At 53.4% G+C, this 57,671-nt stretch carries 53 protein-coding genes and 1 pseudogene (2 of these 54 only partly in view); 19 read left to right on the top strand and 35 right to left on the bottom strand.

Annotated elements, in window-relative coordinates; translation table 11 throughout:
- Both bcsA and SOJ49_RS05690 read right to left on the bottom strand, forming a co-directional pair.
- A protein-coding gene (gene bcsA / locus SOJ49_RS05695) for a UDP-forming cellulose synthase catalytic subunit (protein WP_369857267.1) crosses the window boundary here: on the bottom strand, positions 1 to 1,822 show its 5' portion. It extends 422 nt beyond the left edge of the window; the window shows 1,822 of its 2,244 coding nt (coding positions 1-1,822); the start codon lies at positions 1,820 to 1,822; its stop codon lies beyond the left edge, outside the window.
- A gap of 451 nt (positions 1,823 to 2,273) precedes the next feature.
- The gene (locus SOJ49_RS05690) at positions 2,274 to 2,597 is read right to left on the bottom strand and encodes a hypothetical protein (protein WP_369857266.1); all 324 of its coding nucleotides are present in this window, start codon (positions 2,595 to 2,597) and stop codon (positions 2,274 to 2,276) included.
- Positions 2,598 to 3,256: 659 nt separating this feature from the next.
- Between SOJ49_RS05690 and mqo the strand changes: the two genes are divergently transcribed.
- From mqo to SOJ49_RS05655, 7 genes are all read left to right on the top strand, one after another.
- Positions 3,257 to 4,741 carry a malate dehydrogenase (quinone) gene (mqo, locus tag SOJ49_RS05685; RefSeq protein ID WP_369857265.1) on the top strand — a complete coding sequence of 495 codons (1,485 nt, stop codon included), beginning with the start codon at positions 3,257 to 3,259 and terminating at the stop codon, positions 4,739 to 4,741.
- Between the two features lie 577 nt (positions 4,742 to 5,318).
- Positions 5,319 to 5,888: a GspH/FimT family pseudopilin gene (locus SOJ49_RS05680; protein WP_369857264.1), complete on the top strand. Its 570-nt coding sequence runs from the start codon at positions 5,319 to 5,321 to the stop codon at positions 5,886 to 5,888.
- Positions 5,889 to 5,900: 12 nt separating this feature from the next.
- Positions 5,901 to 6,398 carry a type IV pilus modification protein PilV gene (gene pilV / locus SOJ49_RS05675; RefSeq protein ID WP_369857263.1) on the top strand — a complete coding sequence of 166 codons (498 nt, stop codon included), beginning with the start codon at positions 5,901 to 5,903 and terminating at the stop codon, positions 6,396 to 6,398.
- 14 nt (positions 6,399 to 6,412) lie between these two features.
- Positions 6,413 to 7,438, top strand: coding sequence for a PilW family protein (locus SOJ49_RS05670; protein WP_369857262.1), 1,026 nt, complete (start codon positions 6,413 to 6,415; stop codon positions 7,436 to 7,438).
- 45 nt (positions 7,439 to 7,483) lie between these two features.
- On the top strand, positions 7,484 to 8,158 hold the full coding sequence (locus SOJ49_RS05665) for a PilX N-terminal domain-containing pilus assembly protein (protein WP_369857261.1): 675 nt from the start codon (positions 7,484 to 7,486) through the stop codon (positions 8,156 to 8,158).
- Positions 8,159 to 8,169: 11 nt separating this feature from the next.
- Positions 8,170 to 10,962 carry a hypothetical protein gene (locus SOJ49_RS05660; protein WP_369857260.1) on the top strand — a complete coding sequence of 931 codons (2,793 nt, stop codon included), beginning with the start codon at positions 8,170 to 8,172 and terminating at the stop codon, positions 10,960 to 10,962.
- Complete coding sequence (locus SOJ49_RS05655; RefSeq protein ID WP_369857259.1) at positions 10,955 to 11,380, top strand: type IV pilin protein; 426 nt, start codon at positions 10,955 to 10,957, stop codon at positions 11,378 to 11,380. Before SOJ49_RS05660 ends, SOJ49_RS05655 begins: the two co-directional genes overlap by 8 nt.
- Positions 11,381 to 11,525: 145 nt before the next feature.
- Here SOJ49_RS05655 and SOJ49_RS05650 read toward each other — a convergent pair whose 3' ends face one another.
- Genes SOJ49_RS05650 through SOJ49_RS05640 form a run of 3 tightly spaced genes read right to left on the bottom strand, consistent with a single transcriptional unit; the run spans position 11,526 to position 14,797 of the window.
- Complete coding sequence (locus tag SOJ49_RS05650) at positions 11,526 to 12,701, bottom strand: sodium ion-translocating decarboxylase subunit beta (RefSeq protein ID WP_369857258.1); 1,176 nt, start codon at positions 12,699 to 12,701, stop codon at positions 11,526 to 11,528.
- A 15-nt stretch (positions 12,702 to 12,716) separates the two neighbouring features.
- Positions 12,717 to 14,486, bottom strand: a complete 1,770-nt coding sequence (gene oadA, locus SOJ49_RS05645) for a sodium-extruding oxaloacetate decarboxylase subunit alpha (RefSeq protein ID WP_369857257.1) — start codon at positions 14,484 to 14,486, stop codon at positions 12,717 to 12,719.
- A 59-nt stretch (positions 14,487 to 14,545) separates the two neighbouring features.
- On the bottom strand, positions 14,546 to 14,797 hold the full coding sequence (locus SOJ49_RS05640) for an OadG family protein (RefSeq protein WP_369857256.1): 252 nt from the start codon (positions 14,795 to 14,797) through the stop codon (positions 14,546 to 14,548).
- 428 nt (positions 14,798 to 15,225) lie between these two features.
- Here SOJ49_RS05640 and SOJ49_RS05635 point away from each other — a divergent pair, with 428 nt between their 5' ends.
- From SOJ49_RS05635 to SOJ49_RS05620, 4 genes are all read left to right on the top strand, one after another.
- Positions 15,226 to 16,164, top strand: coding sequence for a tRNA dihydrouridine synthase (locus SOJ49_RS05635; RefSeq protein WP_369857255.1), 939 nt, complete (start codon positions 15,226 to 15,228; stop codon positions 16,162 to 16,164).
- Positions 16,165 to 16,609: 445 nt separating this feature from the next.
- Positions 16,610 to 17,083, top strand: coding sequence for a Dps family protein (locus tag SOJ49_RS05630; protein ID WP_369857254.1), 474 nt, complete (start codon positions 16,610 to 16,612; stop codon positions 17,081 to 17,083).
- A gap of 532 nt (positions 17,084 to 17,615) precedes the next feature.
- Entirely contained in the window at positions 17,616 to 18,008 is a 393-nt protein-coding gene (locus SOJ49_RS05625) for a globin (RefSeq protein ID WP_369857253.1), read from the top strand.
- Between the two features lie 108 nt (positions 18,009 to 18,116).
- Positions 18,117 to 18,473 carry a PilZ domain-containing protein gene (locus tag SOJ49_RS05620; protein WP_369857252.1) on the top strand — a complete coding sequence of 119 codons (357 nt, stop codon included), beginning with the start codon at positions 18,117 to 18,119 and terminating at the stop codon, positions 18,471 to 18,473.
- A gap of 41 nt (positions 18,474 to 18,514) precedes the next feature.
- Here SOJ49_RS05620 and ampE read toward each other — a convergent pair whose 3' ends face one another.
- Together ampE and ampD are read right to left on the bottom strand one after the other, a co-directional pair.
- Positions 18,515 to 19,549: a regulatory signaling modulator protein AmpE gene (gene ampE / locus SOJ49_RS05615; RefSeq protein WP_369857251.1), complete on the bottom strand. Its 1,035-nt coding sequence runs from the start codon at positions 19,547 to 19,549 to the stop codon at positions 18,515 to 18,517.
- Positions 19,546 to 20,142 (bottom strand): 1,6-anhydro-N-acetylmuramyl-L-alanine amidase AmpD, encoded by a 597-nt coding sequence (gene ampD, locus SOJ49_RS05610; RefSeq protein WP_369857250.1) that lies wholly within the window; start codon positions 20,140 to 20,142, stop codon positions 19,546 to 19,548. The genes ampE and ampD overlap by 4 nt, the downstream gene beginning before the upstream one ends.
- Positions 20,143 to 20,441: 299 nt before the next feature.
- Here ampD and nadC point away from each other — a divergent pair, with 299 nt between their 5' ends.
- Both nadC and SOJ49_RS05600 read left to right on the top strand, forming a co-directional pair.
- Positions 20,442 to 21,314, top strand: coding sequence for a carboxylating nicotinate-nucleotide diphosphorylase (gene nadC, locus SOJ49_RS05605; protein WP_369857249.1), 873 nt, complete (start codon positions 20,442 to 20,444; stop codon positions 21,312 to 21,314).
- 122 nt (positions 21,315 to 21,436) lie between these two features.
- Positions 21,437 to 22,138: a hypothetical protein gene (locus tag SOJ49_RS05600; RefSeq protein WP_369857248.1), complete on the top strand. Its 702-nt coding sequence runs from the start codon at positions 21,437 to 21,439 to the stop codon at positions 22,136 to 22,138.
- 75 nt (positions 22,139 to 22,213) lie between these two features.
- Here SOJ49_RS05600 and cmoB read toward each other — a convergent pair whose 3' ends face one another.
- From cmoB to rpe, 8 genes are all read right to left on the bottom strand, one after another.
- Positions 22,214 to 23,260, bottom strand: coding sequence for a tRNA 5-methoxyuridine(34)/uridine 5-oxyacetic acid(34) synthase CmoB (gene cmoB, locus SOJ49_RS05595; protein ID WP_369857247.1), 1,047 nt, complete (start codon positions 23,258 to 23,260; stop codon positions 22,214 to 22,216).
- Positions 23,261 to 23,317: 57 nt separating this feature from the next.
- Positions 23,318 to 24,058 (bottom strand): carboxy-S-adenosyl-L-methionine synthase CmoA, encoded by a 741-nt coding sequence (gene cmoA / locus SOJ49_RS05590; RefSeq protein ID WP_369857246.1) that lies wholly within the window; start codon positions 24,056 to 24,058, stop codon positions 23,318 to 23,320.
- Between the two features lie 86 nt (positions 24,059 to 24,144).
- Complete coding sequence (locus SOJ49_RS05585; RefSeq protein ID WP_369857245.1) at positions 24,145 to 24,561, bottom strand: heme-binding protein; 417 nt, start codon at positions 24,559 to 24,561, stop codon at positions 24,145 to 24,147.
- Between the two features lie 151 nt (positions 24,562 to 24,712).
- Positions 24,713 to 26,530: a diguanylate cyclase domain-containing protein gene (locus SOJ49_RS05580; RefSeq protein ID WP_369857244.1), complete on the bottom strand. Its 1,818-nt coding sequence runs from the start codon at positions 26,528 to 26,530 to the stop codon at positions 24,713 to 24,715.
- A gap of 142 nt (positions 26,531 to 26,672) precedes the next feature.
- Complete coding sequence (gene rmuC / locus SOJ49_RS05575) at positions 26,673 to 28,226, bottom strand: DNA recombination protein RmuC (RefSeq protein WP_369857243.1); 1,554 nt, start codon at positions 28,224 to 28,226, stop codon at positions 26,673 to 26,675.
- On the bottom strand, positions 28,226 to 28,900 hold the full coding sequence (locus SOJ49_RS05570) for a hypothetical protein (RefSeq protein WP_369857242.1): 675 nt from the start codon (positions 28,898 to 28,900) through the stop codon (positions 28,226 to 28,228). The genes rmuC and SOJ49_RS05570 overlap by 1 nt, the downstream gene beginning before the upstream one ends.
- An 89-nt stretch (positions 28,901 to 28,989) precedes the next feature.
- Positions 28,990 to 29,709, bottom strand: a complete 720-nt coding sequence (locus SOJ49_RS05565) for a phosphoglycolate phosphatase (protein ID WP_369857241.1) — start codon at positions 29,707 to 29,709, stop codon at positions 28,990 to 28,992.
- Positions 29,710 to 29,724: 15 nt separating this feature from the next.
- A complete protein-coding gene (gene rpe / locus SOJ49_RS05560) occupies positions 29,725 to 30,408 on the bottom strand; it encodes a ribulose-phosphate 3-epimerase (protein WP_369858038.1) in 684 nt (227 codons plus the stop codon).
- Between the two features lie 225 nt (positions 30,409 to 30,633).
- Here rpe and SOJ49_RS05555 point away from each other — a divergent pair, with 225 nt between their 5' ends.
- The 3 genes from SOJ49_RS05555 to SOJ49_RS05545 are packed head-to-tail and all read left to right on the top strand — an operon-like array spanning position 30,634 to position 33,374.
- Entirely contained in the window at positions 30,634 to 31,932 is a 1,299-nt protein-coding gene (locus SOJ49_RS05555) for a DUF3530 family protein (RefSeq protein ID WP_369857240.1), read from the top strand.
- A gap of 59 nt (positions 31,933 to 31,991) precedes the next feature.
- Complete coding sequence (locus SOJ49_RS05550; RefSeq protein WP_369857239.1) at positions 31,992 to 32,582, top strand: hypothetical protein; 591 nt, start codon at positions 31,992 to 31,994, stop codon at positions 32,580 to 32,582.
- A 57-nt stretch (positions 32,583 to 32,639) separates the two neighbouring features.
- Complete coding sequence (locus SOJ49_RS05545) at positions 32,640 to 33,374, top strand: MBL fold metallo-hydrolase (RefSeq protein WP_369857238.1); 735 nt, start codon at positions 32,640 to 32,642, stop codon at positions 33,372 to 33,374.
- A 92-nt stretch (positions 33,375 to 33,466) separates the two neighbouring features.
- Here SOJ49_RS05545 and SOJ49_RS05540 read toward each other — a convergent pair whose 3' ends face one another.
- A complete protein-coding gene (locus SOJ49_RS05540; RefSeq protein WP_369857237.1) occupies positions 33,467 to 34,240 on the bottom strand; it encodes a ferredoxin--NADP reductase in 774 nt (257 codons plus the stop codon).
- Positions 34,241 to 34,383: 143 nt separating this feature from the next.
- On the opposite strand from SOJ49_RS05540, the gene SOJ49_RS05535 reads away from it, so the two are divergent.
- Positions 34,384 to 35,268, top strand: coding sequence for a LysR family transcriptional regulator (locus SOJ49_RS05535; protein ID WP_369857236.1), 885 nt, complete (start codon positions 34,384 to 34,386; stop codon positions 35,266 to 35,268).
- 224 nt (positions 35,269 to 35,492) lie between these two features.
- On the opposite strand, the gene SOJ49_RS05530 is transcribed toward SOJ49_RS05535, so the two are convergent.
- The 5 genes from SOJ49_RS05530 to nudC all read right to left on the bottom strand — a co-directional run bounded on the left by SOJ49_RS05530 (position 35,493) and on the right by nudC (position 38,097).
- The gene (locus SOJ49_RS05530; protein ID WP_369857235.1) at positions 35,493 to 35,951 is read right to left on the bottom strand and encodes an Sbal_3080 family lipoprotein; all 459 of its coding nucleotides are present in this window, start codon (positions 35,949 to 35,951) and stop codon (positions 35,493 to 35,495) included.
- Between the two features lie 109 nt (positions 35,952 to 36,060).
- Positions 36,061 to 36,297 carry a cysteine-rich CWC family protein gene (locus SOJ49_RS05525; protein ID WP_369858037.1) on the bottom strand — a complete coding sequence of 79 codons (237 nt, stop codon included), beginning with the start codon at positions 36,295 to 36,297 and terminating at the stop codon, positions 36,061 to 36,063.
- A gap of 43 nt (positions 36,298 to 36,340) precedes the next feature.
- Positions 36,341 to 36,694 carry a VOC family protein gene (locus SOJ49_RS05520; RefSeq protein WP_369857234.1) on the bottom strand — a complete coding sequence of 118 codons (354 nt, stop codon included), beginning with the start codon at positions 36,692 to 36,694 and terminating at the stop codon, positions 36,341 to 36,343.
- Positions 36,695 to 36,712: 18 nt separating this feature from the next.
- Positions 36,713 to 37,258 carry a sugar O-acetyltransferase gene (locus tag SOJ49_RS05515; RefSeq protein ID WP_369857233.1) on the bottom strand — a complete coding sequence of 182 codons (546 nt, stop codon included), beginning with the start codon at positions 37,256 to 37,258 and terminating at the stop codon, positions 36,713 to 36,715.
- Complete coding sequence (nudC, locus tag SOJ49_RS05510; RefSeq protein WP_369857232.1) at positions 37,255 to 38,097, bottom strand: NAD(+) diphosphatase; 843 nt, start codon at positions 38,095 to 38,097, stop codon at positions 37,255 to 37,257. The genes SOJ49_RS05515 and nudC overlap by 4 nt, the downstream gene beginning before the upstream one ends.
- A gap of 233 nt (positions 38,098 to 38,330) precedes the next feature.
- Between nudC and SOJ49_RS05505 the strand changes: the two genes are divergently transcribed.
- On the top strand, positions 38,331 to 39,776 hold the full coding sequence (locus SOJ49_RS05505) for a sulfotransferase (protein WP_369857231.1): 1,446 nt from the start codon (positions 38,331 to 38,333) through the stop codon (positions 39,774 to 39,776).
- A gap of 65 nt (positions 39,777 to 39,841) precedes the next feature.
- On the opposite strand, the gene SOJ49_RS05500 is transcribed toward SOJ49_RS05505, so the two are convergent.
- From SOJ49_RS05500 to urtA, 12 genes and pseudogenes are all read right to left on the bottom strand, one after another.
- On the bottom strand, positions 39,842 to 40,429 hold the full coding sequence (locus tag SOJ49_RS05500; protein ID WP_369857230.1) for a HupE/UreJ family protein: 588 nt from the start codon (positions 40,427 to 40,429) through the stop codon (positions 39,842 to 39,844).
- Between the two features lie 85 nt (positions 40,430 to 40,514).
- Positions 40,515 to 41,162 (bottom strand): urease accessory protein UreG, encoded by a 648-nt coding sequence (gene ureG / locus SOJ49_RS05495; protein ID WP_369857229.1) that lies wholly within the window; start codon positions 41,160 to 41,162, stop codon positions 40,515 to 40,517.
- A 39-nt stretch (positions 41,163 to 41,201) separates the two neighbouring features.
- Positions 41,202 to 41,987 carry an urease accessory protein UreF gene (locus SOJ49_RS05490; protein WP_369857228.1) on the bottom strand — a complete coding sequence of 262 codons (786 nt, stop codon included), beginning with the start codon at positions 41,985 to 41,987 and terminating at the stop codon, positions 41,202 to 41,204.
- Between the two features lie 49 nt (positions 41,988 to 42,036).
- A pseudogene (gene ureE / locus SOJ49_RS05485) lies at positions 42,037 to 42,477 on the bottom strand (urease accessory protein UreE); the annotation flags it as partial.
- 121 nt (positions 42,478 to 42,598) lie between these two features.
- Positions 42,599 to 44,659, bottom strand: coding sequence for an urease subunit alpha (gene ureC, locus SOJ49_RS05480; RefSeq protein ID WP_369857227.1), 2,061 nt, complete (start codon positions 44,657 to 44,659; stop codon positions 42,599 to 42,601).
- A gap of 120 nt (positions 44,660 to 44,779) precedes the next feature.
- Entirely contained in the window at positions 44,780 to 45,082 is a 303-nt protein-coding gene (locus tag SOJ49_RS05475) for an urease subunit gamma (RefSeq protein WP_369857226.1), read from the bottom strand.
- A gap of 48 nt (positions 45,083 to 45,130) precedes the next feature.
- Positions 45,131 to 46,105, bottom strand: coding sequence for an urease accessory protein UreD (locus tag SOJ49_RS05470; RefSeq protein ID WP_369857225.1), 975 nt, complete (start codon positions 46,103 to 46,105; stop codon positions 45,131 to 45,133).
- A 50-nt stretch (positions 46,106 to 46,155) separates the two neighbouring features.
- Positions 46,156 to 46,878, bottom strand: a complete 723-nt coding sequence (gene urtE / locus SOJ49_RS05465) for an urea ABC transporter ATP-binding subunit UrtE (RefSeq protein WP_369857224.1) — start codon at positions 46,876 to 46,878, stop codon at positions 46,156 to 46,158.
- Positions 46,875 to 47,648, bottom strand: a complete 774-nt coding sequence (urtD, locus tag SOJ49_RS05460) for an urea ABC transporter ATP-binding protein UrtD (protein ID WP_369858036.1) — start codon at positions 47,646 to 47,648, stop codon at positions 46,875 to 46,877. Before urtD ends, urtE begins: the two co-directional genes overlap by 4 nt.
- Positions 47,649 to 47,716: 68 nt before the next feature.
- Complete coding sequence (gene urtC, locus SOJ49_RS05455) at positions 47,717 to 48,886, bottom strand: urea ABC transporter permease subunit UrtC (protein ID WP_369857223.1); 1,170 nt, start codon at positions 48,884 to 48,886, stop codon at positions 47,717 to 47,719.
- Positions 48,883 to 50,469, bottom strand: a complete 1,587-nt coding sequence (urtB, locus tag SOJ49_RS05450; RefSeq protein WP_369858035.1) for an urea ABC transporter permease subunit UrtB — start codon at positions 50,467 to 50,469, stop codon at positions 48,883 to 48,885. The genes urtC and urtB overlap by 4 nt, the downstream gene beginning before the upstream one ends.
- Positions 50,470 to 50,721: 252 nt before the next feature.
- Positions 50,722 to 52,008 (bottom strand): urea ABC transporter substrate-binding protein, encoded by a 1,287-nt coding sequence (urtA, locus tag SOJ49_RS05445; protein WP_369857222.1) that lies wholly within the window; start codon positions 52,006 to 52,008, stop codon positions 50,722 to 50,724.
- Positions 52,009 to 52,372: 364 nt separating this feature from the next.
- On the opposite strand from urtA, the gene SOJ49_RS05440 reads away from it, so the two are divergent.
- Positions 52,373 to 52,861 (top strand): transposase, encoded by a 489-nt coding sequence (locus tag SOJ49_RS05440; RefSeq protein ID WP_369857221.1) that lies wholly within the window; start codon positions 52,373 to 52,375, stop codon positions 52,859 to 52,861.
- Positions 52,862 to 53,475: 614 nt separating this feature from the next.
- Here the strand turns inward: SOJ49_RS05440 and SOJ49_RS05435 are convergent.
- Both SOJ49_RS05435 and SOJ49_RS05430 read right to left on the bottom strand, forming a co-directional pair.
- On the bottom strand, positions 53,476 to 54,411 hold the full coding sequence (locus SOJ49_RS05435) for a response regulator (RefSeq protein ID WP_369857220.1): 936 nt from the start codon (positions 54,409 to 54,411) through the stop codon (positions 53,476 to 53,478).
- Positions 54,411 to 57,671: the 3' portion of an ATP-binding protein gene (locus SOJ49_RS05430; protein WP_369858034.1), read on the bottom strand. It continues 336 nt past the right edge of the window; only the last 3,261 of its 3,597 coding nucleotides appear in the window; the start codon falls outside the window, past its right edge; its stop codon occupies positions 54,411 to 54,413. The genes SOJ49_RS05435 and SOJ49_RS05430 overlap by 1 nt, the downstream gene beginning before the upstream one ends.

Raw genomic sequence — 57,671 nt, 5'->3', positions numbered from 1 at the left:
CGATCGTTGCAGGTACTGACTTGCCATTCACGATCACTCTGGCCGCAATATCAGCCGTTACCCTGGGATCCTGACGGCGCTGTTTTAATTCATACAATGCACCAATGGCACAAACCATCAGCGACAGGTTAAAAGACTCCCAAAACATGGTGATCAGAATCACGTCGCTATCTTGAGGCACAACATGCAAACGGATAAGACCTGCAATCAGAGAGGCAATATTAAAAGCCAGCAACCAGTAAAATGGCCCGGCCAGAGAAGTAATAAAGTTTTCATCCATAAACTCCCCTTTCGGAGTCACAGCAAATTCGGGCGATCGGGGACTTTTAATGACCTCAAGAATCGCTGGCAAAGAATATAACGACTGCATCAATTCATACAATTCGGATACCAACGCCCAACGATAACGCCCGAACAGAAAATCAGTCACAATCAGAGCACCCATCAAGTGTGGCAGTGCATAGGAAAAAAATTCCGTCATATTGGCGTCGTAGATCTTCAGACCGAAAAACAGGTACGCCGACGGTGCAACAAGGAAGGTGGCCCGTGCAAACGGAAAGAACCAGAATCCCGAGCTGCTGGTGTAACAAAGCCGCTGCCAGGGTTTCAAGCCTTTGAAGAAAAGCGGATTTTTCAATATAAAAATCTGCACCATGCCCTGCGCCCAGCGCATTCGCTGCACGACAAAGCCGGAGTAGGTTTCAGGTTGCAGGCCGGCAATCATTGGGCGATTGACATAGGCGCTTCGGTAACCTCTGGCATGCAGCAAAAACGCGGTTTCTGCATCCTCGGTAATGGAATCTCCGGAAATACCGCCCACTTCCAGCAGGTATTTTCGACGAATCAGTGCAGCGGAGCCGCAGAAGAAAGACGAGTCCCAGAAATCCAGCCCTTCCTGGATCACCCCATAGAACATTTCGTTTTCACCCGGCATCTTGCCGTAGGTTTGAAGGTTCTTTTCAATAGGATCCGGGTTAATAAAAAAGTGTGGGCTTTGTACCAGAAACATTTTCGGATCATCAACCATGATACCGACCATGCGTTCAAGAATATCCTGCGTTGGCACATGGTCGGCATCAAGAATCAATACATGCTCACCGGTGGTTTTTTCCAGTGCGGCATTAACATTACCGGCCTTGGCATGGTTATTCTTTTCCCGTGTCAGATAAGTTGCACCGATACGTTCACACATCGCTTTAAGTGTATCGTGACGTTCCTGCGAACTGCGTGCCCGTTCCGGGTCATCCGAATTTCGACGCCCCAATGTACCACCATCGTCCAGCAGACAGACATTCAATTTGTCTTGGGGGTAATTAATCTGCAAGGCAGCCAGCAAGGTAATTTCCAGCATTTCTTGCGGCTCATTATAACTGGGAACAAAAATATCAACGGTTGGTATCTTGTCCGGATCCTCCGGCAATGGAATATGCTCTCGCTTGCGCCCCTGGATATTTACAAAACTACCCAAAAAAGAAATGATAATACCGTATATCTCAGCCATAAAAAGAATCAGCATGCAGATAAAACTGAACAAATCATAATAGGTAATCGTTTCTTGCTGACGCCAGGCAAAATAGCGCATGGAAACAAAAAACGCGGTAATCAGAATAAGAATCCGCAGCAGCCGACGAGTTTCAATAGAGCCGTTATTTTGCATGACTCTGTTTTCGAACATCCGCAGTATAATGACGACGCCAACCAGACCGTAAGCCAAAATCGCCTGGGATGTTACATCCACACGTAACTGGGACACGTACAGACTGAGCAGGACAGCCAGCAAGCCCAGCCCCCCCAGCAACCATCCTCGTAAACGATCCGACAAATCGATCCCCTTTATCCCTCGAATGACCCTTTTTCAGGCACTGCTAGCAGCAGCCAGAATCAAACACTTTTTGCCTCGAGACTGGCCATTGAATTTACAGTTTTTAACATACTCATACGACAAAATAGAACAGAGACATGACAATTGCAAAGTAACACGCACCAAAATAGTCACATGCCAAGTCACTTATATATGGATCGCTGCAAATTCAATCTTCTATGCGCGCGCATACTAACAAAAAGTTAAAGCACACCAGAATGCCACAGCAGGGCTTATCCGCAAAAAAGACCCGCAAACCATCCCAAAGTGGTCAGAAACCCGAAAACAGTGGACAAGCCGATCTCCCAAATATCTGAGTTTACGGGCCAGAAGCCTCGCTGCGAAGGATCCGTATTGCCCTTCCTGTTGATCCAGGATGACAGCGCCAGCCCATTCAGTTACGTTACGTAGGTCACGGCAATATAAAACCGACCAGGCTGGCATATTTTTCCGGCACCCAAAAGCTGAAGCCCTGCCCATACTCCTGCAGCAACACTGTCATCCAACGACGTGACGCAGTCGTACGCTCAAACACAATCCTCGTCCGGCCACCCTGCTCTTCCAGTCGATACCCTTCCAGACTGATCAGCAATGGCTCGGACTCTCCTTCCAGCAACAACGTCACCTGAATACTTCGTTGCTGCTTGTCCAGCTCAACGTGTTCTACGGTTCCGGCACCTGCCAGTTTTTTCTCGATCAGGGCAGTCAACCCCTTGTTAATCATGCTGCCAAACACGCCGCTACCACTCCATCAAAAAGCAGGCATCATACCTCATACAAAAAAGATTAGATTGCTAATACCTGTCAGACGCCCCTGTCACAATAAGCAACGAATAACACGTTCGCGGGAGCCACTGGCCATTCGCTGCGGTCAACGCCTTGCCTGGTGAATTTTTCACCCGCAACAGGCTTCGTTCTATCATTGAGAACGACTCCTAATCCAGAGTAATCAAGCGCTTGCAAACACAAGTAAATGAAACACTCGGTTGCAGGAGTACTGCCACAGCACTGCAACATTTGTCTCGTTTAGAGGTATGATTACAAAAATCAATTATCTGACGTCTGGAGTGTTCCAGAGCGAGCCGTGCAACATGCTGCCCCTGAGTTAGCGACGAGTTCCCGGAAAATGGGCAGGAACCCCTTACTGCCTATCGGGATTAGACCGGCAGCAGCAATATACATTAGTAGCAGTCCTCCAGAGGACAGTTGTACGGATTCCACAGTCTGTGTATAAAGCCCCGGCTCTGCATCAACTTACCCGACCACCTGTATAACTGTCATAGTTGTATGGTTTGGGACGGCAGGCCACAAGCCTGGAAGTTGATCGCGACAGGAAGATTCGGTGTGGCCCGGCTTCCTGATAAAACGACTTTCTGATCAAAAGGCGAAATCGTAATGACTACACAACAGGTCGATATACTCCTGGTTGGCGGAGGAGTAATGAGTGCGACCCTGGGTACGCTGCTGAACAAGCTCGATCCGGCGCTCAAACTCACAATGGTAGAACGTTTGGATCATGTTGCTCACGAGAGCACCGACGGATGGAACAACGCAGGCACCGGTCACGCTGGCTACTGTGAACTCAATTACACGGCGGAAGATGACAGCGGTAACATCAGCATCGACCGGGCATTAACCATCAATGCCAATTTCGAAATATCCCTCCAACTCTGGAGCTACCTGGTCGAGACGGGAGGTCTCCCGCAACCCGACCAGTTTATTAATGCCACGCCTCATATGAGCTTTGTCTGGGGCGAGAAAAACGTTGCCTTCCTGCGCCAGCGTGCGGAAAAAATGTCCGCGCACCATCTATTTAAAGACATCGAATTCAGCGAAGACCCGGAAGTACTCAAACAGTGGATGCCATTGGTGATGGGTGGCCGCGACCCCAATGAAAAAGTGGCTGCTACCCGTATATCCTACGGTTCCGATGTCGATTTTGGTTCACTGACACGTAACCTGGTTGGGCAGTTGGAACAGCAAGAGAATTTTGATCTGTTGTTGAATCATGAAGTCATTGATTTCGAGCGCCACCAGCAACAGAAACGCTGGACGGTCACGCTGCGAGATCGCCTGTCTGGCAAAACAAAAACAGTGAATACCGGTTTTGTCTTCCTCGGCGCTGGCGGCGGTTCCTTACCCCTGTTGCAAGCTTCTGGTATAGAAGAAGCCGAAGGTTATGGCGGTTTCCCTGTCAGCGGTCAGTGGCTGGTATGCAAGGACGAAAAAATCGTCTCGCAGCACCATGCCAAGGTGTATGGCAAAGCCCCCATTGGTGCGCCCCCCATGTCAGTGCCACACTTGGATACTCGTATCATCAATGGTGAGCCAGCCTTGCTGTTCGGCCCCTACGCCGGCTTCACCACCAAATTTCTGAAATCTGGTTCCAAACTCGATTTACTCAAGTCCGTCAGCGCTGACAACCTGTTCCCGATGATATCGGTGGGCATGAACAATATGGATCTGACCAAATATCTGATCAGCGAAGTCATGCAATCGCACGATGATCGTGTCGAGACCTTGCGCGGATACTTTCCTGACTGCAAGTCCAGTGACTGGTCGCTGGCTCATGCGGGGCAGCGAGTTCAGGTCATCAAGAAAGACGCCAAGGGCAAGGGCAAGCTGGAATTTGGCACCGAACTGGTCGCCGCTGCCGATGGCTCATTAGCCGCCCTGCTCGGCGCATCCCCAGGGGCATCCGTCGCAGTTTATGCCATGTTGGAAGTGTTGGACAAATGCTTCGCAGAAAAAATGACGGGGGAATGGCAGCAAGGTTTAAAAACCATGATTCCATCCTACGGCGAGTCACTGATAGAGAACAGCGAACTGCTTGAGCGCATTCGTGAGCACACGCTGAGCACGCTGAAACTGAAACCATAACAGCCGAACTTCTCTTCTTTTAAAAAGCACCGTAACGGTGCTTTTTTTTTTGCAATTTCCCTTCTTTTTAACCGCCTAAAAGACACTAGCAGGATCGACCGGCTTATTACTTCTGCAGAACAAAATCAATGAGTTACGTCAATCCTACCAACGATATTCTCACTCGCTAGCAAGCCTTCCACCCACCGTAAAACAAGCCAAATACCGTCAGAAACCTACTCCATTTATCCTGAATTTGGCACCGTTTATCACTTCATTCAAAGAAATTATTTTTTTACATAACTACCCGGTATTTACGAACAATGCAGCAGAGCAAACAAACCCATACTTTAGCGCCAGATCTTTACGTGACCCATAGAGCAAACTCAAAAAGAGCCAGTCGCTAGAATTAAACGCCTACTATCAACGTCAAGATACGTCATAAAATACAGATAATAGGGCCAGCATGGGTTCATAAGTGACCCAAACTACCCGTTTGCAAGCGATAAAAGCCCATGTCATATTCGGCCACTATCAGCCACTTCACTTATGGTGTAGCAAGCACACAGGCTGAATGGTTTAAAAAGGAGCCTGAACCATGTTGTTGTCTTTATATCGTCCGCCCATCCGGTTGGCGCCCGTCCGCCCCCTGTCTGGTTTTACCCTGATCGAGCTGATGGTCACTATCGCTATATTCGGCATCATCATGTTTGCAGCAGCACCATCCCTCAGCAGCTTTCTGAGCCGCTCCGAACTGACTGCGGAAGCCAACCGTTTTATGGGCGCACTGGTTTTCGCCCGCACCGAAGCGGTCAAACGCAATACCAATGTGGTGCTATGCCCCAGCAAAGACCAGACAAGTTGCAACTCCAGCAACTGGGCCGATGGCTGGATCACCTTTCAGGACACCGATGGCAGCGGCACGCTGGCGGCGGATAGCAGCGAAGAAGTCATCAAGTACGCAGACGCCGCATCCAGCGTCAATATCTACCCGGATTCGGAATTTGCCGCAGCGATCCGCTACAAGGCCGACGGCAATATCAATAACAACCCTGGTAAGGTCGTTATTTGCTCCGACAAAGCACCAGCCGCTACTAACGCCCGCGAAGTCGGCATCGCGTCTGGTGGGCGCACCAGCATCACCGCCACCCAAAAAAGCGACTGCTGACGGAGACCTTTCATGTATCCAATAACTCATTCCGCTCAAACAGCAAAAGCACCACAAGGGCAGTCCGGCTTTGGCCTGGTTGAAGTACTGGTCTCCATTGTGATTGTTTCGATCGGCTTGCTCGGCCTGGCGGGCTTACAAACCCGTGCCCTGCAAGAAAATAACGCGGCGTATCTACGCTCGCAGGCCAGCATTCTGGTCTACGACATGTTCGAACGCCTGCGCTCTAACAGCAAATATGCTGCGACCAATAACTACAATACCGCGACAGCCACAACAACGGATGACGGGCTGGCAGCGGCTGATCTGAAAGACTGGCAAAGCGAAATCACACGCACCCTCCCCAGTGGCAAAGGCGTTGTCTCCTGTTCTACCGATGCGATTACCGCAGTCACCATGTGCGGCGTCACCATCAGCTGGTACGACCACTCTGTTACTGAGGATCTCGACGACGATGGCGACATTGAAGATGACCGTACTCTCAGCATCAACATGGTTGCCGTCTTATGAGCAATAGAAAGGTAATGTCCGCTAAATCCCGCGGCTTTTCACTGGTCGAGTTAATGATCGTTCTGGTACTGGATGCAGTGATTATTGCTGGCGTTTTTTCGGTATTCCAGAGTAATCAGAGCGTCTATCGTACCAACGATGCCATGGCCCGATTACAAGAAAATGTCCGCATTTCTTACGACTACCTGTCCAGAGAGATTCGCATGGCGGGTTCCGGCTATTCCTGCCTCAGCAGTATTGATGCAATGTATAACATGCTCAACGATGCCATGGATTTTGACCAGCAGTTCGGCACCATCGTGCAGGGTTATGACAATGGCAACCACCTGCCAACGGAAATTTCTACCGACGTCAAAACAGGAACCGATGTGTTGGTGGTTCGCGGTTCCTACGGCACCGGCTCCAAGCTCGAAGGCACCATGAATAACAATTCTGCCGTACTGCGCACCACGGTAATGGATCCAGCACCCTTCGGGGGCAGCGATATTGTTGTGATCACCGATTGCCGGACAGCCTCTATCTTTCAAGTGACACACTATACCGAGAGCAATGGCACCACCGTACACAACACCGGTAACAGCACCACCCCAGGCAATGCCACCAAGAATTTTCCTTACGCCTACTCTGCCGGTGCCTCCGTGATCAAGGTACGCACTACCAGTTATTACGTCGGAACCAACGACGACGGCAATAGCGCCCTGTTTGTACGCAACACCGATGCAGGCAGCGCGGAAACCCATGAAATAGTCGAAGGCATTACCGATATGCAACTGGAGTACGCCATAGACACCAATAGTGACGGATACCCCGATGAATACAAAACAGCCGCCGCTATCACGGCAGGCAAGTGGGATCAGGTCATTAGCGTACGCGTCAGCCTGCTGGCCGAAAGCCTCGAAGACAACATCACCGACTCCAAGACCCCTTATCAGTTTTATCAGCGCGAGACCGACGGCACCCTGACAGAAATAACCCCCACAGACCGAAAAATTCGCCGCAGTAGCAGTTTCGTCGTCGCGATTCGCGGTCGCTTGCAGTAACAGATGAAGCAATACACCCGACCAGAGCAACAGAGGCATAGCAACATGTCATTCCACAAGGCAGTGGCCCTTCGGCAGCAAGCAACAGCAACAGCGCTCGCATCCCACCAAAGCGGATCCGCGCTTATCGTCAGCATTATTGTCCTGCTGGTACTCACCGTTGCCGGTATTTCGGCGGTGCAATCAACCACTCTCGAAATTCGTATGGCGTCGAACAACGAAGATCGTAACCGGGCATTCCAGGCGGCAGAATATACGCTGGATCAAGCCAAAGCCTACGTTCTCGCTCTGGTAGAACAAAACAAGATTGCCGACACCTTCGGCGTCAACAAGGGCATGTACAAAACCCTGACGGTTTCAGACGGCAGCGGTGGCGGGCAAGGAACTGATAACTGCGACACCTCCACTCCCTGGCTGGCAAAAAGTGCCAAATGGAACGATGACGACTCCGTCAGTCTGTACAGCTACAACAGTGACACTCAAACCGCACTGGCGGCTCTGAAGCTGTCCAAGTCACCCCGCTTTATGATCGGCTACGACAACGACACCGACACATCCAGCCTGTGCTACACCAGTGCCGATGCCGAGGGCTATTCCAACAGCCTTGGCAGCACTGGTGCAGCGCGCCAGACCGACCGCTTTACCATCACCGTTGCAGGCTACGGCTCCCAACCCACCACCCGCGTGCGCTTACAAGCCGTATACAGCGTTTTGCACTAGGAGGTTTATTGATGAAACCGCTTCGATATCTTGCTCATCTGATTGTACTGGCTGCATTTACTCACCAGACCCTGGCGGGTGCCTGTGATCCGGTCACATCGACCTCGCTGGAGGCCGGTGCCTTTGCTGTGCTGGAAGACGGAACCGTCAGCATAGGCAGCAGCGGGGATTCAAAAACTTGCCAGGTGACCTTTTCTGGAAGTTCAACGGTCAACGTAGGCAGCAGTAATCTCTACCAGGGAGACCCGACTAAAACAGATTGTGGGCTAACAGCCAGTGATACAACGCTGGATCCTCTGACCCTGCCCACTTTTTTAACAACATCCAGTTCTGCCATTTTCAGATATAAAAACGATGGCGATACCTTTCAATATCCCAGCAACTGGTATCGCTACAATAGTAGTCAAAAGCTATTTTGTGTTAATGGTAGCTCTCCTTGTACCACCGATATTGGCTACAACACTGCTGATAGCGATCTGGGCAACTTTCTTCTCAGCATCCAGAAAAGTGGCAATACCTACACCGCAACATTCGATAATCGCTCGGGCAGTGAATGGCAGGAAATAGAAGGAGGAACAGGCAGCAAAGGAGAAATGTACTTTAACTATTACGTCGATCCTGACCCCACAATACCTGAACTTCCCTACCGCATCAGCTATCTGAATATATCTAACACCGACGTGGTCTACTTTGAACCCGGTACCTACTATATCAATAAAATGACCCTGACTGACCGAGTGACCATCAAGGTTGCCATGACAGAAACAAACGGTGATAAAGCAGGTGATGGCAGCGGAGTCGTAAAACTGCACCTGTATGATGGTACATCCTTCAAAGGTAATGGTTCCTGCATCAATGTCGCCGGTTGCGAGAATGGCAATGCCAGCGCCCGTGATACCACGCAATATCCGGAACGCCTGCAAATATGGGTGCACAACGGTGATCTGACAATAAATGACCAGGCGCAAATCGCCGCTGGTATTTATGTTGCCAATGGCACACTTGAGATCAAGGCAAATTCCCAAACCGCCTTTATTGGCGAAGCACTCGCGGCAAACATCCAGGTCGGCAACAGCTCAGGAGTAGAATACGCCTATCAGGACACCGGAATGTTCACCGACCTGTACACGGCTGCCGCTGTCGATGTGACACCAAACGACGGCATCTACAGCCTCGCGGCTCCAGCGGTCACTAGCTCCGCTAATTACGGCGACTTGACCTATATCCCCTATCAGACCGATGACACCTCAGATGCCGTCACAGGCGGTAGCGGTATTACCGGCCACTTGATGGCATTCAAACTGACCACCAGTGGCACCAGTAGCACAGCCACCTGGGATGCCAACAACAAAATGACAACCTCTCTGCGCGAAGAGCGCCTCTGGTCAACGGATGCTTCTGGCACACTGGTGAAATTTAAAAACCTGGATGACGCCGCCTTTGGAACACTCGGTACATTGAGTACCGCTCAGATCAAAAGCTACACCATCACACCTGACTATGCTGGTGGTACTTACCTCGGCAACCGGGATTCTTCCGTCTGGATCGGTGCACCCTACACCACCCAACCCGTCATTCTGGATGATCTGGTGATTTTTCAGACCGATGACGGTTTTATCTACGCCGTTGACCGCAGTGACGACGTCAATACTGGCGGACAATTAAAATGGGGGTTTATGCCCCGACCATTGGTTACCGACCTGGATGACTACACAACCTTTTATACCCAGCACACAATGGAAGGACAAATTGCAACCATTGGCGATAACATCATTGTTGGTTCTGCCAAAGGCGGTGCCATGCACTATGCCTTGAAACTAACATCCGGTGGTGATCTGGACAGCGTGCTCTGGGTGGAAGAAAGCAGCGGCGACAACCCTCATCGCCCGGTAACCTTCACCAGCAACAACAAGCAATACGCCATGTACATCACCAATAACACCGATCTGGTGGTAAGGGAGCTGACATCTGGCTCAAGTAAAACCGTTTACGATTTATCAAGTAAAACCAGCAAGGCTACCACCGCACCACTGGCTTACCAGTACTTCGCAGTCAGCGGCAGCAGCAATTTGGAAAATCTTGAAGTCTCTTTTGGCGATAACCAGGGCAACGTCTATAGCGCAGTGCTGATCGACAGTGGCTCGATGAAAGGCAGCTTGTCCTGGAAGCTGACAGGGAACATAGGCACCTCATCTACGGTGCAGAAAAACGTACTCTGGTTACAGTCGGCTACTCTCAGAGGCGAGGACTACATGGTGGCTCAAACCACAGAACGCTTAAAAGTCTTTCGCTTGCCCGCTTCCGAGACCAGTTGGCGACCCGACTGGATCAGTATGATCGGTGAATCCGGCTCTTGGAACGACGCCGGCACCACCTACACCAAAGAGACCGACCATAGCTCCAACTACGAACATATTCAGCTACTGGAATCCGACGTCACCATTACGGATCAGGTAGAAATTGCCGCCAGCGTGATCTTCTTGCCACTGCAACGAGATACCGAAGCCAGCTGTGATGCCTACTATTATCTGTATTCCCTCGACACTGGACTGTTTCCGACCAACGTTTTGCACCGTGATGCATCGGTGGATGGCAGCAACGTCAAAATTGGCACCGGCAAAGCATTCACACCCGCCGTCATTTCCATTGGTGGCACACCTACCCTGCAAGGCCATAGCGAAGAAAACATATCCCAGAGCACGACCACCGGAGAGACAATCACCAATCTCGGGCTCGATAACCCATTTACATTTACCACTGGCGACCAGGGCTGGTCTGGTTGGAGGGAACTGCTTGATGAATAACCTGAGTCCACGACGCTGCGCTGCGCGGGGCGTCACTCTGATCGAGCTGATGGTGACCATCGCGATTATTGGCATCCTGTTTGCTATCGGCATTCCGAGTTACCGCAATTACGTGATCAAGACCAACCGAAATGCCGCCACCTCCTGTTTACTGGAAATATCCCAGACACTGGAAAAGCGGTATGCAGCGGCCACCAAATACAGCGGTGCTACGCTAAAAAACAGCTGCATCGACGACGTCAGTGATAGCTATAGCATCAGCTCAACCCTGGGCACTCACACCTACACATTAAAAGCGACTCCCACTGCTAGCCAGACTGACTGGGCCTGTGGCATCCTGACCTATAACGAGGCTGGCAACAAAGGCCTGGAAACCTATAACAGCTTGAAAGGCACCAATGATATCTGCTGGTATTGACCCCAAGGGTACTAAAAGACTGCATGGCAGGGATTTTGTACCACTGCCATGCAAGACCATGTAAGCGGTTATCCACCACCCATAAAAAACGGCGCCGAAGCGCCGTTTTTTATGGGTGTAAACACATCAACATAACGCTGGTCTGTTAAGCACCAAAGTAACTGATCATCACACCAGCAGCCACCGCAGAACCGATAACACCGGCAACGTTGGGGCCCATGGCATGCATCAACAGGAAGTTCTGAGGGTTGGCATCCAGGCCGACTTTGTTGGACACTCGCGCAGCCATAGGTACAGCGGATACGCCCGCAGAGCCAATCAGGGGGTTGATCGGATCTTTCGATAACTTGTTCATGACTTTGGCCATCAGTACACCCGCTGCCGTACCAACACAAAAGGCCAACATGCCCAGAATCAGAATGCTCAGGGTGTCAAAGTTCAGGAACTTGTCTGAACTCATTTTCGACCCGACACCCAGCCCGAGGAAAATAGTCACCACGTTGATCAATGCGTTCTGGGCAGTATCACTCAGACGATCGACCACACCGGATTCCTTCATCAGGTTACCGAAGCAGAACATCCCCAGCAGCGGTGCAGCAGAAGGCAGCAACAGAGCAACCAGCACCAACAAAGTAATCGGGAAGATAATCTTCTCGGCCTTGCTGACGGTACGCAATTGCACCATCTGGATCTTGCGCTCTTCAACGGACGTCAGTGCTTTCATAATCGGCGGCTGGATCATCGGCACCAGTGCCATATAGGAATATGCCGCGACTGCAATTGCACCCAGCAGTTCTGGTGCCAGCTTCGATGCAATAAAGATCGAAGTCGGACCATCTGCACCACCAATAATCCCGATGGCGGAGGCTTGCTGCATGGTGAAATCCATCACACCGATGTCAGTAAAGAAAGCGGCACCAAACAGAGTGCCGAAAATACCAAACTGCGCCGCTGCGCCGAGCAACAGGGTTTTCGGGTTAGCCAGCAACGGACCAAAATCCGTCATAGCGCCCACGCCCATAAAGATCAGCAACGGAAACAGTCCGGTTTCAATCCCGGCATGGTAAATGTAGTACAGCAATCCAGCAGGTGAATCGAGGTGTCCATGGGCATCAAATACCGGACCGGCATAAAAACCGGCACCGGGAATATTGACGAAAATGGTACCTACTGCGATAGGCAGCAACAGCAGTGGTTCAAACTGAAACTTTGGGTGTATGGCCAGAAACAGCAACAAACAGCCAATCAGGATCATTGCACCCTGACCGGTTTCCATTTGGTACAAGCCGCTGTCATGCCACAGGTTAATCAGGCTTTCCATTCAGGCACTCCTTCCTTACGCGAGGTTGTACAGAGTGTCGCCCACTTTCACTGACACACCTTCTTTGGCTGAGACGCCGGTTACCGTACCCGTGCGTGGAGCACGTATTTCGGTTTCCATCTTCATGGCTTCTAGAATCACGACAACATCGCCTTCTTCAACCTGATCGCCAGTTTCAACCAGTACTTTCCAGACGTTACCAGCCAAAGGAGCACACACCGGATCACCATCACCCGCCGCCGCTACCTCACCGCCAGCTGCTGTCGAAGAACCGCCCATGCTCAGCGGAGCACCGTTGACAGAAGCCAGATGCGTAACGTCACCGCCATCGTCCACTTTCACCACATAATCGTTACCATCAACGGAAATGGTGAAGGTATCTTCAGCGTCGCCTTTCGGAGCAGGTTCGAATGCATCGGGATTGCCGCGATTTTCCAGGAATTTCGGAGCAATCTGCGGGAACATGGCATAGGTCAGGGCGTCATCAATCTTGTCTGCTGCCAGCGTAATGCCTTTTTCAGCCGCCAGCTTGTCGACATTGGCAATCACCTTGTCCATTTCGTTTTCGATCAGATCCGCAGGCCGACAGGTAATCACTTCCTTGCCATCCAGAACTCTGGCTTGCAATTCGGCGTTCATCGGTGCAGGAGCAGCACCGTACTCACCTTTCAGGATGCCCTGGGTTTCTTTCGAGATTGACTTGTAACGCTCACCCGTCAACACGTTCAAAACAGCCTGGGTTCCGACAATCTGGGACGTTGGTGTCACCAGAGGAATAAAGCCGAGGTCTTCACGCACCCGTGGAATTTCAGCCAGTACTTCATCGAACTTGTCGGAAGCACCTTGTTCACGCAGCTGGTTTTCCATATTGGTCAGCATGCCGCCGGGAACCTGAGCCACCAAAATACGGGAATCGGTGCCCTTGAGCGCACCTTCAAACTTCGAGTATTTTTTACGGACAGCCCGGAAATAAGCGGCAATTTCTTCCAGCAACAGCAGGTCGATACCGGTATCGCGCTCGGTTCCTGCCAAGGCAGCGACAACGGATTCTGTTGCGGTATGACCATAGGTCATGGACATTGAGGAGATGGCAGTATCAACACGGTCAATACCCGCTTCAACCGCTTTCAGGATCGTCATGTCAGACAACCCCGAAGTGGCATGAGCGTGTAACTGAACTTCCAGATCCGTCTGGGCCTTCAATTTGCTCACCAGCTCAAAAGCCACATAAGGCGTCAGCACACCGGCCATATCCTTGATGGCGATGGAGTCTGCCCCCATGTCCTCAATTTTTTTGGCAAGGCTGACCCATGATTCCATGGTATGCACCGGGCTGGTCGTGTACGACAAGGTGCCCTGTGCGTGCTTACCCTGCTTTTTAACGGCCTTGAGTGCTGTTTCCAGATTGCGTGGGTCATTCATCGCATCAAAGACACGGAATACATCCACACCGTTGGTCGCTGCACGCTCAACAAACTTCTCCACCACATCATCTGCATAATGACGATAACCCAGCAGGTTCTGGCCACGTAGCAGCATCTGATGTGGCGTTTTGGGCATAGCCTTCTTGAATTCGCGAATACGATCCCAGGGGTCTTCTCCCAGGAAACGGATACAGGAGTCAAATGTTGCACCACCCCAAGATTCCAGCGACCAGTAACCCACCTGATCGAGTTTTTCAGCAATCGGCAGCATATCGTCGATACGCATGCGAGTTGCCAGAATGGATTGGTGCGCGTCGCGTAATACGACGTCGGTGATTCCGAGTTTTTTAGAATCGGTCATGGATGATGGCCTTTTCTTCCGATAACGTTGTTAACGTTTTGGTTATTATGATTCGTGCGCTACTTTTGGCGCGCACGATGTTCCTTGACCGCAGCTGAAAGTACTTTCAACAGTTGCGGATCTACTCCCTGAGGTTGAGACCGTTTCTTTTTTGCCGCTACCGGCACGATCACTTCCTCTGGAGCATACTTGTTTACCAGCTTGGACATGAATCCGGTAACGAATACCAGCATCGTCAAGAAGACAAATACCGTACCCATACCAAAAACCATCAATTCCAAACCTTGCGTGACGAGTCCTGGCTCAGACATGCAAGCGGCTCCTTTTTAGTAATAATTTTTACGAACAGCGAGTATTTCCCCACCAATATTCACCGGCATAACCCATGTTTATAACGGGGAAAAACCGGATAAGACTACTTTAAAAGGACTAACTCTTTCAACTGTGCCAGATCAAGGCGAATTACTGGCAACCTCCAAACAGGGTCTCCAAGCTACTGAAACCAGTAGTATTTCTGAAACTTATATCAACTATAGCTTAAGCAAATAGTCCTATTGACACATTTGACCGGGATATACGGCCAAAGTGGAAGGCAAAATACTTGACCTCAACACCATATAATGCTCAATTTCCGCGCCTGATTTCGTCTACACGCTTTTTCGTCTCTGCGAGCGCTCCCATGTTGCCATTTGACCCCAACAGTTCTCTTTATATCGCGTTAGCGCCCATGGAGGGATTAATGGATTTCCATTTACGGGAAATACTGACCGCCGTCGGGGGAATTGACCATTGTGTTACCGAATTTATTCGCATCAGCCAAACGGTATTACCCAATCGCGTATTTTTAAAATATTGCCCGGAGCTGGCACAAGGCGGCAAAACCCTGGCAGGAACGCCGGTGCATATTCAATTATTAGGCAGCGATCCGGAGCTGATGGCAGCCAATGCGGCACGGGTTGCCGCACTGGGTGCACCGGCAATTGATCTCAATTTTGGCTGCCCGGCCAAAACCGTCAACCGCAGCCAGGGCGGCGCTGTGCTGTTGCAACACACTGAGCGCCTATATGCCATCACCAAGGCCGTCCGCAACGCTGTGCCTGCCCACATTCCGGTCAGTGCCAAAATGCGTCTCGGCTACACCGATAAAGCGCTGGCGCTCGACAATGCCCAGGCTCTGGCCGCTGCCGGAATCCAGTGGCTCACAGTACATGCCCGCACCAAAACGGAAGGCTACAAGCCCCCGGCATGGTGGGAGTGGATCGCCAACATCAAACAGGTTGTCGATATTCCGGTACTGGCCAACGGTGAAATCTGGACACCCGACCAGGCGGCAGCATGCCAACACCAGAGTCAGTCACGCCTGTTAATGATTGGTCGCGGCCTGGTCGCAAAACCCGATCTGGGTCTGCAGATTCGTGCGCAACAGCAAGGCTTGTTTCATCAAAAGTTAGCCTGGCAAGACTATCTGGCGTTGTTTTACCAACTCGCAGAACGACTTGAGCATCTGGAAGACAAACAACTCACTGACCGCATGAAACAGTGGCTGCATTATTTTTCGCTGCATTCCACAGAAATGGAAAGCGTCTTTCAGGCGGTCAAACGTCATCGCAGTCGCCACGACTTTTTTGCGGCACTGGAATCCATAGGCCAGACCATCAAGCTGCAACCGACTGTCTGAAGTTCCAGCCCTCCTGTTCAGACCTTATAGCATCTGACCATGGACTCAATAAAAACAATCGAATTCTAAAATCAAATACAAGATAGCTATTATTACTGTGCAAGATGAGGTGAGTAGCCGATCGGTTGCTGGTCGATCAAACAAACCGGTTTCCTGGCGGTTGATCAGCACAGACTGGCAGTGATCAGGTGAGAGAGGAAACAAGCGTCCACTGTCTGTCTATTGGCGGAAAATGACAAGCACCGGCATCTTCCGCCAGACGCAAGTATCCGAAGCACCGCCAAATTGAGAGGAACCAATTTGGGCGTATCCCAACCAATCGGGTACCCGATCAATATTTGTTGATCGACATTCAGGCATACTCACAATCGTCACACCGCCAATCATGGCAACAATGACTGGATCATGTTTTTATCCACAGACTGCTTACCCAAGGGAGAACACTATGAGCATCAATATTGGAATCAGTGATACCCATCGCCAAGCCATCGCTGACGGCCTCGGTCGACTGCTGGCGGATACTTACACCCTGTACCTGACCACCCATAACTTCCACTGGAACGTCACCGGGCCAATGTTTAATAGCCTGCATGTGATGTTTATGGATCAATACACTGAACTCTGGAATGCCGTCGATCCCATTGCAGAGCGCATTCGCTCATTGGGACACGTTGCACCAGGGTCCTACGCCCAGTTTGCCGAACTGGCCTCACTGCCTGATGCCCCAGCCATTCCACCCAAAGCAATGGATATGGTTGCCATCCTGGCTCAGGGACACGAATCGGCGGCCCGCACTGCCAGAAACCTGTATGCGCTGGTCGGTGAAGCTAACGACGAACCAACCGCAGATCTGTTAACCCAGCGCCTGACGGTGCACGAACAGACAGCCTGGATGCTGCGTTCCCTACTGGAAGACTAAGACTAACGCCCTCACCTCAGTCATCCTGCAGATGCAGCCTGCCGATCACTCCGGCAGGCTGCATGTCCAGAAACACTGACAAAAAACCACCGATACAGCAGTCGGTTTTGAGCTGATATTCCTGTCTGCGGGAGACCTTCGCCACAAAACGTCGGATACCTCCCCATAGAAGAAATAGGCACTTGCCACTCGCGATGAATGTGCAAGCTGTCTGCGGAAATTGTCTGTTACCTGTAAAAGTGCTTTTCTCCACTCGACTTCGGACTTAACCTTACGGATTTGTAGGGCGACTATCCTGTAAAACATTGTCAGTAGAGCGGTGTCTGACCGACAATGGCAGCCAGGGGGATTCTGGTCGTGTCAAAGTAATAGAAAGACAAACGGAACGCGGTTCGAAGTGAACGTTAAGTGATCATTGCAGTGTAGCTCGTTACCGGACAAAACCCAAAGCTCCCGAATAGAGGAGCAGTTTCAAGGAAAGCCTGCTCTCGAATCCGAGTCCAGGTAGCGCAGAGAAATCCAGGAGTTATCTATGAGCGATGCGGACATCGTATTCCAAAGCTACGGGCGTAGCTGCAACAACATTGTCTTCTTTGAAGACTTTTATTCCATTTTCATGAGCAAATCACACGACGTTCGGGAGATGTTCAAAAACACCAATATGGAGGCTCAACGTGCCTTGCTACGCAGCGGTATCCTATGGCTGGTGATGCACTCACGCGGCATGCCGGATACCAAAATAAAGGCCCTTGGGAAAAGTCACAGCCGTGGAGAAATGAATATCAACCCCATGTATTACAGCCTTTGGCTGGATGCTCTGATGGAAACCCTGGCGCGTCATGACCCTAAATTTTCGAAGGAGCTGGAGCTTACCTGGCGCCGGACACTCAAGCCAAGTATCGACCTGATTCAAAGCATGTATTAATCAAAAACACGCCTGACATGTCATTTTGATCTAAATAGAAACATTGACCTCCTCACAGGTTTCAGAGCAGTCTGGTGACTGTCGCATAATCCAGTGAAGGAGGTTTGCATGAACGGGCATACCGAACAACGTCATACCCCGAGAGCCGATATTTCATCCAACGTCAGTGTCTTTCAGCAGGGCGATTTGTCCTACCTTGGTTTACTACTGAACTGCTCAGATGAAGGACTGATGATATCGACCTATGAAGCCATTGAACCCGGTACCGAATTAAATCTGGAGCTGGTCGACGTACGACCTGACCTGGACGTTCACCGTACCGGTTTTTGCCAGGCAGAAGTAGTCTGGAGCAAACCCATCACCCCCAGCCTCTACAGCGCTGGCTGCCGTATGAAAGCCCCTTGCAACACACTTAACGGCATGATCAGAAGCTATCAAAAGACGGAGCCTGATCCTGTGGGTTAATAACCCAAGCCATTCATCACAGCTGGTTGCCCTGCCGACTGTCAGAGCAACCAGCCACCGATCGTTGCTACAGCAATACCTACCATCCAGATTGATACACTGCGCAAATGCAATTGCTGCCATTCATCCAGCTCCGCTGCCGCAGCCGGACAATCGGCAGCAGCACTGTGCCAACAGCGTTTTTCGTGACTGAACGACAACGCCGCACTCGCGACATCCACCAGCACTTGCTGGCTGTCGATGGCCTTTTTCCACAACAACTGACGCCATACCGGCAATGCCATCGTCATATTACCAGCCAGGCAATAGGTCAGCCCCAGCAAACGCGCAGGTGCCCATTCCAGCCAGTGTAAACACCAGCTTGATACACGATCGGCTTGCGCCTTTTTCCCAGCATCCTGATCGCCGGAACCAACGGTTTCTGACGGATCGTCTGCTGCATCCTGTTGTTCCTGCTCCGTTTGTTGTTTCGGTTCCAGCGGTTGTTCCGGCTGCTCCGGCGATTCTTCGGAGGCGCCCTCTTGTTGCCCCAATGCCTCCTGAGCACGGACAAAATGTAACGTCAGCCAGGCCAGCACAACGCCACCCACATCGGCAAACATGTACCAGAACACCATCAAAAAAAAGTACTCAAACCAGCGGTACAACACTGTATGCAAAACCTGAGCATTCAGGGTTTCCGGATCCGACGACAATGCCAACCCCGGTACTGAAACCGCTTCATCGGCACAATGAAATGCGCCCTGAATATCACCGCTGGTCAAATGTTCGCGGTAGCGTTTCAAACCCGCTCCCATATTAGCCTGAGACAGTACCAGTAATAACAGCCCGACCTCCGCCACAGCGGATGGTAATCCCCAGGCGAACGATTCCAGCCACACAAATAACAAAGCAACCAGAATACTGGGCAGTATCACCAGCAGTATCAGCCTGATGGGGGCACCCAGGCGTTCAAACCCTGGCCAGCGCTGCCACAGTGCCAGCCAGCGATCGTACAAACTGCCTTGTCCCCAGCGACGAGCCCAGGGCAACTGCTGTTGCAACAACAACGAGATAAACAGAATCAGAAATTTCATAAATCATACTCATCCGGTTTCAGGGAGTTCAGGTAGCGGCCCCAGTCAAACGCCGGGCCGGGATCCGTCTTGCGACCCGGTGCGATATCGTCATGGCCCGCGATACGGCTGCCGATCATCGGGTAGTATCGGCGCAAGGCTATCGTCACCCGAGTCAGCACCTGATACTGGGCCTCACTGTACGGGGTGTTATCGCAGCCTTCCAGCTCAATACCAATCGAAAAATCATTACAATCAGTCAGACCCTCATAGCACGATACTCCGGCGTGCCAGGCGCGATCGTTAAAGTTGACAAACTGATAGAGCGTGCCATCCCGCTCAATCAATAAATGGCTGGACACCTGCAAGCCATCGATTTCAGCAAAATACGGATGCTCGTCGACAGCCAGCTGATTGCTGAAAAAGCGTTGTATACACCCGCTGCCAAATTGACCCGGCGGCAGGCTGATATTATGAATCACCAGCAATGAAACAACCGCCGCTGGCGGACGCTGGCCAAAGTTGGGTGAGGGCACCCATTGCGCGTCGGGCAAGCGCCCGTCTTTTACGTCCAAACTGAATGTTCTCCGTACTGTTTGGGTATCTTCACTCATTCATACTACACCGGATACAATCCTCCGCACCCGACAACCGAAGCCGGCAGCGTCATGCACCCATGCCGGGTTCCGTGTAAGATTCACCACCACAAGAATCCGCGATAGTCCGGGTCGCCTATAGGATGCATCTGAAAATGTAGCGAGCGATGAAAGGACAAAGCAAAAATCGACGAAAAAGCGCAATTTATGAGTGATACATGAGCATTTTGAGTCGATTTTTAACGCCGTCATTTCGAGCACCGGATTAAATAGATGTCCCCTATACCGCACCAACAATTAATATCAAGAGTCATGTCATGAACCTGAGCCTACACGCTGCCGATATTACCAACGCCGTTACCACTGCCCTGACCGAAGATGTCGGCAGTGGTGATATCACGGCCCGCCTGATCCCGACGCAGCAGCGCTCCCAAGCCCGTATTATCAGCCGTGAACGCGCCATCATCGCAGGCAAAGCCTGGGTCAATGAAGTCTTCCGTCAGCTCGACCCGAACGTCCAGGTCATCTGGCGCGTCTCCGAAGGTGAATGGGTGCGCCCAAACCAACTGCTATTTGAACTGTCAGGCTCAGCGCGCAGTCTGCTCACTGGCGAACGCTGCGCCCTGAATTTCCTGCAAACGCTCTCAGCCACTGCCACTTTATGCCGACAGTATGCCGATCAGGTTGCAGGTACTGGCGTCAAGTTGCTCGATACCCGTAAAACCCTGCCGGGTTTACGCATCGCACAAAAATATGCGGTCAGTGTCGGCGGCTGTTTTAACCATCGAATAGGCCTGTACGACGCCTTTTTAATCAAGGAAAACCACATCATGGCATGTGGCGGAATTGCCCAGGCCGTTGCGGCTGCCCATGACATCGCCCCTGGCAAACCGGTCGAGGTTGAAGTGGAATCCATGAACCAGCTGGACGAAGCCATCGCTGCCAATGCCGATATCATCATGCTCGACAACTTCACCCCCGCCGAGATGACCACAGCGGTACAACATGCCCGCGCTGCCACTGCCAATCGCCTGGAAGGGCCAATCAAACTGGAAGCATCCGGTAATATCACTGATGCCACCCTGCTGCCTTACGCACGCACCGGGGTCGATTACATCTCCATCGGGGCGCTGACCAAAGATTGTAAAGCGATTGATTTATCAATGCGTATTATACACTCTGACCGATGATCAGGACGCGGGCTTTTGGGCAGACTCGGGCTTTGACAAAACGCTGGCCCCGTCACAGACACTGAAGCCATCAAGACTGAAGTAACAGACACTGAAACGACAACCGCTATAACGGAACTCCTATGCACCTCACATCGTTTAATCGTTATCAGGCATTTGCCGCTCACTTTGGTATCAGCCTGGTGCTGTTTCTGATGATGGTCGCGCTGGTTTTTGGCGTTTGGTATCCCGGCATTCTGAGTGCTGCCGATCCGGGCTGGCACCAGGCGCTGTTGATGATTGCCGGAGTTGATCTGGTGCTCGGGCCAACACTGACGCTATTGGTCTTTAACCCGGCGAAAAAAAGCCTGAAGATGGATCTCAGCATCATTGCCGCCGTACAGCTGGCCGCGCTGATAGCTGGTGTGTATACCGTGCACCAAACTCGCCCGGTCGCTCTGTATGTCGCGTTTCCACCCCAAGGCTACGAAATACTCTATGCCCACACCCTGAACCAGGACACCCTGGATGCGATTAAAGCCAGTGAGGATCAAGTGTTTTATTATCAGCCCAGTTCCAATGGCTCGATATTTGGCCCGGCCAGCTACAAGGATCTGACCCCGGCAGAACTCAAGCCCATCACCGACGGTGGCTTTATCGATTTTATCAATAGCCGGGCACCGGCTGGCACCTTCGAATACAACGACACCGTGCGACTGGCAATTGGCTTGAGCGGCAACTGGTTGGTAACTGATTTAAATGGCAAGGTAGTAGGGGTTCAACCGGAACAACAACTGCTGGATGAGCAAGCAGCGGATTCCGACACCGCAACCACAGAACAATAATTCCTCCCCTGCTTTCAATCCGTAGCGCTGCTCAACAAGCAGCGCTACCTGCGCAAGCCCACCCAACCAGAGTCCTCAGGCTTCGGCAATAATCACCGCCCGTAGCGGGGCTGGGTAGCCTTCGACGGTTTTGGAAAGATCATCCGGATCAAGAAAATCCACCAGCGAGTTATAACGCATCCAGTCGGTTGAATGCTGCTCCGCCAATGAGGTCTGATTCAGATCCACCACTCTGGCGTTGCGGAAGCCGGTGCGACGACACCACAACAACAACGTCTCTACCGATGGAATAAACCAGACATTCCGCATCATGGCGTAGCGGTCTTCTGGCATCACCACCTCACCTGGATCCGCGTCGATCACCAATGTTTCCAACACCAGCTCACCACCCGGCTTGAGTGCCCCGCGCAACTCTTCCAGATGCTCAATCGGTGACTTGCGATGATAAAGTACCCCCATCGAAAACACGCTATCAAAGGCTTTCAAATTGGCAGGGACATCTTCCATTTTGAACGGTAGCAAATCCGCTTGGGGAGCGATTCCCTGGGCCGCTGTCACATAGCCCTTGATGGCCTGAAACTGCATCAGAAACAGCCGTGAAGGATCGACACCGATCACTCGGAAAGCACCGGCTCCCAGCATCCGCCAGAGGTGATAACCCGAGCCGCAACCAACATCCAGCACGGTACGCCCCGTCAAGTCGGACAAATGAGGCGCCAGCCGTTGCCATTTCCAGTCCGAACGCCATTCAGTATCAATATAACTATCAAACAGCTGGAATGGCCCCTTGCGCCATGGCATCAAGCCACGTAGCCCTTGTTCCACTGCCTGCGCCTGCGCCGGGCTGGTATGGCCCTTGATCGCCAGATCAAAAGTACCAAGATCACACGTAACAGCCGCTAGCCGGGGTAATAATCTCAAAGCGTCTACCCAACGTTGCTGATCACCGTGTTCCCTCGTGACCAGCAAATCCTCTAACTGCTCCGGCAACACCTCAGCCCAGCGCGCCATGCGGCTGCCCTCCCCTCGCATGGCCGTCAGCACGTCATGAAACCATGGCAACAGGGTTGCCGCATCGGCAGCATCAAGATCAGCAAACAACGGAGTAACATCAACAGGCATGAAGCAGACTCAAGCAAAAGGAGGAATAAGAGACCGTGTAACCGTGTAGTAGCGGCATTAACGGATAGCAAGAAATGAGACAAAATTAAAACACTGATACCAGCGAATAACCTGGCTGAACCCAGCAGCCAACAACCGTTGGCGATGTACCTCTTCGCGCTCCGGGATCAGATAATCCTCAATGGCCGTGCGCTTGCGGGCAATTTCCATCTCGCTGTAACCATTGGCGCGCTTGAAATCCCAGTGCAAGGCATCTTGCAACGGCTGTTCGGCAACCTCAAAACTGATTTTTTCCGACAGAATCAATGCGCCACCCGGAATCGTTGCCTCAGCGATACGAGTCAGCAGTTCGAGGCGCTGGTCGAGCACGATAAACTGCAACACATAATTCAGTGCCGTCACCGAGGCATTGTCCAGCGTCAACGAACAAATATCAGCCTGCAACAATTCAACCGCCACCGGATCACCGGCCAGGGAATGATCGTCGAGGGCAATATAATGTGCGGCGCGTTCCAGCATGGAGGCCGAATTATCCACCCCGATCACCTGACAACCACGGGCACGTACACCATGACGCATAGCCAGCGTGACCGCTCCCAGCGAACAGCCAAGATCATACAAGCGGGTGTTATCGCGGGCATAACGACCGGCAATAATACCGGACATCGCCACGGTTTCAGCATAGCCGGGCACCGAGCGTTTGATCATATCGGGAAAAACACGCGCCACTGCGTCATCAAAACGGAAATCGGCACTGTGGGCTTCGCGGGTCTGGTAGAGGTCGTCACGCTCGTTCATAAGTGTCTCGGGTCGCTTGGATGGGCCAGCACTGCAAGGCAATGCTCTGGCAAAAACAAACCGCCATGGTATCACAAGCCGATAAATCAGCCCGCAGCCAAACCGTCGCTCAACTGAGCCAGCGCCCACTCGGCAATCTCCAGATCCTCTACTGCCGTACCACCCGCAATCCCCAGCCCGCCAATCACATGACCACTATCAAACAAGGGAATACCACCCTTGAACAACGCCAGTCCACCATGAGTGGATTCAATCCCGGTCAGGGGACGCGACCGAACCACCTCACCAAAAGCGCCGCTGTCCGTGCGAAACAACGCCGAGGTACGTGCCTTGCGCTGGCTCACTTCACCAGGGCCAATCGCGGCGCCGTCCATCCGGGAAAAGCCAATCAAATGACCCCCTTCATCAACAATGCTGATCGACACCCGGACTCCCAGCCCGGTGGCTTTTTCTTCACACCATTGAATCAATTGTTTCACTGCGGTCGCAGATAAGCGGCTCATAAGCTCTCCAGGAAAAACATTTAATCAAACGCGGAGCCTAACGACGGCAAGACAGGAAATACAATCCGTTTTCTGCGTAAGCTGATCGTATTGGCGACAGCAAGCACAGGCGGAAGAACCCGGTACCGGGAATTCGCATGACAAGCGGCAGTCAGGAGGGTGGCTGACGATCCAGCCAGGCAGAACAGACATAGCGTTTACGCCCACTGGCCTTGGCCGCATAAAGCGCCTGGTCTGCCAGTTTCAAACACTCACGGGCACTGGTGATGGACTCATCGATCAGAGCAATACCCATGCTGCAACTCACCGTCAGCGCCTGATCCTCAGCCGGTATCGGTGCTGACGCCAACGAACGCAGAATACGCCTGGCCACCGCCTCCGCCTGTTCCAGGTCTTCACACACCACCAGAGCAACAAACTCTTCGCCACCATAACGATACAGACTGTCGCCGTGACGCAAACACCCCGATACCCGATCAGCAAAACCTCGTAGTACCTTGTCACCCAGCGTGTGACCCCAGCGGTCATTAATGTGTTTGAAATAATCGATATCCAACATCAGCACTGCCACCGTATAACCATCCCGAAGCCGGTGCCGGGACAGGGCAGCCAGACGTTTTTCCAGACTTTTACGATTACCGACTCGGGTCAACTCATCCATATTGACTTCCTTGATCAAACCATTCACTCGTTGTGACAGCTTGTCGACCTGCAGCATCACGGCACCAAAAAATATCTTCCCACCCACATTCTGGCGACTGACAGTAATCACCAGTGGTACTTTTTTGCCGTCACGGTTCAATCCGAACACCCGTTCAGGATCATCCATGGTGTAACGATTGATGCTGTTATCATGAACCGCATTGTGCAAGATCAGTTCATGCCGGTGACGGCTGGCTTCCGGCATGAATTCCCGCAAGTGCATGGTTTTCATTTCCTCGATACTCCAGCCAAAAACCGCGACCGCCCCCGGATTGGCTTCATGCACAAAACCACGTTCATCAAACAGCATCACTGCCGCCTGATCAGACTCCCATACCAGCGACATTTTTGACTCGGCCTGGGCACGGGCGTCGGCCTGGGCTGACAACGCCAGTTGCCACCGATCCTGCTGATTTGCGCTATACGATAATGCCATCACAAACACCAATGACATGATCGAAGCAAACAGCGCAGTGGCAAACGCCGGTTGAAGCCAGTTCTCACCTGTGGCGTATTGCACGACAAACCCGAACACGATGGGAAAGATCAGAATCGGCAAAATCATCCGACGAAAATAACGTCCTCCCGGGGTATCACGAAACAGGATTTCCCGCAAAATACTGCCTTTGCTGCGTAGCGAAATACCATAAAAAAAAGCCACAAAACCCAGACAGGTATAAATCGTCATACTGGCAAACGGTCGGGTCTCAAACAGAGCTTCCGGTAAATAAAAATACGTAAAAAGCCCGGTCAGCGCCGGTGAACAGCCAACCACAATCAGTGTATTCAGACCCCAATTGGTCGATAGATTGTGTTCGTCACCCGCCGGATATTGATGTTTTCGAAATGCCACAATCATTAACACCAGGCCCGTGATAATAAAGACGAACGCAGTCATTTCCGACGGGCGACCGGGAAATTGATCGCTGCTTGTATCCTCAACCCAGAATTGATCAATACCGGTATTAATTTCAAATGGATATTGTAAAAAAGAAACCGTCGCAGTCGTCATCAAGGCAAAACCGATAATCAGCGTGACCATAAGGCAGCGTTTGACCATCAGCAACAAGCCACTACCGGCAAGCAAAAAGCCCGTTGCTGTGTTGGCTTTCATGGTCGGAAAACCAGGTGCAAGCACCGTCAGATCAGAATGACCCCAAAGCCACCCCAACAGTACGACCAAACCCAAGGCAATTTGCAGCAACGCCATGATCGTGACGACAAACGACGCAAGCTGAAGCTGCTGCTGAAGCCGAGGGTAAACCATAACGTGCAGAACCTGCCGGAGTGATGGACAAAGTATAAGCCGCTTCCCCGTCCTTGCCGGTCTGCTCGACGAATTGCCGCGTCTATATCCGGATTTATAGCCGATGGTTAACAAGTCGGCTTGAAATGATAATACTGTTCATTCAATCGACTGGTGCTTCCCGGCTACCAAGGGATTCATGTAATTCATCCTCGGCATTGGCGTCGTCAACCAGATTTTTAGCCAATTCCTTTTTGACCCGAACACCCAATTTACGGAAACCATCGGCCTGACTGAGCAAGTTGCCACGGCCGGATTTCAGCGAATTCCAGGCCTCATCATAACCCTTGTTCAGCGTCGTCAGCTGGCTGCCCACTTTTTCGAATTTATCCACCACCACAGTGAGTTTGTCGTACAGTTTACCGGCCTGGTCAGCCAGCTTTTCGGTACTTTTATTACGTCGTTCAATGGCCCACAAACTGGCCACCGTGCGTAAGGTCGCAAGCAGAGTCGTTGGCGTCACGACCACGATTTTTTGTTCAAACGCCGTATTAAACAGACTTTCGTCATGCTGGAATGCCAGCATAAAAGCTGGTTCGACGGGCATAAACAGGAACACAAAATCCGGTGAATTAAGACCATTCAGGTGCTGGTATGCCTTGTCACTCAAACTGCGGACATGGCTACGCACCGATTCCACATGCCGTTTGAGTGCCGCCGCCTGCTCCAGCTCGGAGTCGGCATTGACGTAATCGGTATAGGCATTCAGCGATACTTTGGAATCCACCACGATATGCTTGCCTTCCGGCAGGCGGATAATGACATCCGGGCGATAACGCTGGCCGCTGTCGTCCTGGTGGCTTTCTTCCCGGACGTATTCTTCGCCCTTACGCAAGCCGGAACGCTCGAGTACCGTTTCCAGCACCATCTCGCCCCAGTTGCCCTGGGTTTTCTTTTCACCACGCAGGGCGGTTGTCAGCGCATGAGCCTCAGTCGACATTTGCTGATTCAGCTTGTGCAGCTCAACAATCTGCGCCTGTAACGTGGCCCGATCACGGGTATCGCTAAGGTGGACATCCTCAACCTTTTTGCGCAAACCATCGAGCTGCTCTCGAAACGGCGTCAGCAAGCTGGTCAGCCCTTGCTGACTCTGTTGGGTAAACTGCTGCTGTTTTTGCTCGAAGATTTTTTGCGACAGATGTTCAAATTCTTGCAGTAACTGCTCCTTGTTTTGCTGCAGCAAGGCCAGTTTTTCATCGGCGTGCTGTTGCTGCATTTCTCGCGCCTGACGTTCGCTCACCAGTTCCGTCTGGCTGTTGCTCAAACGCTGCTGCAAATCGGCCAGACGGGTTTGCCACAACAACTGCGATTCACGACGTTCAATTTCCAGCGCCTGTTTCTGCGCCAGCGCGGCATGGCTGCGCTCTTGCCAGCGCGCCGCGTCGGTACGGGTAGCATTAAGTGCGGCATCCGTCTCACTCAGACGGTTTTCCAATTCAGCAAGCCGCTGTTCCCGCTGATGCTGTTGTTCCCGCTGTTGCTGGTGCTGCTGTTGATCCAGAAACAAGGCGGCCTGTGCACGACGTCTGGCGACCATCCCGGTCACCAACGAACCCAGTAGTATCCCTGCAATCAAACCGACCAGTGTTAACGGCAGATAACTGCCCATCATCTGTGGGTCAAACGGCAATAGCGGGGCCAAAGCCAACGCATCCATCAAAAAACTCCTCGTAGCCCGGCACTGATGGCATAGCTATGAACCGCCTCAAAATGTGCCCGGTCGTATTCTAGATATAACGATACGGCACGGGAACCGAACCCTCCCAACGACAATCCGGCTTGCCACATCGGGGTACAACCCGATACTTCGCGGGCAGAGTCCAGACTGGTGGCACTGGCGCGCAAGCACATACGCCCATAACCAAACCACGGGCCCAGTCCTGTCTGGATCGGCAACATCGCCCGCACATTCCAGCTGAACGCAGCACCATCTTGTTGATAGACGGTATTCGACGAACGCTCGTCGCTGTCCGTAGTGCTTTTGTTATCGTCAGCATTCCAGAGCCAGACATTCATTCCGCCCGACAGGATCGACCGCCAGCTGATACCACCACCAACACGAAAAAATCGCCCGACAACCGCATGGCGGCTACTGCCGTCGGGTTCGTTGGCTCGTTGCCACTCGGTTTTTGGCCAGTTCAGCACACTAAGGCCGTACGCCGCATCAAAATAGGGATTGAACCCGCTATTGAACCCGCTATAGGTGCGATTATCCGAGGTAACCACAGGAAGACTCGACCAACTCGGTTGCGGCGTGTGTATACGCACCTCGGCAGCCAGGGTAACCCCGCTGGTCAGAACCAGACTGACCATTAATACAATCCGAAGCATATGCTTACACCTGTTACCTGCCACCCGACAACCTCAAAGCCTCGGTCCACACTCGCGCCACCTGTTTTTACAAGCCGCTGCACAGGCGATTAAACATGCCGAATCAGGTCGGCAAGTGAATGAATGATCAGATTCGGCTGACAGGTAGCAATATTTTCGCCATGGTTATAGCCGTAGGGAACAGCCACGGTCATGCAGCCTGCGGCCTTGCCAGCGTACATATCATTACGGGAATCGCCGACCATGATCGCTTGTTGTGGCTCTACCGCCATCAACTCACAGGCGTGCAGAATCTGCGCAGGGTCTGGTTTACGTTGTGGCAGGTCATCACCACACACCACCGCATCAAAATAAGGACGCCAGCCGAGCGCATCCAGCAGCACATCGGTAAACACTCTGGGTTTGTTGGTCACCAGTGCCATGCGAATGCCCAGCACCGCCAGTATGGTGAGTGTTTTTTCAACACCGGGGTAAACCCCGGTGGCATCGTTCAGATGCTCCAGATAGAAAGGATCAAACAAGGCTCTGGCCGCAGCAACCTCGGCGGCATCCAGTGCCTGGGCCTGCATATCATTGCCATAACACAAGGCCCTGCGTACCAGCATGTCGGCACCGTTACCGACCCATTCAGCCACCAGCGGCTGACCAGCCACCGGTCGACCCAGTTGCACCAGCATCTGATCAATCGCAGCCGCAAGATCCGGCACACTGTCGATCAGCGTGCCATCAAGATCAAACAGCAGCGCTTGCGGAACCGTGTTTTCACGGGCGGAAAAATACGTTTGTACCGGTTCACTCCAGATCGACATATCAGGATGTCCTTCTCAACGGAGGCTGGCCAGCTGCTTACGCATCTGCTCAACCACGGCCTGATAATCAGGCTGATTAAAAATAGCCGAGCCAGCGACAAACATATCGGCTCCGGCCGCTGCTATTTCGCGAATATTGTCGACCTTGACGCCACCGTCAATTTCCAGGCGGATGTCCAGGCCGGAATCGTCGATACGCTGGCGCGCCTGACGTAATTTATCCAGCGTGCCTGGAATAAACGACTGGCCACCAAAACCCGGATTGACCGACATCAGCAGAATCACGTCGAGTTTATCCATCACATAATCCAGGTAGTGCAAGGGGGTCGCCGGGTTAAATACCAGACCTGCCTTGCAGCCCAGCGAGCGGATCAGCTGCAAGCTGCGATCGACATGATCCGAGGCTTCCGGGTGAAAGGTTATATAAGTAGCACCGGCAGCAGCAAAGTCTGCAATCAGGCTGTCCACCGGCGACACCATCAGATGCACGTCGATGGGAGCGCTATAACCATTACTGTCCAGGTATTTTTTCAGTGCCTTGCACACCATCGGGCCGATGGTCAGATTAGGCACATAGTGGTTGTCCATCACATCAAAATGAACCACGTCGGTACCGGCGTCCAGCACCGCCGCAACGTCGTCACCCAGACGGGCAAAATCAGCAGAAAGAATGGAAGGAGCAATCAGAAAATCGTGCATGGATAGACACAGGGTAATGAATGAAGTGTCATTGTAAGCGGTGGGAACGGCTTTTGCAGCCTGTGTTGCCAACGTCAACCAATTGTTCCTGATCGAGTCCTGACCATGATGCGGTTACTGTCTGTTTGCTCTGCCTGTGTTCCGCCCCGGCGGCAACCACGCCCTCCCTGTTCAGCCCCCGGCTCCCACTGCATTCACTCGCGGCTAATGGGGCTGGCAATAGCAATGACAATGAGAGTAGCGATAAAGCTGACAGCGCTGACACTGCTCTCCGCCACTCCGGCGTTCGCCGCTGACGAACCAGCGACCCCGGAACCCGTCACGACCGCTAGTCAACCTGAAGACACAAGCGTTACGGAAGCCCTGGCAGACCCCGTCGCCGTGGTTAAAGCACCAGAGCGTATCACCCCGGATGAATCACTGCAGCGCCACCAGGCCATTCCAGCCCAGCTGGCGTTATTTCAGCGCAGCAGTGAAGTGGTGCCACTGCTGGCGAACGAAACCGCCTTTTATGGTTTGTTTATTCAGGAGCGTAGCGGTTTTCCACAAGGTGGAACCTTGCTGTTACACGACCAGGGACAACATGGTCAGTGGCCGGTGCCCACCGGCATGTTACGTGAACAGCTGCCAGACCTGGGCTGGGCAACGCTCGCCATAGAGCTGCCTGATCCACCCCCCGCACCCTTACCGCCAACATCCCTGTACCTTGATGCAAGCAGCACCAATAAAGACTCTGCGGCAAGCGGCGCTGGAGATACACCGGCAGCAACCGCAGAGGCGGCCGATAACGCATCTTCCGCGCACGACAACAACCCAAACAACAACCAAAATACCAACCCAAACGACCAGAAAAAAGACGACAGCACCACGACCACAACGCTGGCGACGACTGACGCAAAAGTAGCCATACCGCCAGAACCCAATACATTTGACCCGACGCTGGCCAGAGAGCCGCCGCTGCCACAACTAACACCGCTGCCAGCGCTGAAGACAGACGCCAATCCATCAGCCGTCACGGCAATCGAAGGCCAGCAGGCCAGCGCTTATGAGCAGGCCCAGCAACAGCATCGCCAACAGGTGGTGGAACGGATCCGGCAAGGCATTCAGTATCTGAAAAGTCGCGGGCAGCTCAACCTGGTGGTGATCGCCAGCGGTAGCAGTGCCAGTTGGGCCAGTCAATGGCTCAACGAAGTCAGCCGTATCAATGCCGACGGCAAAGCAGAGCGCGGCTTGGCACTGATCCTGATTGACGCACGAGAAAGCAGCGCCACCAAAATCCCGCTACCGCAACAACTGCTGCAACTGGCGGTGCCAGTCTTCGATGTGATTACCGATGCCAATCAGCTTTCCGCCACTCAGTTACGCCAGCGAGCAGGCCTGATGCGACACAATAAACGCGCCCACTATCAACAGTTTTTCCTCTCCGGGCCGATAGCACTGGCAGATGAACACAATGCATTAACACGCCGTATTCGCGGCTGGTTAAAGTCCAATGCCGCCGGAACTCGTTTGAGCCAGCGCTGACAGGCAAAAATGGCAAGTGCTTCTATACTGAACAAGACGTGAATCAGGGGCGACACCTTATGGCAGTACCCATTTTTGTGACGGCAGCCAGTATTGCTGCGGAACTCCACCAGGCCATGCTGGAAGCCAAGGGGCTGGCACTGACGGCCAAAAATGCCCGCGCCCTGGCCGTACGCGCCGGTTCCAAAACAGTGGGATTCAAGGCCATTACCCATTTTATTGATGAGCTGGCCAGCGACATTATTCGCCAGAGCCAGTACATCAATGGGGTCTCCGAAGACCTCTCCCAACAAGCCGTGTCACTCTGGCGGGCCAATACCGCCGCCGACAAATTTGAATGGCTGGAGCGCCAGCAGCTCCCTCATGGAGACTCACTGCAACACGCCATGCAGCAGTGCTACGCTGAACGCGAGTGCTTGTCGGAGCTACTCACACGAGGCCTGCGGGAACTGGAAACGCAACTGGAAGAAGGCGACAAACACATCCGCACCGCCAACCTGATTGCCACCTCCAGCAAAATTGAAGCCTCCTCTGCCGGAGATTTTCGCGCCCAACTTGAAGTCATTGCCGCCAATATCACCACCACCGCCAACCAGATTCGACAGCACCTGAGTAACGCCCGCCGTCTGTTGAGCCAAAAGCATCGCTGATCCAGAACACATAACCCAACCACACCGGCACAGCCCGAAAACCGGAAAGGGAGACCCATGCAAGCCACCATTATTTATGAAGACGGCGATCATCGCTGGATCATGTTTGGGCGTGACCCCAACAAGTCGGACGGTATTATCGATACCAACCAGTATCTGGTACAAAGCGGTGACCAGGCGATGTTGCTTGACCCTGGTGGTATCGAGCTGTTTGCTCCCATGCTCTCGGCGGTTCTGAAGTTTATTCCTGCCGAAAAGATCACCCACTTGTTTGCCAGCCACCAGGATCCGGATATTATTTCCTCGCTGGGACTGTGGGATCAGGCATTGCCGGACGCCAAGCTCTACTCGCCTTGGCTGTGGGAAAGTTTTATTCGCCATTTCGGGATGAGCCAAATCCGCTTCTGCGCTATCCCGGACGAAGGCCAGACCCTGACCCTTGGTCGCATCCAGCTACAATTTGTCCCCGCTCACTACCTGCACTCATCGGGTAATTTTCACGTGTATGACCCCAAGGCCAAAATTCTGATGAGCGGTGATATTGGTGCCGCCATGGAAGATAGCGATGCACCGCTGTTTGTCGACAGCATGACTACCCACGCGCCGAAAATGCGCCAGTTTCACCAACGCTGGATGCCCTCCAACAGCGCCAAGCTCGACTGGATTCGCCGTGTTCGGCAGCTCGACATCAACATCATGGCCCCACAACACGGACGCCTGTTCCGGCAACCGCATATGACTGAATTCCTGGACTGGTTCGAAGAACTGCCCGTCGGCGTTGCCGTGCGCTAAAACCCGCATATCAGCCCTGTTGGCAAGACCAGCCAGGAGCCTGTCAGCAAGCAGCATCAGGGAAAGCGGGCCACTGGCCCGCAAAGTATCTGTTATTTCTCAACGAACGACCGTTCGATAACATAATGACCCGCTTTGCTGCCACGCGCCTCTTCAAAGCCCAGCCCCTTCAGAATAGCCGTCAGATCATTCAGCATTGCCGGGCTGCCACACAACATAAAACGGTCAGTTTCCGGATTTGGCTGCGGTAAACCAATATCGTCAAACAACTTGCCGGAGGTGATCAAATCCGTCAAACGGCCCTGATTCCGAAATGCCTCACGGGTCACTGTGGGGTAGTAAATCAGCTGATTACGAATCTCTTCGCCAAAATACTCATTCAGTGGCAGCTCATTCTCAATGCGATCCTGATAGGCCAGTTCGCTAACGTGACGCACGCCGTGAGTCAGAATCACCTTGTCGAACTGCTGATAAATTTCGTAATCCTTGATGATGCTCATAAACGGCGCCAAGCCAGTCCCCGTACTCAGCAGATACAGATTTTTACCCGGCAACAAGTTATCCGCAATCAACGTCCCGACCGGCTTGGTGCCCACCAGAATCTCATCACCGACAGCCAGCTTTTGCAGGTGTTGGGTCAGCGGGCCGTCCTGTACCTTGATCGAGAAAAACTCCATCTCGTCTTCATAGTTGGCACTGGCAATACTGTAGGCCCGTAATAGCGGCTTCTCTTCAATTTCCAGCCCGATCATGGTGAAGTGACCGTTCTTGAAACGCAGCCCCTGATTACGCGTGGTGGTAAAACTGAACAGCGTATCATTCCAGTGGTGAACGCTGGTGACGGTTTCCTTGATCAGGTTGCTCATGATTGGCTCTCCCGCAATCGAATATGGTTGGCAGTACCCGCATAAATCGCCGGGCCGTGCGTTAGTTGATACCCACACTGTACTGCCGTGCTACTTTTCGGTAAAACGGGTAGTTCAAATATCCATAATCGGAAATACCGAAAATGAGATACACCCTGCGTCAATTGGAAGTCTTTATCGCCATCGCCCAAAGCGGCAATCTCACCCGTGCTGCCGACCACTTGGCGATGTCGCAAAGTGCCGCCTCCAGCGCCCTCAAAGATCTGGAATCCCAATTCAATCTGCAACTGTTCGACCGGGTTGGCAAACGCCTGCAACTCAATGAACAAGGCCGTCTGCTGTTGCCCGAAGCCATGGCACTGACAGAACAGGCAACCGCTTTGCAAAACCACCTGATGCAGCACCAGGGCACCGGCAAACTGCGTGTGGGAGCGACGCTGACCATTGGCAACTACCTGGCTGTGCGTATGGTAGCCAACTACATGCAACAACACCCGGGAGCCGAAGTGACCCTGACCGTCGACAACACCGAACACATTGTCGACAAGGTGCTGAACTTTGAACTGGATGTCGGCCTGATTGAAGGAGAAATCAACCAGCCCGAACTCGAAATCCGGCACTGGCAAACGGACGAACTGGTGGTGTTCTGCCACCCCGCCCACCCGCTCGCCCAGCTTGACCAGGCCGCTGACGAGCAACTGCAACAGGCCCGCTGGATCCTGCGCGAAGAAGGCTCCGGCACCCGCCAGGCGTTTGATCGCGGTATGTACGGCCTGCTGCCGCAACTGGATATCGCCATGGAACTGGAACACACCGAAGCCATTAAACGTGCGGTACAGGCAGAACTGGGCATCAGTTGCCTGTCACGCATCGCGCTGGAAGATAACTTCCGGCGTGGCGACCTGAGTGAAGTCAAAACCCCACAACGAGACTTCGGCCGCAGCCTCTACATCGTGCTACACAAACAGAAATTCAGAACCGCAGGATTAAACGCTTGGCTGGCGCTGTGTGATGAGACGGTGGCATGAGTTTGGCTGCCGCGCAGTGCTGCCCTTGTTGCAGAAATATCGTTGAGTATTCTGCTTGAATATACAAGACAGCGTGCTGTAACCGAGTACCCGGAAATAACACATACTCGCTGCCGCGCGGCAGTTTGCCTGTCTTTTTTGCCTGTCTTTAAAAGAGCCCCGAAACCTCCGGGGTACTCCTCATTGGTCACGGAAACGGAATGCCAAGAAGTCGGGCTTGCCTATCAAAGCTGGGCGTTGGCTTCTTCAACGGTTTTACGTCCGAACATCACATCCAGCATCAACTGAATTCGCTTTTCAGAGTTACCAAATTTGGACGGTAAATTACCCGATGAAAACTCTATCTGCCGGACTCGCTGTCCCTGATTAAAACCTTCAATTTTGGAATAATTCAGGTAGGTTGCCATATCCCAGTTCCAGTAACCCACGTACTCCACGGTCAACTTATCGTTATCGTGTTTGGCACCTTCCTGATCAACTGTGTATTGGTAGCCATTCTGATCCATCCAGGCAGTCACTGCGTCAAGAAACCCGGTTCGAGTTTCTTTGTCCTGAATAATCTGTATTTCATAGCCAGGGTCATACACAACGGCGTCCTGGATCTCACTGTTAATTTTTTGGCCAGAGCAACCGGCTGCCAAAACAGTCAGAGCCAACAGTGCAATCAAGCTGATTTTTTTCATCATTCATCCTTATTTGTCATCGATTCATGCCCGTCATCCCAAGCAAGGCAAGGCAAGGCAAGGCAAGAGTGCCTCAACACACCCCGGTAAACAATCCTCAATAGGCCATCTATCTCACCTCAAACAGCTGCCGACATTGATCACAAATACATTGCTTCCCGGCGTATTCGACTGTTTGTTCCAGCAGTGATGGTGGGAATTGCGCCGTCATGCACCAGCATTGGCTGGCATCTTGCCCGCTAGCAACGGCGCAGTGGTTATCGCCTGCGCATAATGGGCACAGGCGCTGCTCGTCTGGGGAGCTAACCGGCAACGGCTTCAGGCGGGTTGTTACCGGCTTAGCCATATTAGCCATAGTGTATCCAGGTCAGGCGCTATACCAGCGGGGGTTATTCGGCCCATACGGCGAACTCGTTGCCACTGGGTTCCCTGAAATGAAAACGACGGCCACCAGGGAACTCGAATATGGGTTTGACGATCATGCCACCAGCACCTTCAACGGCTGCCAACGTATGCTCCAGGTTGTCGCTGAAAAACACCAGCAATGCACCACCTTGCTCAGCTCGGGAAGCCAGCTCTGCGCGATAAAAACCACCATCCAGCCCGACGTTAGCAAATGCGGTGTAATCCGGGCCGTAATCGACAAATTGCCAGTCGAAGGCGGCGGTAAAAAAGTCCTTGGTCGCTTCCAGGTTACAGGCGGCCATTTCAACGTAGTTCAGTTTGCCGTGTAGGTTGCTCATTGCCTGAGTCTCCTTTGGTTATAACGTCCGGATAACCCGTGCAGGGTTTCCGGCAGCAACGGTGCCTGGAGGAATATCCCGATTGACCACACTGCCTGCGCCAATAACACAGTTATCGCCAATCGTGACACCCGCCAGCACCGAGACATTGCCGCCCAGCCAGACGTGATCGCCGATCACAATGGGCAGCCCTGATTCGGTTGTCTGGCGCTCTGTAGGGTCTAACGGGTGTATGGCAGTAGCGATCATGCATCCAGGCCCGATAATCACCTGGGCACCAATGGTCACCGGGCAAACATCCAGAATGGTGAGGTTGTGATTGGCATAGAAATGGTCGCCAATATCAATATTGACACCGTAATCACAAAAGAAATTGGGTTCAATATGGGCACTGCCACGCAGCGTCAACAAACCGCGTAACAAGGCCATACGAGCGTCCAGCTGACACGGATCCGCCTGATTAAAGGCATGACAAACCGACTTGGCTTGCAACCGTGCTGCCAACAGCTCGTTCTCCCAGGCGTTATACGGCAATCCCGCCAGCATCTTTTCACGCTCGGTCATTGGGCTTGCCGACAACGGTCAACAAAGGTCTGGATCAGTTGGCCAGAGATGGACAAGGGTGGCGGCGTTTCTGGTAGCCGGGTGTAATGAAACCACTGGGCATCAGAAATTTCATCGTCATCGATCACAATATCACCGCTGTCGTAGTGAGCGATAAACCCCACCATCAGCTGACCAGGGAAAGGCCAGCTCTGACTGCCGAAGTATTCAAGGTCGCGGATAGTAATGCCCACTTCCTCTTTCACTTCACGGTGAACGGCATCTTCAATCGACTCACCCGCCTCAATAAAACCGGCCAGGGTGCTGTAAGAATTAACTTTGTAACGGCTGTGATGGGCCAGCAAGCAGTACTCGCCACGAGTCACTATGGTGATGATGCAGGGAGCAATGCGGGGGAAATACAGCTTATTGCAGGGTTCACAAAACATCGCCCGCTCGGTTTGGTGTTGCCGGGTTGGCGCTCCACAGACACCGCAATAACGATGTTCCCGTGCCCATACGCCCAGCTGCAATGCCCGCGACAAGGCCACATATTCATCCGCCGACGCATTCGCCATCAGTGCTCTGGGAGATAACCAATGATTGGCTTCCGGTTCCACCGGCTGTGCCAGTTCAATAACAAAACAGGGGATATTACGATTGGCGATGCCAATAAAGACCGTCTCCGTCTGACTCGTCAACTCCGGCCAACGGCAGTGCACATCGGCATGGCTATGCAGCGTCAAATCCGCTGCTGTTGTCGATAACACCTGGCCCTGACTAATCACCAGATAGCGATACGGCTGATCGTGTTGCTCTGGTTGGTAGTCGCACAGTTCAAAAGTATGAATTTTGCCCATGGGAGTGCCTGTTGCCTCGGCTTGAAAGTATTAAATAGGTAACGATAACCCCGGTGGCCAAAGGCGGCAAATGCTCCGTGCGTTTCATTCAGGCATAATCCGCTAACGGATTGTTTTTACGAAAGGCGAATACTGGCGTGGTAAAAAAAACAGCAAGTGCAGGTACGAACAAAGCAAATAAAGCAGCTCTGAAACCGATCACTCTCCAGCTACCGGATCAGGACAAGCGCATCATGCCAGTACAGCAAGCCATGGTGTTGGCACAACGCTGGCTGCACAGTGGCCAGCCCTTACCGGCCATCGACGTATTGAGGCAGATTACCCAGCAAGTACCCGGTTTTGCCGATGCCTGGATGATGCTGTTTGCTGCCTTGAATCATTCTGCCGACCAGCAAGGCCTGGTACAGGATGCGCAACGTTGCCTGGCCAGCAAACCCCGGTTTATTCCCGCGCTCACCAGTTTGTCACTAGCCAAGCGGATTACCCAGCAACACAGCGACGCCTTACGACTGATAGACAAGGCCCTCAAGCTGGAACCGACACTGGCAGAATTACACAATCACCGCGGTGTCATTCTGAAAGAAATGGGCCGCAGTGACGCCGCTCTGGAAAGCTTCAAACGCTGTTTGGCCCTGCAGCCAGATAACGCGAATGCCATCTGGAACCGCTCCGACATGGTCGGTGCCTTAACAGCAGCGGAATATCAACGCTGTCAGGCGTTAGCCAGCGGCGACAAACTGAGCCCCAATCAACGGGCGATGATCTACTACTCACTGGGGCGCAGTGACGAAAGCGCCCAAGAATACGCCCGTCAGTTCGACAACATTCAGGCCGGTGCCGAACTCAAACGATCGATTGTGCCCTACCAGCACAGTGCGGAACTGAGCCAAATTGAAAAAGCGGCTGCGGCCTTCCCCACGGCGGCGTCCGCCAGCGCTGCCGACAACCTTGCAGGTAAACCAACACCCATCTTTATCTGCGGCTTACCGCGCAGTGGCACCACCCTGACCGAACAGATTCTGTCCAGCCATCCCAGCGTTGCAGGGGGCGACGAACTCAATGATTTGCCACTGGCGTGTGGCCAATGGCTGGCTCGTAAAGGCATTCGGAAAACCTTCCCAAATTGGGTTGCAGATATGCCGGAAGACGGCTGGCAAGCTATTGGTAACGCCTATCTGGACAGCACCAAGGTACTGCAAGATGGCGGCTGGTTTACCGACAAAAACCTGCAGAACTACAAAGCTATCGGAGTGATCCGCAAGGCCCTGCCCCACGCCAAAATAGTGGTGTGCCGCCGCAACCCAATGGACAATTTATGGGGCTGTTACCGCCAGTTTTTCTCCGAAGGTATGTACTTCACCTATCAGCAGGAAGAGCTGGCCGACATCTGGAATGCCAGCGAAAAACTGATTCAGCACTGGCGGAACACCGGCAGCGATATTTTTGTGATGGAGTATGAAACGCTGATTGCCGAGCCAGAGCATACCATCCGCGCCCTGCTGGACTTTGTTGGCCTGCCATGGAATGACGCGTGCCTGAACTTCCACGAAAACAAGCGCAGTGTACGAACTCTGTCTGCGACTCAGGTGCGCAAGCCGCTATCGAACAGCCGGGTAGCGCAATGGCAACGTTACGAAGAACAGTTACAGCCGATGTTAAACCGACTGGATAGACAATAAAGTCGTAACGCACCGGGTTCCCACACCAACGTATCCGTATGGGTATGAGAACACCGTCGCCAGATTCAAATAACCGCCAAGACCAGACCACCGGCGGCGATACCCGCGCCCACAATACGCGCCGTCATTGCGGCGATTGCAGGTTTACCCGCCTTGATCAGCGCGATACCCGCCAGATGCAACATCAGTGTTGCCAGCAGAAAGCCACCCATATAGCTCAGCCCACTGGCGGCAACCGGCATTTCAGCACCGTGGGCAACGCCATGAAACATCGCCATCCCGGCGGTCAGGGCGGTACAAAGCAGAATATTGAAGCGGGCGGCAAAAGCTACCAACAAGCCAGCGGCAATCACCGACGCCAGAATACCGCCTTCAACAAATGGCACGGTCACACCAAGCATCGACAGGCCAGCGCCAAACGCCATGGTCACGATAAAAGCCAGTGGCAGCTGCCAGGTGGCTTTACCCCCCATTTGTGCCGCCCAAAGACCTACCGCCACCATGGCTAACAGGTGATCCAGGCCGGTAAACGGGTGCGCTATACCCGCCATCAGGCCGGAGGTTTCATGGCCGGTGTGTGCCATGGCGACCGCTGGCACAACAGCCGCAGCGCTAATGGACACAGTGATGACGGTTTTGAAGATATGTTTCATAGCTGTTTCCTTGATGTCATTGGTTCACAAGAGTCTTTGATTGGGACGGATTCGATTCAGACGGATTCGGACAGGGTACCGTCGATCAAACCACCGCTTTGGCTGGCGGAATCGTTTTCTGCTCCAGCATGCCTTCGGTCACAATAAAATGAATGATGTCGTCCAGGCCCTGGGCTTTTTTCAGGTTGGAGAACACAAACGGCCGCTCGCCACGCATCTTTTTGGCATCCCGCGCCATCACTTCCAGCGAGGCACCCACCAGCGGAGCCAGATCGGTTTTGTTGATGATCAGCAAGTCCGACTTGGTAATACCGGGGCCACCCTTGCGTGGAATCTTGTCACCTGCCGATACGTCAATCACATACAGGGTCAGGTCTGACAGTTCCGGGCTGAAGGTGGCACTGAGGTTATCACCGCCACTTTCGACAAAGACCACGTCCAGCGCACCGTGTCGTGCCAGCAGCTGATCGATGGCAGCCAGGTTCATGGAAGCGTCTTCACGAATGGCGGTATGCGGACAGCCGCCCGTTTCCACCCCGAGAATACGATCAGCGCTGAGCGCCTCGTTTTCGGTGAGGAATTTGGCGTCTTCCTTGGTATAGATGTCGTTGGTGACGACCGCAATATCGTAGTAGTCACGCATCGCCGTGCAAAGAGAACGCAGCAAGGCGGTTTTACCCGAGCCAACCGGGCCGCCAACGCCAATGCGCAGTGTCTGTTTTGGTTTCGACATAAAAAATTCCCCTTGTCTTGGTAACACCGGCCCGTTGCTTCAGGAGCGGAACAGGCGTGAATACATATGTTCATGTTGGGAGCTGGCAATAGCCAGGGCTGGCAGGCCCGCTCCAATTTCATCGTCATCCAGAGTGTCTGCGTATTCTAACGCTCGTTGCAGAGCGGGTTGCAACTCACCGAGTAATTGTTGCGCCTGGGTTTGCCCTAGTGGCACCAGTTTAGTGGCTGCCGCTATCTGGTTTTCCAGCCAGGACCATAAAAATCCCAGCGCCGCCGAACGGTAAGGAATCCCCCACTCACCAGCCGCCAATGCAAACAGGCAGACAAAGCTGACCGGCTCGCTTTTGGCAAACGGCAGCTCAAAACCGAGGCTGGTTAACAAACGGTGTAACGCTTCTCCCATGGCGGTGTCGGTCAGCCGTAATTCACGCGTTTCTCGACAGGCCAATAGCAGATCATTCAGCCGTACCAGTTCAGCCAGATCACCACTGGCGATCGCCGCCATACACCGTCGTAACACCGGCAAATCAGTCGCTGACAGGCTCTGTTGCAACTGCTCATTCACCCACTGGCTCACCTGAGGCGCTTTGGTAATCCAGCCGGCATCAATGGCGTATTCCATACCCTGAGAGAAGGCATATCCCCCCACTGGCAAACTCACCGAGCACAGCTGCATCAAGCGGATCAGACCCATATCACTCAAAGGTGACGCAGCCGCCAGGGTGGTATCAACTACGACCGAATCAGTGGTGCTGATGGTCATGGCCATGCTCATGTTGATCGTCGTGCTTCCCGTTGTGTTGATCATCATGTGCGTGATCATGCGCCTGCTCGTGGCTGTGAGCATGACCGTGCGGACCGTGCGAATGACCATGCGAATGACCACCATTGGAATAGGCACCCGACTCCGGCACAAACACCGCTTCCGTCGGTGTGATGGTCAGTCCCAGCAACACCAGCATTTCCTCTAACACATGATCGGGAGTAATACGTAACCAGCGATCTCCCACCTGCAGTTTCACATGGCGATTGCCAAGGTGATAACAGGCACGGGCAAAGGTACGCCAGTCGTCACAAGTGGCTTCGGCAACGGCTTCTATCGCGCCGTCTACCTGTACAATTTTGCCGCACTGGGTTTTCAGAAACTCACCCACCAGCAAGGGTTTACCACGTTCCAGAAATACCCGTACTTCTTCGCCGTCCGTACTGGTCAGGCGTAAACGCCCCCGGTCACGTTGTTCATGGGTCAGGCAAACCGTGGCGTAAATCGGGCCAGCGGCATCGGTTCCCAGGCGTTCGTAAATCTCCAACATGGATTTCTCCGGATTGGCTACCACACCGGAGCGTGGGGGCCAGTATTCAAATCGTTATTCCCGTTGCTGGCCGTTCTCACGCTCCGGCGTGGGAACGGCCTGCTGAGTCAGAACAGCGCAATCAAAATAGCGTGTACAACTGCGCCAGTGGTAACTCGGTGGCTGGTTCACAGGTCAGCAGTTCTCCGTCGGCTCGCACTTCATAGGTTTGCGGATCGACGGTGATGTTGGGTTGCCAGCTGTTATGCACCATATCGCTTTTGCGAATATTGCGGGTATTTTTACAGGCCACCAGTTCACGCTTGATGCCCAGTTGTTCTTTCAGACCGCTATCCAGCGCCGCTTGCGACACCATGGTGAAGGAGGTTTTTGCCGCAGCGGAACCATGGGCACCAAACATCGGCCGGTAATGCACTGGCTGCGGAGTGGGAATGGAGGCATTCGGATCGCCCATTTGTGCGGCCGCAATCATGCCACCCTTGATGATCATCGAGGGTTTGATACCAAAAAATGCCGGTTTCCACAGTACCAGATCCGCCAGTTTGCCCGGTTCGATAGAGCCCACCTCATGAGAGATACCGTGGGTAATCGCCGGATTGATGGTGTATTTGGCAATGTAACGGCGGGCGCGGAAGTTGTCGCTGCCCAGAGCCTTGTCTTCGGGCAAGAAACCGAACTGTTGCTTCATTTTATGGGCAGTTTGCCAGGTACGCGTCACCACCTCACCCACCCGGCCCATGGCCTGAGAGTCGGACGAGATCATCGAGAAGGCACCGCGATCGTGGAATATATCTTCAGCCGCAATGGTCTCCTTGCGAATGCGGGAATCGGCAAAGGCAACATCTTCCGGGATCGAGGTATCCAGATGGTGACATACCATCAGCATGTCGAGGTGTTCATCCACCGTGTTCACCGTGTAGGGCCGGGTCGGGTTGGTGGATGACGGCAGCACATTGGGATAGGAACAGGCACGGATAATATCCGGTGCATGGCCGCCACCGGCACCTTCGGTGTGATAGGTGTGAATCACCCGATCCTTGAAGGCCCCGATGGTGTCATCAACAAAACCGGATTCATTCAGGGTGTCGGTATGAATCGCGACCTGCACATCGTATTGTTCTGCCACGCTCAGGCAACAATCGATGGCGGCGGGTGTGGTGCCCCAGTCTTCGTGCAGCTTCAGGCCACAAGCGCCGGCTTCCAGCTGTTCTGCCAGGGCGTCCGGCAGGCTGGCATTCCCCTTACCCAGAAAACCGAGATTCATCGGCATATCGTCGGTGCTCTGGATCATCTTGGCCAGATACCATGGCCCCGGCGTACAGGTGGTGGCATTGGTGCCAGTGGCCGGGCCAGTACCACCACCAATCATGGTGGTGACGCCGCTCATCAGGGCTTCTTCGATTTGTTGCGGGCAAATAAAGTGAATATGGGCATCGATGCCACCCGCCGTCAGGATCGAACCTTCACCAGCAATCACTTCCGTACCCGGGCCAACAATAATATCCACTCCGGCTTGCACATCCGGGTTACCGGCTTTGCCGACTTTTACAATACGACCGTTCTTGATGCCGACGTCACCTTTAACCACACCCCAGTGATCCAGTACCAGCGCGTTGGTGATCACCAGATCCATCGCCGGTTCACCGTCGGCTGGATTATTCAGCACCTGGCTCTGACCCATGCCATCACGGATCACCTTACCGCCGCCGAATTTCACTTCATCGCCATAGACGGTGAAGTCTTTTTCTACCTCAATCCACAGGTCGGTATCACCCAGGCGGACTTTGTCGCCAACGGTCGGCCCGAACATCTGGGCATAAGCGGTGCGATCCATCTTGACCGTGACCGTATGGTCGTCTGCACCTTCAGCGGCCGGCAGCTTGCCCATCACTTCGCCACGAAATCCGTAAATTTCGCGCTTGCCAGCAAACTCCACCAGCTCGACGTCGCGACCCTGGCCGGGTTCAAACCGCACGGCCGTTCCAGAAGCGATATTAAGATGGAAGCCCAAGGCAGCGTCGCGGTCGAAGCTGAGCGCCGGATTGGTTTCAGCAAAATGATAGTGAGAACCGACCTGAATGGGACGGTCACCGGTGTTTTCAACCCGGAGCGTCAGGGTTTTACGGCCAACGTTCAGTTCAATGTCACCGCTGACGGCTTGTATTTCACCTGGAATAAACATCTGTGTCTCCCTGTGGTGGATAGGGTTTGCTGTTTGCATTACCACGCGGAGCGTGGGAACGAGAGCAGCCTTGGCATTTTCTCTTCTGGCTTCCACGGCTCGCGTGGTATGCCCAGCGGCCTAACAAATCGGTTCGTGAACCGTCACCAGCTTGGTGCCATCCGGGAAGGTGGCTTCCACCTGCACTTCGTGAATCAGTTCTGGCACGCCGTCCATCACCTGCTCGGTGCTGAGCAGGGTTTTACCGTAGCTCATCAATTCGGCAACGGTTTTACCGTCACGGGCACCTTCGATAATTTCCATGGTGATGTAAGCCATGGCTTCGGGATAGTTGAGCTTCAGGCCGCGATTCAGTCGTCGCTCGGCCAGCAGCGCGGCAGTGAAGATCAGCAGCTTGTCTTTTTCTCTTGGCAGTAGTTCCATGCCGGACCTCTTTGATGGTGGTCTTGTTATTCAGGTTGGGACAGCCGTTCAGGTCGCCCAGATTCTCGGAGCGCAAGCCTGACGCCCAATCAGCAGCGGGCGAATTTCCTGCCAGCAGCGGGTAAACAATGCGCGAGCCTGGGCCGAACAATGACCAAGGTAACGAATGATCAGAAAATCACGATTAAGAGTAACACCTGTTAGATATGTTTTTCCAAATCCGTCCGTTTCCAGCAAGGCACGCAGCTGGCCGATCACTTCGTCACTCAGCAGCGTTTTGCTATCTGAGTCGTCATCCCTACCGTCTGGAGAGAAAGGCCCCGCCACCATCATGCCGCTAATGGGCATGGATTGCAGCCCGGTCATGGCACGGTAAATACCCTGATCGCCATGTACCAGCAATCGCTCCCGCAACGCCAGGCGGCCATGACGATAGAGATTGAGATTCTGGCTGAATGAACTGGTGGCGGTGAAGGGTTGGTTCGATGCGGGCAAGCCCAGGCAGGTCACTTCCCAGCCGATATAACGCGCCCCTTCTGCAAGGTAAACGTCGGTATCCAGCCGGGTATTGGCATCCGGGTAAATAATGCTTTCCAGCGGCAGCCATTCCAGCGTGGCCTGTGCGGCCAGCTCAAAACGGAGATTCTGTCGTTGTGGGGTTTTGTCGGCACGCGCCTTATAGGCTCGACCCGCACCGGGGGTGGTTAGCAGCGCTGCTGCAGCGTCACCCAGATTGACGGCAATGGCCAGCGTATCGCCCGACACCATACCACCCGGCGGATGCAGCAGATAAAGATGCGCCAGCTCTCGCCCTTCCGGGTAGAAAGGCTTTTGCACATACAAAGGCCCCTGGTGGACGTTGCTTTTCAACACCGAACCACGAGGGGTTCTGGTTATACCTAACGCCAGTGAGGCATTCCAGCGCGATGGCGTCACCCGTAAGGCGGGTGACGGCTCTTGTCCTGGCTCTTGTCCTGGCTCTTGTTGTGGTTCTTGTGATGGCTGTTCAACCGGCATATTCATGCCGCGTACTCCTTGATCTGACCTTCCGATAGCGGGGAAACTGCTTGCCATCATACTGCCAGATATTGCCGAATCAGTGCATCGTTCAAATTGGCCATCTTGTCACTGGCAACCACACGGCCTTTTTCCATCAAACGGAACTCCTTGCCGACCCGTCGGGCGAAGCCGAGTTTCTGTTCAACCAGAATCACCGTCAGACCTTCTTCCTCGTTCAGTTTGAGAATCACGTCGCCAATCTGCTTGACGATATTAGGCTGAATACCTTCGTTGGGTTCGTCCAGAATCAGTACATTGGGTTCGATCACCAGCGCCCGACCAATGGCCAGTTGCTGTTGCTGGCCACCGGACAAATCGCCGCCCCGACGATGCAGCATTTCTTTTAATACCGGGAACAGCTCGAATATTTTTGCCGGAATCTCGGCAGAATCATCATGACAACCAAGCATTTTCAGCCGTTGCTTGCGAATCGGCAGACCAATCCGCAAGTTCTCTTCAACCGTCAGCATCGGGAAAATGTCGCGTCCTTGAGGCACATAGCCGATACCCGCCACGGCACGGGCTTCGGCGTTCTTTTTATGCAACGGCTCGCCGTTAAGCAAAATCTCACCCGTGGAGATGGGCAACAGCCCCATCAGGCATTTCAGCAAGGTGGTTTTACCGACGCCATTACGACCCATGATGCAGGTACAGGAGCCTTTTTCGATAGTGAGGTCGAGTTCCCACAGAATCTGGGTGCCGCCATACAGCTGGTTAACCTTGTTGATGGCTATCATGCTTCTTCCCCCAGATACACTTCAATCACGTCACGGTTGTTCTGTACCTGATCCATGGTGCCTTCTGCCAGCACCGAGCCCTGGTGCAAGACGGTGACAGTACGGGCAATGCTGCGGACAAATTCCATATCGTGCTCCACCACGATGACCGTGTGCTCTCCCGCCAGCGAGGTCAGCAGCTCAGCGGTACGTTCGGTTTCCTGTGGCGTCATCCCGGCCACCGGCTCATCCACCAGCAACAACCTCGGCTGCGCCATCAATAACATACCGATTTCCAACCATTGCTTCTGCCCGTGAGACAAGGCTCCCGCCAGCATATAACGCTGGTCGGTCAGGCTGATGATTTCCAGCACTTCTTCAATACGGCCGATTTCGGTCGGGCTGAGGCGTGCAAACAGCGTCGGAATCACCCCCTTGTTGGACTTGAGCGACAATTCCAGGTTGTCGAACACACTATGGGCTTCGAATACCGTAGGCTTCTGGAATTTACGGCCAATGCCGAGTTCGGCAATTTCTGCTTCCGAGCGGTCGAGCAGATTGTAGTTACTGCCAAAATACACGGTGCCGGAATCCGGCTGGGTCTTGCCGGTAATCACATCCATCATGGTGGTTTTACCCGCACCATTAGCACCGATCAGGCAACGTAATTCGCCATCGTTCACATACAGATTGAGATTGTTGAGTGCCTTGAAGCCATCGAAGCTGAGGTTGACCCCTTCGACATACAGAATCACCTGCTGCGAGACATTGATTTCGGGCTTCTTCGGCATCAGGAATGGCCACACCTGATCTGGCCGGAACACATCGCGGGCCTGATCAGAGACTGTTTCAATCACACTCATGAGGACACCTCCCCGGTCGTAGTCGGTTTCGTCGGGGCAACCGGCCGGGTTGCAAAACGCTGTTGCAACTGGCCATAAATACCCATCAGGCCTTTGGGCAAATACAGAGTAACCAGCACAAACAGGGCACCCAGCGCGAACAGCCAGCCATCCGGCATGATCGCGGTGAAGCGGGTTTTGGCATAGTTCACCAACAGCGCGCCAATAACCGCACCAATCAAGGTGCCACGGCCACCCACCGCCACCCAGATCACCACTTCAATCGAATTGATGGGCGAGAACTCGCCCGGATTGATAATGCCCACCTGCGGTACATACAAGGCACCGGCAATGGCCGCTATCACAGCGGAATACACAAATAGCCAGACCTTGTACTGCTCGGTGCGGTAGCCGATAAAGCGGGCGCGGGCTTCGCCATCCCGAATCGCCACAATCACCTTGCCAAGCCGTGACTTCATAATCCAGTGACTGGTAATCAACGTCAGCGACAACATCAGTGCGGTGATCAAAAACAGCACCACTCGGGTGGTATCCGACTGCAAATCGAAGCCGAGAATATCCTTGAAATCGGTCAGACCATTATTGCCACCAAAACCCATTTCATTACGAAAGAACGACAGCAACAAGGCATAAGTGAGCGCCTGGGTCATGATCGACAGATACACCCCGGTTACCCGTGAGCGAAATGCCAGCCAGCCAAACACATAAGCGAGAATACCGGGTACCACCACCGCCATCAGCATGGCAAACCAGAACTGATCCATACCGAGCCAGAACCAGGGCAGTTCGTGCCAGTCGAGAAACACCATAAAATCGGGTAGCTCCGGGTTACCGTACACACCCCGGTCACCAATCTGACGCATCAGATACATCCCCATACCGTAACCACCCAGCGCAAAAAACGCACCGTGGCCAAGGCTGAGAATGCCGCAATAACCCCAGATCACATCCACCGCCAGTGCCAGCATGGCGTAACTGAGATACTTGCCCAGCAAGGTAATGGTGTAGGTACTGACATGTAATGCCGAGGTTTCCGGGATCAGCAGATTAGCGACCGATGCCAGTACCGTCACCACCAACAGCAGGATAACAAAGGGGGCAACACGGCCACCAGGCTGACCCTTGCTTTTCAGCAAGGTCTGAAATACAGCAGCAAGTGCATTCATTCTGCCGCTCTCCCTTTTTGAGGAAACAGCCCTTTCGGACGTTTCTGGATAAACAGAATGATAAATACCAGCACCAGAATACTGGCCAGCACAGCACCGGTCACCGGCTCCAGGAACTTGTTGGCAATACCGAGCGAGAAAGCCGCCACCAGCGTACCGAGCAAATTACCGACGCCGCCGAACACCACCACCATAAACGAATCGATGATATAAGCCTGGCCGAGGTTGGGGCCAACGTTGGTGAGCTGACTTAGCGCCACCCCGGCGATACCGGCGATACCGGAGCCAAGACCAAAGGTCATGGCATCCACGCGGTCAGAACGCACCCCCATGGCACGGGCCATGGAACGATTTTGCGAGACCGCCCGCACGTTCAGGCCCAGATTGGTTTTTTTCAGGATCAGTTGCAGGGCAAAAAACACCAGCAAGGCAAAGGCGAGGATGTACAGACGGTTCAGAGTCAGCGACAGTACCGGGTTGATCTCCACCGAGCCGCTCATCCACTCTGGCGAAGCTACCTGACGATTCAGCGGTGAAAACACGCTACGCACCAGCTGCTGCAGGATCAGACTGATACCAAAAGTCGCCAGCAAGGTTTCCAGCGGACGACCATGCAGGTGACGGATCACCAGTCGTTCAATCAGTACTCCCATCAACCCCGATACGATAAAGGCAGCCGGAATTGCGACCCACAATGAATAATCGATCAGATTCGGCATAATCAGCTGAACCACATAGGTGGTATAAGCCCCCAGCATGATCATTTCGCCGTGGGCCATATTGATCACCCCCATCACCCCAAACGTAATCGCCAGACCAATCGCCGCCAGCAGCAATACCGAGCCAAGGCTGAGGCCAAAAAACAACTGATCAATAAAACCGTAGAACTCGACCCGTTCCTGAATGCGGTTTAATGCCTTGGCGGCGGCCTGGCTGACCACCGCATTATAATCGCTGTGATCCGTTTCCATATTGGCAAAGCGGCGCAAGACGTTGCGGGCGTCATCTTCCAGACTGCCACCAATAGCTTCGATGGCCGCCAGCTGATCGCTTTGTTGCGTTGAAGTATCCAGCTGATACATGGCCAGGGCCAGATCCATAATATCCTGTACTGCCGACACGGTTTCTTCATCACGTGCCGACTGAATAGTAACCATGGTATCGGCATCCAGCTCCGACAGCAGGTTCTTCACCGCTTCCTCTCGTACCGCTGCGTCATTAGACGACAGGCGAATGCGGGCAATCACACCATTCAGATGATTCCGCAGGCGGTTATTAACCCGGATCTTTTTAACATCACGCGAGACCAGCCCGTTGATCAGTTCACCCGTCAACGGGTTCTGGTATTCCGTGTCGCCATTGGTCTCGAACTTGCCGACCACCTGGCGGGTATCTTTAATATAATAGAGATCCCCGGCGAGCATGATTTTAAACAGCGGTAACATGGCTTCACCGCCAGTCTCACGCAGTTGCTCCAGCACGGGAATGGCCTGGGCCAGGGATGCTTCAGTCAGTTGCTGCAGCAAGGACTCAACCGTCACTGCAGGCTCCATATTCTCTGGCTCGGCAACAGCCGCTGCCATCGTTATCTCCGCCACATCGTCGGCCGCCGCCAGCATCGCGTCGTCCAGTTCGGCACACACAGGCCCGGCCAGCACACCCAACAGGCAGCAGCAGGTAATTAACAGGTTTCTCACAATGAGGCTCCGCTTCTGATGATCAGGAAAACCAACAGACATCCTGAATACATCAAAATCAGAATGTCTGCGGGCGGAATCAGGTATTCAGATGCCCCGCCAGAAGCGGCAGGGCCTTGGGGTCAACCCGGCATCGGCTTAATACGTCTGGCCAGAGCAGGTCTTGGTTTTGGTGTTGTAGTTACCGCACTTGATTGGAGCAGTCCAGTCAGCGATCAGATCCTTGGAACCTGGCAGGAAGTCAGACCAGGCATCACCCGCGACCAGACCTTCCGTTTCCCAAACCACTTCAAACTGGCCATCGTCCTGAATTTCGCCAATCAGTACTGGCTTGCTCAGGTGATGGTTCTTGTTCATAACCGCCATACCGCCGGTCAGGTTAGGCGCTTGCTGGCCAATCATGGCTTGCTCAACCTTGTTCACGTCGGTCGTACCGGCTTTAGTAACCGCCTGAGTCCACATCTGGAAACCGATATAAGTTGCTTCCATCGGGTCGTTGGTTACGCGCTTATCGTTACCCGTGAATTTCTTCCAGCTCTTGATGAAGGCTTCGTTTTCAGGCGTATCCACGCTTTCGAAGTAGTTCCAGGCAGCCAGGTGACCGACCAGAGGCTTGGTATCGATACCGGACAATTCTTCTTCACCGACAGAGAAAGCAACCACTGGAATGTCTTCTGCAGAAATACCCTGGTTACCCAATTCCTTGTAGAACGGCACGTTGGCATCACCGTTGATGGTAGAAACAACAGCAGTCTTCTTGCCCTTGCTACCGAACTTCTTGATGTCAGAAACAATCGACTGCCAGTCAGAATGACCGAACGGCGTGTAGTTAATCATGATGTCAGATTCTTTGACGCCCTTGGCTTTCAGGTAAGCTTCCAGAATCTTGTTAGTGGTACGTGGGTAAACGTAGTCGGTACCCGCCAGAACCCAGCGTTTAACGCCCAGATCATTCATCAGATAATCAACCGCAGGAATCGCTTGCTGGTTAGGCGCAGCGCCAGTGTAAAACACGTTCTTGGAAGACTCTTCCCCTTCGTACTGAACCGGATAGAACATCAGACCGTTCAGTTCTTCAATCACCGGCAATACGGATTTACGGGAAACAGACGTCCAGCAACCAAAGATCACATCAACGTCGTCCTTGGTCAGCAGTTCACGGGTTTTCTCAGCAAACAAAGGCCAGTTAGACGCAGGGTCAACCACCACTGCTTCCAGCTTCTTGCCCAGCAGACCGCCTTTCTTGTTTTGCTCTTCCACCATCATCAGAACCGTGTCTTTCAGAGTGGTTTCTGAAATCGCCATGGTGCCAGACAACGAATGCAACACACCCACCTTGATGGTGTCAGCCGCAATCGCACTGTAACTTGCCATGGTAGCGCCAACCGCCAGAGCGACGCCGGTAACCAGCTTTTTGAATGTCATACCGAAGCTTCCTTTAATCTACTTTTATTGGCCTGGTGACGCCCGCTGACGGGCCCCCCCTCTTCTGTAATCTGCCAGTCGATTATTCGGAAAAGCCCCACTTCAAGGTATGGGGTAATTAACACACAGGTATACGTCATTTGACGTATAGCCGTAGGGATCGGCACCGTCCGTATCCATGGAGCAACATTCGCCGCCATTTCGATTTCGTAGGGCCCGCCTCCGTGCGTGGCCATTGTCGGCGTCCGTCCGTATCCACGGTGCAACATTCACCGCCATTCCATTGACAATATTGCGGCATTCCCCTTTTCAAATTTCACATCTGTGATTAAATTTGCCAAACATCTATCTAATGGAAGCGATGATGTCTGATCTGCCGTCACGTAAACGCATGCGCCTGCCACACCACGATTATTCCTCTGCTGGTGACTATTTCATCACGATTTGCAGCCAAAACCGTTTGGCGTTATTCGCCAACACCTATGGTAATTCCATCAGAATAAATCCGGCAGGTCGGATGCTTGCGGCCTGCTGGAGCAATATTCCAGAATATTTTGACGGGGTTACAAGCCAGGATTTTGTGGTTATGCCCAATCATATTCACGGCATTTTGACCCTGTCAGAGCAATGCCCGCATCAACTTTGGGATATTGTCAGACGTTATAAAACCTTCACTACCCGACAATACATCACCGGTGTCCGACATCACGGCTGGGCCACCTTCCCTGGCCGGTTATGGCAATCAAGGTTTTGGGATCACGTGATACGAGATGAAGACGATCGTTTACGTATTCGGGAATACATTCAGAACAACCCCGCCAAATGGCTTGAAGATACTCTGTATGTCCCGTAGGCCCGGCTGCGACGTTTCGGACAGCCACGGAGGGCGTCCCTACGATGGGCTGCGGTGCAACATTCATCGCCATTGCGATTCTGTAGGGCCCGCCTCCGTGCGTGGCCATTGTCGGCGTCCGTCCGTATCCACGGTGCAACATTCATCGCCATTGCGATTCTGTAGGGCCCACCTCCGTGCGTGGCCATTGTCGGCGTCCGTCCGTATCCACGGTGCAACATTCATCGCCATTGCGATTCCGTAGAGCCCGCCTCCGTGCGTGGCCATTGTCGGCGTCCGTCCGTATCCACGGTGCAACATTCATCGCCATTGCGATTCCGTACGGCCCGCCTCCGTGCGTGGCCATTGTCGGCGTCCGTCCGTATCCACGGTGCAACATTCATCGCCATTGCGATTCTGTAGGGCCCGCCTCCGTGCGTGGCCATTGTCGGCGTCCCTACGATGGGCTGCGGTGCAATTTCATCGCCAGTGCGTTCTGTAGGGCCCACCTCCGTGCGTGGCCATTGTCGGCGTCCGTCCGTATCCACGGTGCAACATTCATCGCCATTATGATTCTGTAGAGCCCGCCTCCGTGCGTGGCCGTAAGGCTTGTCCGTGTCGCGGTCGTTGTCTCGTCAGGATTCTGCAGCCAGTAACCGCAACGCGACGCCTGCGGCGGCAGTGCGGTTTTCAACGCCGAGTTTGGTGAAAATCTGTTCGAGGTGTTTATTGACGGTGCGCGGGCTCATGTTGAGGATTTCGGCGGCTTCGCGGTTGGCTTTGCCGTTGGCGATCCAGTACAACACTTCGGATTCCCGTTCGGTGAGGTTGAGGTGTTCCCGCAGCATGGTGGCACCGGTCGGACGCTGGCCGTCGACCAGCTTCAGCAGCATTTCGCCATTGCTCTGTTCGTTGATCAGTTTCACTGCCAGCGGATAGCCGAGGTCGTTCAGCCGGAGGCTGTTTCCGGATTCGGGGTGATGTTCCAGCCAGCGCGCAATCTGTGGTGCCAGCAGGGATTTCTGACTGCGGTCATCGACTCTGGCGCGCGCCAGCAAGGCGTAGGTTTGTGGTGTCGCCCAGCGTAATTCTCCTTGAGTCGATACTGTCATCAGATGCTGGCCAGTGCTGTCGAGGGCCGACTGGGCGCTACTGGTGAGCCGGGCGTTGGTCAGGTGTACCCGCATACGGGCCAGTAACTCATCGGGGTTGATCGGTTTGGTGAGGTAATCGACGCCACCGGCTTCAAGCCCACGGACGATGTCGCTGGTGTCGGTGAGACCAGTCATGAAGATCACTGGAATGGAGGCCAGTTCCGGGTCGGTTTTGAGTAAACGGCAAGCTTCAAAGCCGTCCATATTGGGCATGATGGCGTCCATCAGGATCATGTCGGGCTTCATTTTGCGGGCGATGGTCAGTGCCTGTCGACCTTCGAGGGCGACCAGTACGTCGATACCGGCCCCTTCCAGCGCATCATTAATCAGGCTGAGGGAGTCGGGAGAGTCATCCACCACCAGAACCATGTCCGACGGAATGTTCACGCCTGGTGTTGTGTTGCTGGTTGGATTCATCAGGTTGTACCTCCCCGATCGGTCTCGGCCAACGCCGTTTTCAGCAGTTCTGCCAGCTCTTGCAGCTGAAATCCGCCTGCCAATTGTTGCAAATACTCCAGCTGACGAGTGGTCATGGCTGAAGAGGTTTTCAGAATTTCCAGTGCCTGGACAACGCCCTTGCGATAGCCCATTTCGGCATACGCTTGCAGTTCCAGCAGTTGCGGATGGGGTTGTAGCACACCAAACGCGGCAGTGTTACTGATGCGTGGTGCCTGGCGTTCCGCAGTCGTGGTCGACAGCGTTGACAATGCTCCTGTCCTATCGCTGTCGGGATCCCCGCTCTGCCAGGTCCAGTGCAGTTCCAGCACGGTGCCGATGGTATTGAGCAGGCGACTGTTACTCACAGGCTTGACCAGGTAATCGTTATAGATAGCCCGGTCGAATTCGCTGCGATCCCCTTCCTGGGCATCGGCGGAGAGCATGACGATCGGTACGGATATGCCTCGGGTACGCAACCGGTGGGCGACTTCAAGGCCAGTAATACCCGGCATGGACACATCCATCAGGAACAGATCCGGTACCCGCTCACCAGCCTGTTCCAGTTCGTCCATCATGGTCAGGCAGTGCTCGCCATCGTGGGCTTCCAGCGTTAAGAATCCGAGCGGCACCAGCAAATCAGCCAACAAACCCCGTAGTACTGGATCGTCATCCACCAGAAACACCGTGCGCTGAAAACCTTCGTAACCAATGATACGTTTGTTCTCCAGCAACTCCGCGTGCTGACGTTGTTGGTCGGACTGAAGATTAACCCAGGGCAGCATCAGCGCGATAGTAAAGCAGCTGCCCTGACCCGGCGTACTGTCTACCTTGAGGTCCCCTCCCATGATCTCAGTGAGCAGTTTGACGATGGTCAGCCCCAACCCGGTGCCGGGCAAATTGGCTGTGGCGCGATTCCGTACCCGTTCAAAGGGATCAAAAATACGTTTGAGGGATTCAGCATCGATCCCAGGTCCGGTATCACGAATGCGAAATTCCGCCACCTGATTGCGATAGCGAATATCAAAGTCGACCTGGCCGCTGACGGTATATTTGACGGCGTTGGATAACAGATTGATCAGAATCTGCCGCAGACGTTTTTCATCCGTCATGGTCCATTGTGGCAAGGTGCCCTGCACACTGGAGTGAAAACGAACCCCCTTCTGCTCGGCCTGCATGGCAAACATGGCATTCAGCTGCGCTATCAACACCGGCAGCTCCACCCGCGAGCGATACAGATCCAGCTTGCCTGCTTCAATGCGGGAAATATCCAGCAAGCCGTCAATCAGGTCAGTGAGGTACTGGCCACTACGCTGGATAATCGCCAGGCCATTCTTGTGGCCAGCAGGGGTATCGCCCTTGTTGGCCAGCAGTTGGGCATAGCCAATCACCGATTGCAGTGGCGTGCGTAATTCATGGCTGATACCGGTCAGATAGCGGCTTTTGGCGGCATTAGCCGACTCCGCCAGCTCCTTCGCCTGCTGCAAAGCCTGGTCGGTTTCCTGGTGCGCTTCAATCTCGGCGGTGAGTTTGCGAGTCTGGCGGTTGGATTCCTTTTGCGCCACCAGCCGACTTTCATGGGCCAATAAAAACAGCCAGGCGAGTACCCCGGAGGCAATCATCAGGGTAAAAAACAGTGTCCACATGGTTTGTTGCAACAGCTCAGTCTCTGTCGCCGTTACTGGTGCCATCTGTCGATACACCACCGCCAGCAGCACCGCAATCAGCAGATTCACAATCAATAACAGACTGACAAAGTGACCCAGCCGGGAATTCACCACCCGTACGATGCGGGGCGGCACAAACTTGGAAAGGAAATAGGCCAGCTGGCGGGAGACATGAGCGTGCGGCTTGCAGCTGTCCATACAACGCACATCCAGCGTGCAGCAGAGCGAACAGATAGGCAAATCGTAGGCCGGACAAAAACTCATATCTTCCTGCTCAAAATGGTTTTCGCAAACACCACACTGAATGGTTTGCACATGGCGATGGCGCACGTCCTCCGGCAAGCGCGACAAATCGGTCGGCGCAATATCGGTCACCAACAGATCCAGCTCCGGAGAGGTACGGGCAATGTAGTAACGACCACCGGTGAACCAGGCAATCAGTGGCACCATAACAAAGCAGATCCCCAAGCTGACAAAGTGACTCAGTGTGGCCGTGACTTCACCAAACATGCCCAGATAACTGAGCACACCACCCGTGGTTGCCAGCAACATGGAGCCAGTACCCACCGGGTTGATGTCGTACAAATGGGCGCGTTTGAACTCTACGATATCCGGACTCAGGCCCAGCGGCTTGTTGATCAGCAAATCCGCCGCCAACGATCCCAGCCAGCTGACAGCCACAATCGCGAACACCCCCAGCACTGCTTCCAACGCCTGATAGATACCCAGCTCCATCAACAGCAGCGCAATCGTGACGTTAAATACCAGCCACACCACCCGGCCGGGGTGAGAGTGAGTCAGCCGCGAGAAAAAATTCGACCAGGCGATCGATCCGGCATACGCATTGGTGACGTTTATTTTCATCTGCGACACAATCACCATGGTTGCCGCCAGCAACAACGCCAGCCCGTCGGAATGGGTCAGATAAAAAAACACCCGCTGATACATATGGGTCGGGTCGGTCGCCAATTCGTAGGCAACCCCCTGGGTAATGGCCAGATAAGCCAGAAACGACCCCAGCAACATCTTGATAATGCCGATAAACACCCAACCCGGCCCCGCCAGAATCAGCCAGAACCACCAGCGGCGAGCATTTTGTGGGGTTTTGGGCGGCATAAACCGCAGGTAATCCACCTGTTCGCCAATCTGTGGTACCAGCGCAAAAAACACCGATGCAGCAGCACCAAACAACAAAATATTAAAACTGCCTGCTCCTCCACCCGGAACGGCAGCGTCGTTGCCCGATCCAGGTACAGCAACGTCTGGTAACTGATCGACCGCCAGACCGTGAAACTGCGTCCAGGCCGCGAGTTGGCCAGATTCATTCACAATCACCACGGCCAACGCCAGGCACTGCAACAACACCCAGATAAACTGCGTGCCCGCCTGAAAACGACTGATCGCAGAAATACCGTGCATCACAATTGGAATTACCGCCGCTGCACATAAAAAATAGCCGATCGCCAGCGGCACCCCGAGTAACGCCTGCAAGGCGCTGGCGAGAATCACTGCTTCAATCGCAAAAAAGATAAAAGTGAACGAGGCATAAATCAGCGACGTCACCGTCGAGCCCAG

Origin of the sequence: Candidatus Thalassolituus haligoni, from assembly GCF_041222825.1 — a bacterium.
GTDB classification, from domain to species: domain Bacteria; phylum Pseudomonadota; class Gammaproteobacteria; order Pseudomonadales; family Oceanobacteraceae; genus Oceanobacter; species Oceanobacter antarcticus.
This window is presented reverse-complemented; position numbering and strand designations above follow the sequence as displayed.

Coding starts and splice junctions, on each gene's coding strand:
- mqo (WP_369857265.1), top strand. CDS start 3,257: ATGACTACACAACAGGTCGATATACTCCTGGTTGGCGGAGGAGTAATG.
- SOJ49_RS05680 (WP_369857264.1), top strand. CDS start 5,319: ATGTTGTTGTCTTTATATCGTCCGCCCATCCGGTTGGCGCCCGTCCGC.
- pilV (WP_369857263.1), top strand. CDS start 5,901: ATGTATCCAATAACTCATTCCGCTCAAACAGCAAAAGCACCACAAGGG.
- SOJ49_RS05670 (WP_369857262.1), top strand. CDS start 6,413: ATGTCCGCTAAATCCCGCGGCTTTTCACTGGTCGAGTTAATGATCGTT.
- SOJ49_RS05665 (WP_369857261.1), top strand. CDS start 7,484: ATGTCATTCCACAAGGCAGTGGCCCTTCGGCAGCAAGCAACAGCAACA.
- SOJ49_RS05660 (WP_369857260.1), top strand. CDS start 8,170: ATGAAACCGCTTCGATATCTTGCTCATCTGATTGTACTGGCTGCATTT.
- SOJ49_RS05655 (WP_369857259.1), top strand. CDS start 10,955: ATGAATAACCTGAGTCCACGACGCTGCGCTGCGCGGGGCGTCACTCTG.
- SOJ49_RS05650 (WP_369857258.1), bottom strand. CDS start 12,701: ATGGAAAGCCTGATTAACCTGTGGCATGACAGCGGCTTGTACCAAATG.
- oadA (WP_369857257.1), bottom strand. CDS start 14,486: ATGACCGATTCTAAAAAACTCGGAATCACCGACGTCGTATTACGCGAC.
- SOJ49_RS05640 (WP_369857256.1), bottom strand. CDS start 14,797: ATGTCTGAGCCAGGACTCGTCACGCAAGGTTTGGAATTGATGGTTTTT.
- SOJ49_RS05635 (WP_369857255.1), top strand. CDS start 15,226: ATGGATTTCCATTTACGGGAAATACTGACCGCCGTCGGGGGAATTGAC.
- SOJ49_RS05630 (WP_369857254.1), top strand. CDS start 16,610: ATGAGCATCAATATTGGAATCAGTGATACCCATCGCCAAGCCATCGCT.
- SOJ49_RS05625 (WP_369857253.1), top strand. CDS start 17,616: ATGAGCGATGCGGACATCGTATTCCAAAGCTACGGGCGTAGCTGCAAC.
- SOJ49_RS05620 (WP_369857252.1), top strand. CDS start 18,117: ATGAACGGGCATACCGAACAACGTCATACCCCGAGAGCCGATATTTCA.
- ampE (WP_369857251.1), bottom strand. CDS start 19,549: ATGAAATTTCTGATTCTGTTTATCTCGTTGTTGTTGCAACAGCAGTTG.
- ampD (WP_369857250.1), bottom strand. CDS start 20,142: ATGAGTGAAGATACCCAAACAGTACGGAGAACATTCAGTTTGGACGTA.
- nadC (WP_369857249.1), top strand. CDS start 20,442: ATGAACCTGAGCCTACACGCTGCCGATATTACCAACGCCGTTACCACT.
- SOJ49_RS05600 (WP_369857248.1), top strand. CDS start 21,437: ATGCACCTCACATCGTTTAATCGTTATCAGGCATTTGCCGCTCACTTT.
- cmoB (WP_369857247.1), bottom strand. CDS start 23,260: ATGCCTGTTGATGTTACTCCGTTGTTTGCTGATCTTGATGCTGCCGAT.
- cmoA (WP_369857246.1), bottom strand. CDS start 24,058: ATGAACGAGCGTGACGACCTCTACCAGACCCGCGAAGCCCACAGTGCC.
- SOJ49_RS05585 (WP_369857245.1), bottom strand. CDS start 24,561: ATGAGCCGCTTATCTGCGACCGCAGTGAAACAATTGATTCAATGGTGT.
- SOJ49_RS05580 (WP_369857244.1), bottom strand. CDS start 26,530: ATGGTTTACCCTCGGCTTCAGCAGCAGCTTCAGCTTGCGTCGTTTGTC.
- rmuC (WP_369857243.1), bottom strand. CDS start 28,226: ATGGATGCGTTGGCTTTGGCCCCGCTATTGCCGTTTGACCCACAGATG.
- SOJ49_RS05570 (WP_369857242.1), bottom strand. CDS start 28,900: ATGCTTCGGATTGTATTAATGGTCAGTCTGGTTCTGACCAGCGGGGTT.
- SOJ49_RS05565 (WP_369857241.1), bottom strand. CDS start 29,709: ATGTCGATCTGGAGTGAACCGGTACAAACGTATTTTTCCGCCCGTGAA.
- rpe (WP_369858038.1), bottom strand. CDS start 30,408: ATGCACGATTTTCTGATTGCTCCTTCCATTCTTTCTGCTGATTTTGCC.
- SOJ49_RS05555 (WP_369857240.1), top strand. CDS start 30,634: ATGACAATGAGAGTAGCGATAAAGCTGACAGCGCTGACACTGCTCTCC.
- SOJ49_RS05550 (WP_369857239.1), top strand. CDS start 31,992: ATGGCAGTACCCATTTTTGTGACGGCAGCCAGTATTGCTGCGGAACTC.
- SOJ49_RS05545 (WP_369857238.1), top strand. CDS start 32,640: ATGCAAGCCACCATTATTTATGAAGACGGCGATCATCGCTGGATCATG.
- SOJ49_RS05540 (WP_369857237.1), bottom strand. CDS start 34,240: ATGAGCAACCTGATCAAGGAAACCGTCACCAGCGTTCACCACTGGAAT.
- SOJ49_RS05535 (WP_369857236.1), top strand. CDS start 34,384: ATGAGATACACCCTGCGTCAATTGGAAGTCTTTATCGCCATCGCCCAA.
- SOJ49_RS05530 (WP_369857235.1), bottom strand. CDS start 35,951: ATGAAAAAAATCAGCTTGATTGCACTGTTGGCTCTGACTGTTTTGGCA.
- SOJ49_RS05525 (WP_369858037.1), bottom strand. CDS start 36,297: ATGGCTAAGCCGGTAACAACCCGCCTGAAGCCGTTGCCGGTTAGCTCC.
- SOJ49_RS05520 (WP_369857234.1), bottom strand. CDS start 36,694: ATGAGCAACCTACACGGCAAACTGAACTACGTTGAAATGGCCGCCTGT.
- SOJ49_RS05515 (WP_369857233.1), bottom strand. CDS start 37,258: ATGACCGAGCGTGAAAAGATGCTGGCGGGATTGCCGTATAACGCCTGG.
- nudC (WP_369857232.1), bottom strand. CDS start 38,097: ATGGGCAAAATTCATACTTTTGAACTGTGCGACTACCAACCAGAGCAA.
- SOJ49_RS05505 (WP_369857231.1), top strand. CDS start 38,331: ATGCCAGTACAGCAAGCCATGGTGTTGGCACAACGCTGGCTGCACAGT.
- SOJ49_RS05500 (WP_369857230.1), bottom strand. CDS start 40,429: ATGAAACATATCTTCAAAACCGTCATCACTGTGTCCATTAGCGCTGCG.
- ureG (WP_369857229.1), bottom strand. CDS start 41,162: ATGTCGAAACCAAAACAGACACTGCGCATTGGCGTTGGCGGCCCGGTT.
- SOJ49_RS05490 (WP_369857228.1), bottom strand. CDS start 41,987: ATGATCACGCACATGATGATCAACACAACGGGAAGCACGACGATCAAC.
- ureC (WP_369857227.1), bottom strand. CDS start 44,659: ATGTTTATTCCAGGTGAAATACAAGCCGTCAGCGGTGACATTGAACTG.
- SOJ49_RS05475 (WP_369857226.1), bottom strand. CDS start 45,082: ATGGAACTACTGCCAAGAGAAAAAGACAAGCTGCTGATCTTCACTGCC.
- SOJ49_RS05470 (WP_369857225.1), bottom strand. CDS start 46,105: ATGAATATGCCGGTTGAACAGCCATCACAAGAACCACAACAAGAGCCA.
- urtE (WP_369857224.1), bottom strand. CDS start 46,878: ATGATAGCCATCAACAAGGTTAACCAGCTGTATGGCGGCACCCAGATT.
- urtD (WP_369858036.1), bottom strand. CDS start 47,648: ATGCCGAAGAAGCCCGAAATCAATGTCTCGCAGCAGGTGATTCTGTAT.
- urtC (WP_369857223.1), bottom strand. CDS start 48,886: ATGAATGCACTTGCTGCTGTATTTCAGACCTTGCTGAAAAGCAAGGGT.
- urtB (WP_369858035.1), bottom strand. CDS start 50,469: ATGGCAGCGGCTGTTGCCGAGCCAGAGAATATGGAGCCTGCAGTGACG.
- urtA (WP_369857222.1), bottom strand. CDS start 52,008: ATGACATTCAAAAAGCTGGTTACCGGCGTCGCTCTGGCGGTTGGCGCT.
- SOJ49_RS05440 (WP_369857221.1), top strand. CDS start 52,373: ATGTCTGATCTGCCGTCACGTAAACGCATGCGCCTGCCACACCACGAT.
- SOJ49_RS05435 (WP_369857220.1), bottom strand. CDS start 54,411: ATGAATCCAACCAGCAACACAACACCAGGCGTGAACATTCCGTCGGAC.